Raw genomic sequence first — 57,384 nt, 5'->3', positions numbered from 1 at the left:
GCTTGAAGGCTTTTCAGGAATTGCTGCTCAACCGCAGCGGACTGGACGGAATCGGCCATTATCTGCTTTTATTGTCTGCCTTTGCTTTTGCCACGCTGACTGCTGCCGTATTCGTTTATCGTAGGCAATTGCAGACGCAGGTTAGGTTTTAAACGTTTGTCTGCCAGGTAGAAAGCTTATTTCTCAAAACCATTCCTATAAAACTTCAGGCCGTCTGAAAATATCTTTCAGACGGCCTGATGCTTGATGTGCTATGGATTGTTTCAATAACAAAATATGCTCAACAAAATCCTAAAATCCAAACGTAAAAAAACCTGCTTTTTTCAAAGCAGGTTTTTATATTTGGTGGGTCGTGAGCGATTCGAACGCTCGACCAACGGATTAAAAGTCCGCTGCTCTACCAACTGAGCTAACGACCCGATAAGCTGTGCATTATAGAGACGGGTCACACAGCTGTCAACACCTTTTTTAAACTTTTTTATTCGACGACGATTTTTGGGAAGCGACTGCTGAAGTCTTTGCCTTTATCGGCAATGGCCAGCGCGATTTGGAATGCGGCTTCGGTGTAGATGTCGGCGATGGTTTGGTTATTTTCAAACAAGGCCGAAGATGTGCCGCTGTCCATGGCTTCGCGTACAGGCAGGCTCAACGGAAGCTGGCCGAGCAACGGTACGTTCAAACGCTCTGCCAAGTTTTTACCGCCTTCTGCGCCAAAGATTGCTTCAGCATGGCCGCAGTTGGAGCAAATATGGACAGACATGTTTTCCAAAACGCCCAAAATCGGGATATTAACTTTGTTGAACATATCCACGGCTTTGCGTGCATCAATCAGGGCGATGTCTTGCGGCGTAGTGACGACAACGGAGCCGGTCACGGGGATTTTTTGCGACAGGGTCAATTGGATATCGCCGGTACCCGGCGGCAGGTCGATGAAGAGATAATCGACATTGTCCCACTCGCTTTGGAACATAAGTTGTTGCAAGGCTTGACTGACCATCGGGCCGCGCCAAACAACGGCTTGGTCGGTATCGACCAGGAAACCGATAGACATTACTTGAATGCCGCTTTCTGCCTCAACGGGAATCAGTTTTTTGTTTTGTTGGTCGGGTTTGCGGTCTTGTACGCCGAGCATGGTGGGCTGGCTTGGGCCGTACAGGTCGGCATCGAGTACGCCGACGCGCGCGCCCATTCTGGCCATTGCGGTAGCAAGGTTGGCAGTGGTCGTTGATTTGCCGACACCGCCTTTGCCGGATGCAACGGCAATAATGTTTTTCACGCCTTTGATGGTTGCCACGCCGGGTTGGACTTTGTGCGTACCGATTTCGGTATCGATACTTAAGTGGATATGCGTGTCTCCGGTATGGGCCATGACGGCTTCTTGGAGGGCGTTGGCAATGTCGGCGGCGATATGGGCAACTGGGAACGCGAATTTCAGGCCGATATGCAGGCCGTCTGAACGCTCTTCAAGGAGTGTAACGGCTTTTTCGCTGCCTAAGGTGCGCATTGTATGGGGAATCAATACGGCGTCGAGTGCGGTTCGGATGGCTGGGATATTCATAATCTGCCTCTTGAATGTGGGAAATTGTTTATGTGCGCAATTTGTCGTGCGACAAACCTGCCGAATTATACCCTTGAACACCATGCAAGGGATACGCCCGAAAAACTTCAGGCTGCCTGAAACATCGGGCAGCCTGAAAAAGGGTCAACTAAAACGCGGCCTTATTCGCTCAAGAGCGCAATGTCGGCAACTGCGTTCATTTGTTCTGCCAAGCGGCTCAGCAGGTTCAAACGGTTTTGTTTCACGGCGGCATCTTCGGCCATCACCATCACGCCGTCGAAGAATGCGTCGACTTGCGGTTTGACGGAAGCCAGCTCGGACAAAGCAGTTTGGAAATTGCCTTCGGCAACGGCGGCGGAGATTTTCGGCTGCAAACCTTGCGCGGCGGCATACAGGGCTTTTTCTTCGTCCTGTTGCAGCAGACTTTCGTTAACCGCGCCCAACTCGGCATCGGCTTTTTTCAGCAGGTTTTGCACGCGTTTGTTGGCTGCGGCCAATGCGGCGGCTTCAGGCAGCTGTTTGAACGCGGCAACGGCCTGCAGTTTAGCCACTACGTCGTCCAAACGGCGCGGCTGTTTCGCCAATACGGCGGCAACGATGTCTTGCGGATAATCGTTTTGCAGCAACACGGCCAAACGCGCCTGCATGAAGTCGGCGGTTTCAGACGGCGTTTTCTCGTTGAGCAAACCTTGCGGGAAGCTGTCAAAGGTCGTCTGAATCAGTTCGTTTACGTCCAAACCGTACTGCATCAGCATACGCAAAATACCCAATGCAGAGCGGCGCAGTGCGTATGGATCTTTGTCGCCGGTCGGAATCAGGCCGATGCCCCAAATGCCGACCAAGGTTTCCAGTTTGTCGGCCAAAGCAACGGCAGTTGCCACTTTGCCGTTCGGCAGGTTGTCGCCGGCGAAACGCGGTTGGTAGTGTTGTTCGATGGCTTCGGCGATTTCTTCGGTTTCTCCATCCAAGCGGGCATAGTATTTACCCATGGTGCCTTGCAATTCGGGGAACTCGCCGACCATTTCGGTTACCAAGTCAGCTTTGGCCAAACGTGCGGCGCGCTCGGCTGCGGCGGCATCCGCGCCCAATGCTTTGGCGATATGAGCGGCAATGCTTTGCAGACGCTCGATGCGCTCGGCTTGCGAACCGATTTTATTGTGGTAAACCACGCTGGACAATTTCGGCAGGCGGCTTTCCAAAGTCGCCTTTTGGTCTTGTTTGTAGAAGAACTCGGCATCAGACAGGCGCGCGCGCAAAACACGTTCGTTGCCTTGGATGATGTGTGACGGGTCTTCGGTTTGCAGGTTGGACACCAGCAAGAAGCGGTTCATCAGTTTGCCGTTTTGGTCGAGCAGCGGAAAGTATTTTTGGTTTTGCTGCATGGTCAGAATCAAGCATTCTTGGGGCACGGCAAGGAAGTGTTCTTCAAAACTGGCTTCCAATACCACAGGCCATTCGACCAATGCGGTCACTTCGTCCAACAAGGCTTCATCGGCGGCAACGGTCGCGTTCAGACGGCCTGCCTGCTCGTTCAAGGCCGTCTGAATGGCGGCTTTGCGTTCGGCAAACGATGCTTCCACTTTGCCTTGCTCGCGCATTTGTGCGGCGTAGCTGTCGGCATTTTCGATGGCGATTTCTCCGCTGGAAAGGAAGCGGTGTCCCAAGGTTTTATTGCCGCTTTGCAGACCCAAAACGCTGACGTTTACGATGTCGCCACCGTGCAGCACGATCAGGCTGTGTACAGGGCGCACGAAGGTAAATGTGCTGCTGCCCCAACGCATGACTTTAGGAATCGGCAGTTTTTTCACTGCGGCATTGATGATGTCTTCCAAAAGCTCGCCCAGCGGTTTGCCGGTTTGGACGTATTCGTAGGCGTACACGTCTTGCTTGCCGTCGTTGATGATGGTCAGGTCTTCGATTTTCGCACCCGCACCGCGCGCAAAACCTTCCAAAGCCTTAGTCGGCGCACCGTCTTTTATGGCATTCGCCACGGCCGGGCCTTTTTTCACGATTTTTTGATCGGCTTGAACGGCTTTCACGTTTTTGACTTGAACTGCCAAACGGCGCGGAGAAGCGTAGGTAGTGTATTCGGCTGCACCGTCAATCAGTTGCGCTTTTTCCAAGCCTTCGGCAACGGAAGCGGCAAAATGGTTGCCCAGATTATTGAGGGCTTTTGGCGGGAGTTCTTCAGTGAGAAGTTCGATTAAAAGGGTTTGGGTTGTCATGTGCTTATCGTTAAATAGGAAATTGGTTTGGCGTCTGAATACGGCATCATGCGGTTTTCAGACGCAAGGTTAATTGAATTGACGGCGATTTTATCATTTTCAGACGGCCTGTGGCTGTCTTTCACAAACAATTTGCCTGATTTTCAAGCAACTTCGCCCACAACGGCTTCAATTTGCGGCACGGATATACGGCAAACCGCTGGTTTCGTCGTATTCGGGAATGTCGCTTCCGGCAAACAGCGCACTGGCCAAACGCACGGCCGCGCCGGTAACGGCCGGGGAAATCATAAAGCCGTGGCGGAACAGGCCGTTGACTTCAATCAGGCGGCGTTCGCGGTTGAAGCGGATTTCGGGATTGTGGTGGTTTAAAGTCGGGCGCAAGCCAGTGGCCAGTTCCAAAAGGTTTGCCTCGCCAAATGCCGGATGCACGGCATACAGCGCGGACAAAAGTTCCAAACCGGAACGCACGCTTGCCGGCGCTTGGCTTTCACTTTCAATTTGGGTCGCACCAATCACAAAAATATGGTTTTCCTTCGGCGCAATATACAAAGGATAGCGCGGATGCAGCAGGCGCACGGGGCGGGACAGCTCGATTTCGGGTGCGTAAACGCGTGCCACTTCGCCGCGAATGCCGCGTAAAACGCTTTCAGACGGCCTGTTCCACGCGCTCTTTGCACCATAACCACGGCAGTCGATGACCCAATCATATTGCGCCGCCAAATCTTCGACTTCGCGTTTGCACGACCAATGGCACGCCACATTCATCGACTCCAAAGCATCGGCAAGCGCATTCAATACCTGCCGTCCGTCCAACTGCCCTTCTGTCGGCAGATACAGGCCGTCTGAAAACCGCCCGGCCAGTTGCGGCTCGTTTGCTGCGATTTCATCCGCGTTCCAACGTATGGTTTCATGTTCCGCCACGCCGCCGCGCTTCAAATGACGGGCAAACTCGGCAGAAAGCGGCTTGTCCTGCGTGTGCCAAACAATCAGGCTGCCATTTTCCTGCATCATCACCGGCGTATTCAGACGGCCGACAATCGCGCGCCAAAGCGCAATACTTTGTTTGCCCAAACGAATGACTTCGGGCGTTGCCTCCACCGCTTCGGCAGACGGCGCCAACATGGCCGCAGCAACATAAGCAGCGGCTTGTTCGCCGTTGCGTTCACCTTTCTCAAACAACTCGACCGAAATGCCCTGATCTGCCAGCTGGAACGCCATCAGACGGCCCGACAGACCGCCGCCGAGTACAGCAATCTTAGACATTAGTTTCTCCTTGTTTTTAATATGAAAATGAACTGCATATTTTAGAACTTGTTTTGCTTTATCACAATATCGACACAAAATGAGAACAGTTTTTGCAGATCATGTTCGGGCTGAATCAGTAATACGTAAACAAAAATCTTCCTTCAAGCTGCCAATCAGCTTTTATAAAAATATCTTCCTTACATAAAACCTACTATTTGAAGTGAGTGTGTTACGGCGGCAAATCAAATTATGTTGACGTGTTAAATACGCCCACCTGCTTATCCGAACTTCACTTCTGCTCCGAATACTTCCTGCCACAGTTTTCGCACATTGCCGTAATGGGTCAGCAATTCTTCCGTCACTTCGGTTTTTTTGGCATCGCGCAGTTTGGTGTTGTGTTGCTGCTGGCGGTAGAAGCGGTAGGCAGTGCGGCTTTGTTCGGCGAGGGTTTTGTCGATGAGGCCGCAGTCGGCGGCGATGTTTAAGAGGGCGATGTTGCCGTAGTTGTCGAGGAGTTGCGGATATTTTCGGGCATGGGCAAGGATGAGGTATTGGACGATAAATTCGACGTCAACCACGCCGCCGCGTGCGTATTTTACGTTGCTGTCGGCAGGCGGATGGGTGGGGAACATTTTTTCGCGCATTTCGATGATTTCGCCTGCCAAGGCGGTTTGATCGCGTTCGGCGGTGAGGATTTCGGTGCGGATGCGGTCGAAGGCCGTCTGAATTTCGGGTGTGCCGCAGATGAAGCGGGCGCGGGTGAGGGACTGGTGTTCCCATGTCCAGGCGTTTTCGCGCTGGTATTTTTCGAAGGCGGCGATGCTGTGGGCGAGGAAGCCGGCGTCGCCGTTGGGGCGCAGGCGCAGGTCGGTTTCGTAGAGGCTGCCTGCGCCGGTGGCGGCGGAAAGCCAGTTGGTCAGGCGGCGGGCGAGGCGGCTGTACACGTCGCCTGCGTCGGGATGGGGATCGTCGTAGAGATAGACGAGGTCGAGGTCGGAGGCGTAGCCGAGTTCTTTGCCGCCGAGTTTGCCGTAACCGACGATGGCGAATTGCGGGGTGTCGCGGTGTTTTTTGGGCATGTCCGCCCACGCGCACGGCAGGGCGGCGGCGAGGATGGTGTCGGCGAGGGCGGATAGTTGGTCGGAGAGGGATTCTACCGTCCACAGTCCGGCGAGGTCTTGGACGGCGAGGCGGAAGACTTGGGCGTGTTGGAAGCGGCGCAGGGTGTCCATTTGCGCTTCGGTGTCGCCACCGCAGGCTTTGAGGTCGTCTGAAAGGGCGGCGGCAAGGGCTTGCCAGTCGAACGCGGTATCTAAAAGCTGCGCGCTGATGAGTTCGTCCAGCAGAATCGGATATTTGCTCAGATATGCCGCCACCCATGAGCTTTGGCTCATAATCTGCGCCAGTTGCGACAAGGTTTGCGGATGTTCGTTGAGAAAGGCGAGATAGGCGGAGCGGCGGCTGATGTTTTCGAGGAAGTCAAACAGCCGCATCAGCGTATCGGTCGGGTTGCTTTGCTCTGCCGCCGCCTGTACAAACAGCGGCACAATGGCGTCGAAACGCGGCTGGGCGTGTGCGGAGAGATGGCGGTATTTATGGCCGTGCCGGATTTGGTCGAGCCTTGGGGCGATGGTTTCGGCATCGAACCCGTGTTCTTTCAGACGACCTTGCCGTTCTTCTTCGTCGGGCTTGTCTTGCCATGCCCATTGCCATTCGCTGTTGTCCTGCGTTTGCTCTTCGGGTTCGCTCAAAATTTCGTTGAACAACTGATTGACCTTGGTGCGGTGGGCGTTGAGGTCGTCTGAAAAGGCGGCGTAGCTGTCGAAACCCATGCTTTCGGCGAGCAGTTGTTGCTGTTCGGGCGAGGAGGGTAGGGTTTGGGTTTGCTGGTCGTCCCAGTATTGCAGGCGGTGTTCGACGTCGCGCAGGAAGCGGTAGGCGGCAAGCAGGGTTTCGACGTTTTCAGACGGCATGATGCCCAATTCGGCAAGTTTCATCAGCGTTTCCTGCGTGCCTTTCAGTTGCAGCGTGCGCATTTGGCCGCCGCGTATCATCTGAAAAATCTGGGCGATAAACTCAACTTCGCGGATGCCGCCTGCGCCGAGTTTGATGTTGTCCGCCATGCCTTTTTTGCTGACTTCGCTGCGGATTTGGCGGTGCAGGTTGCGCATTGCTTCATACGCGCTGTAATCCAGATATTTGCGGAACACAAAGGGGCGCACTAGCGCTTTGATGTCGTTCGGATACGGCGTGACCACACGGCCTTTGCACCATGCATAGCGTTCCCATTCGCGACCCTGCGTAATTAAATATTGCTCCAGCGCGGTTTCGCTCAATACCAGCGCACCGGAATCGCCGTCCGGCCGCAGCCGCATATCGACGCGGAACACCTGCCCGTCGGCGGTAATGTCGTTCAGCAGCGCAATCAGTTTCTGCCCGACTTTGGTGAAAAACTCCTGATTGCCCCGTTCGCGCCTGCCGTCGGTGTCGCCCGATTCGGGATAGACGAAAATCAAATCGATGTCGGAAGACACGTTCAACTCATAGCCGCCTGCTTTGCCCATCGCCACCACGCTCAAATGCTGCGGCGATTTCGTATAACGTCCGATCGGCGTGCCGTACATATCCTGATAATAGGCGTAGGAAAAGTCCAACGCGGTATTGACGGCAAAATCGGCAAACAGCGTAATCGTGCGGGTTACTTCGTTCAAATCGCTGATGCGGTTGATATCGCGCACGATAATCTGCGACACGACATAACGACGCAACTCGCGCAACTGCCGCGCTAATTCTTCCTCATTTTCTTCCGCACGGATTTTGTCCCAATCGGCAAAAGCTTGAAAATCAGCTTCGGTCAACACCTTGTCCAACATGGGCAGGAAAATTTCGGGCTTGAGTTTGCCGTTGTCGAGCTGGCGGGCGAGAAAAAGGGAATAACGGCGGGCAGTATCGAGGCAGTTCATAATCTTTGCCTGAATAAACAGAAAAGACCATCATAGCAAGGTTTCAGGCCGTCTGAAACCCACGCTTTCCCCTATCCGTGCAATCGGCTAAAATACCAACCTTTACAACCCCCACATAAGGAAACCGCCATGACCCGTATGGTTCACTGCGTCAAACTCGGCAAAGAAGCCGAAGGCATGAAATTTCCGCCGCTGCCCAACGAATTGGGCAAACGCATTTTTGAAAACGTTTCCCAAGAAGCATGGATGGCTTGGACTCGTCACCAAACCATGCTGATTAACGAAAACCGCTTGAGCCTTGCCGATCCGCGCGCACGCGAATACCTCGCTCAGCAGATGGAACAATACTTCTTCGGCGACGGCGCAGATGCCGTACAAGGCTATGTTCCGCAAGAGCCTAAATAAGCATTGAAAAGCCAAGGCCGTCTGAAACCCGATTTTCAAACGGCCTTTAAAATTCCCGATTGCCCCGCATATTAGGCAAATAGAACAGATAAATCATACAAACCCCTGATTCTCTGTTAAAATCCAAATTTCATTCATTTTCAATCCACACTGGAGCAAACGCCATGCAAAACGACGTTTACGACTATACCTCGCAAGGCTCGGTTGCCAAAAATACCGTCCTGCAAAAAACCTACCGCCTGCTCGGCCTGTCTTTCATTCCTGCCATTGCCGGCGCGTTCTTTTCCGCCAAAACAGGCTTTAACATTTTCACCATGTTCGGTTCATACTATGTTGCCCTGGCCGCCTTCTTCGGCTTCTTCTACGGCATGACCTTCCTGATTGAGAAAAACCGTTACAGCAACGTCGGCGTAGCCCTGTTGATGATCTTCACTTTCGGCATGGGCCTTGCCATCAGCCCTATGTTGCAATACGCCCTGGCGATTAACAACGGCGCGCAAATCGTCGGTACGGCCGCCGCCATGACCGCCGGTGTATTCTTCACCATGTCCGCCATGGCACGCCGCACCACAATGAACATGAACAAACTCGGCAGCTTCCTCGGTGCCGGTGCGATCGTACTCATGATTGCCGTTGTGGCCAACATCTTCCTCAACATCCCAGCCCTGAGCCTGACCATCGCGGCCGGCTTCGTTGTCTTCAGTTCCCTGATGATTATGTGGCAGGTGCGTACCGTTATCGACGGCGGTGAAGACAGCCACATCAGCGCGGCACTGACCATCTTCATCTCCATCTACAATATTTTCAGCAGCCTCTTGAGAATCCTCATCTCTATTAGTGGTGACGACTGATAAAGCCGCAAAGGCCGTCTGAAATTTCAGACGGCCTTTTTGATTTTTGACATCACCGGCAAACTCCCCTATCCTGAACGCCACACAAACCCCATTCCCAACCCAAAATGACCACGACCACTCCGCGCCGTGCCGTGTACGCAGGCAGCTTCGACCCTCCCACTCTCGGCCACCTGTGGATGATACAGGAAGCCCAATCCCTCTTTGACGAACTCATCGTCGCCATCGGTACCAATCCAGAAAAGCGCAACACCTACACCATAGAAGAACGCCGCGCCATGCTCGATGCCATTACCCACCCGTTCCCCAACGTCCGCATCAGCGTGTTTGAAAACCGCTTTTTGGTCGATTACGCCCGCGAAGCCAACGCCAATTTCATCGTCCGCGGCATCCGTTCCGCCGCCGACTACGAATACGAACGCTCGATGCGCTACATCAACAGCGACATCGCCCCCGAAATCTCCACCGTCTTCCTGATGCCGCCGCGCGAAATAGCCGAAGTGTCCTCCACCATGGTCAAAGGCTTGGTCGGTCCACAAGGCTGGCGCGACATGATAGGCCGCTACCTCCCCGACCCCGTCTTTCAAAAAATCCTGCAAGACCACGAAACAAATCCATAAAACAAAGGCCGTCTGAACATTTCAGACGGCCTTCCAATTTCCATTGATTATTTACGGGCAGACATCAACGCCTGCAGGTTTTGATTCAACATTTCCATGTCCAACCAACCGGCGGCAATAAACAGCATCAAAATCACCGTACCCACGCACAGCACACCGATACCATACAACAGATAGCCCACCAAAACACGGCCTACCGTCGCATTCCCCATCCACATCAAACCGCGTACCTGCACCACAAACACCCAAGCCTGCCACAACAGCGCAAACGCAGCCAACGCCGGCACATACAACACCAGCAACAGAGGCAGCAGCAAAGCCTCAGACACCAAAATAAAGCCCCACAAAGGCAGCCGGGGCGCACCGTAATAATGCAGCACCTTGCGCATCGAGCGGCTCAACACCAACCATTTCACAATCACCAAAATCACCGACAGGCACACCGCCGCCGCGCCACTGCCAAACAAAGGCGACATGCTGGCCGCGTTTACCACACCCAACAGCAGCAACACCGCCACCATCACCAAAGGCGAATACAAATACGTCTCCGGCGAACGATAGCGCAAACGCAAAACATCCCACATATCACGAACAAACACATACAGCATGGCATAAATCCAAAGCAAAAAAGCCGATTGTATCTTAGGCCGTCTGAAAATCAAACCGGCAAACCTAAAAACTGCCAATTAAAACGAAAAATAATTCAATACAAAACAAAATCTTAATTTACCGCTTCAAAAATAAAGCCTACAAAGGCTTGCACGAGGCAACGAAATTTGGTTTAATTCACATCTCGCAACGAAACACGCGATGGCCAGATAGCTCAGTTGGTAGAGCAACGGATTGAAAATCCGTGTGTCGGCGGTTCGATTCCGCCTCTGGCCACCACCAGCCGCCTTGAAGCGGTTATTTTTTTATCTATACGATTTGCACGCCATACTTAGCGCAAATCCTGTTCCAGACCATGCGTCCCGATTTCCACACAAGGCCGTCTGAAAAATTTCAGACGGCCGTTGTTCATGTTGGCATGGCATAAAAATCCGCTTCACCGCCCCATTCCGACAGAATACGGTGCTTCCATCCAAATCGGCTGAAACTTTCGCAGACATACTGAATATGAATAAAGTTCAAGGTAGGTCGGTTTACTATATAATACCGTCCAAACCAACCATAACTTACTCATTGCAGGGAAGATAATGAAAAAAGTGCTGATTGTGCATTACTCGCAAACGGGACAGCTCTCGAGCCTGGCGCGAAATTTTGCCGCGCCGTTGCAAACAGCCGGCGTACAGGTCGATTGCGTCAATATCGTACCGGAGCGGGCATTTCCGTTTCCGTGGCCGTTTTGGCGTTTTTTCGATACCTTTCCTGAAACCGTCCATTTAAAACCCGCCCCGATTCTGCCGCCGCAAATCCCATCCGAAGATTACGATGTGGTGGTCATTGCCTACACCGTTTGGTTCCTCTCTCCTTCGCAACCGATGACCGCCTTTTTGCAACGCGAAGAAACGCGCCGGCTGCTGGACGGCAAACCGGTGATCACGCTTATCGGCTGCCGCAATATGTGGCTGGGCGCGCAGGAAAAAATGAAATCTTTGCTGAAACAAAACGGAGCCAAACTCATCGGCAACATCGTAAAAATCGATGCCTGCAACAGCGCGGCAAGTTTCATTACCACGCCCGCATGGATGCTGACCGGCGACAAGCGCTATTTCCGCTCCCTACCCTCTGCCGGCATTGCTGAAGAAGAATTGGCGGATGCGGCGCGGTTTGGTACGAAATTGCGCGATACACTGTTAAACCAACAACCTTTGGACGAAACCCTGTTTCAAAACATGGGCGCGGTGGCAGTTAACGAAAAACTGATTTTCAGCGAACGCGCCGCCGGCCGCAGCTTCTTCGTCTGGGGCAAGCTTTTGATGGCGGCAGGCCGTATTTCTCCGCTCTTGCGCCGTGCGCTGCTGTGCTTCTACATCGTTTTTTTATTGGCGATGATTTTGGTGGTTTTACCCGTCAGCGTGATTTTGAAAAAACTGCTGCATCCGCTGCTCAAAGGCCGTCTGAAAAAGCTGGCGGACTATTATGGACAACCGTCAGGCAGATAATACGTTTCAGACGGCCTCAAACTAGGAATCCATCATGCCCGAAGTTATCCACTACCCAGAACGCCGTCGCTTTCAAATCGATATTGACGGTTTGGAAGCAGGCTACATCAGCTATATCGAACACAACGGCGGCTGGGACGTAAACCATACCGAGGTCTCGCCCAACTTCCGTCATCGCGGCATTGCCAAACTACTGGTGGACGCGTTGATGGAATACGCCGAAACACACCACATCCCGTTGACTGCAAGCTGCGACTACGCGGCGCAGTTTATCGGTTGATTATTTTGACAAACACATCATGACATCGAATAACACACTCAAAGACGTTTATCTCAACCGCGTTTCTGCCTTCTTGCCCAACGCCCCCATCGGCAATGACGAAATGGAAGCCGTCCTCGGCATGGCAGGCGATGTGCCTTCACGCGTGCGCCGTATGATTTTGCGTTCCAACGGCATTTTGTCGCGCCATTACGCCATCGATCCCGAAAGCCGCCGCACGACGCACACCAATGCCGAATTGGCTGCCGAAGCGGTCAACGGTCTGTTTGCCCAAGGCGTTCCAGCAGAAGCCATCGGCAGCCTGGCCTGCGCCACTTCCTATCCCGACCAAACCATGCCCGGACACGGCGTGATGGTGCATGGTTTGCTGGATATGCCGCCTTGCGAAGTGTTCAGCATGGCAGGCGTATGCGCGGCAGGTATGGCGGCGATGAAACACGCTTACAACGCCGTGCGTACCGGCGAACACGCACATGCGGTTTCCGTTGCTTCCGAAAACGCCTCGGCGGTCATGCGCGGCGAAGTGTTTCGAAGTGAAACCGACCATAAAAAACTGGAAAACGCTTCCCCCGAAATCGGGTTTGAAAAAGACTTTTTGCGCTGGATGCTGTCTGACGGCGCAGGCGCGGTGTATCTGTCCGACCGTCCCAATTCAGACGGCCTCAGCCTGAAAATCCATTGGATAGACCTGCTTTCCTACGCCAACGAAATGCCACCCTGCATGTATGCCGGTGCGGAATTCCGCGACGGCGTATTTGAAGGCTGGAAACACGCCGACGCCGATTACGGCCGCCGCCACAGCCTGATGGCGGTCAAGCAGGACGTCAAACTGCTGAACGAAAACATCGTCCGCTATACAGTGGAAAAACCCCTCTCCCAAATCGCCGCCAAACACGGCATCCGCGCCGAAAAAATCGATTGGTTCCTGCCCCACTACTCTTCCGGCTTTTTCCGCGACCGCCTTTCAGACGGCCTGAAAAACATCGGCTTCGACATTCCGCAGGAAAAATGGTTTACCAATCTGCACAGCAAGGGCAACACGGGTTCGGCCTCGATTTACATCATCCTTGAAGAATTTTTGCGCACCTTTCCCATTGAACACGGACAAAAAATCCTGTGTTACGTTCCGGAAAGCGGCCGTTTTTCAACATGTTTCATGCTTTTGGAAGCAGTAAAGGCTGTCTGAATGAAGATTGACGACATCCCTCAAGATAACAGCGCCAGCTACCACGGCCACCGCAAAGTCATCTACGGCACCCGCGACGGCCACTACGAAGCGGCCACCAGCAACGGTTGGCAGGACGAAGCCTACGCCACCGAAATGGCAGTGTGCGAACTCGATGCCCAAACGCAGGCCGCGCGCAAAGCCGTCGAAAAAGGCGAATATTCGCCGCTGTACTACCATATGTTCCGCTGCCGTTATGATGAAACCGGCTTAGCCATGGCGGCAGGCGTATGGAAATGGCAGCTTCGCCGGCATTTCCGCCCCGAAGTGTTCGCCAAACTACCGGCTAAAACCCTGCAAAAATACGCCGATGCCTGCCAAATCAGCATAGACGGCCTCAAACAAACCAATATTTAAAGCCCCTCATGATTACCCTGCATTCGCTCGACCAATCCCGCGCCCTGCGCATTGTTTGGCTGCTTGAAATCCTCGGTACGCCCTACCGCCTGCAAACCTACCGCCGCCATCCCGACACTTTGCTCGCCCCTGACGAACTCAAAGCCATCCATCCCTTGGGTAAATCGCCTTTATTGGATGATGACGGCTTTATCTTGGCGGAAAGCGGCGCGATTACTGACTATCTGATTCAAACCTACGACAACGGCCGTCTGATGCCCGAACGCTGCAGCCGCGAATACTGGCAATATCAACGCTGGCTGCATTACGCCGAAGGTTCTCTGATGCCGTTATTACTGCTCGGGCTAGTGTTCCGCCGGATTGAAAGCGCGTCCATGCCGTTTTTCGTCAAACCGATTGCCCGCAAAATCAGCGGCAGCGTCAAAAGCAGCTTTATCCATCCGCAAGCCGCGCTGCATCTTGCCCACATCAACAGCGAGTTGGAAAACCGCGAATGGTTGGTCGGCAACAGCCTCAGCGGTGCCGACATCATGATGAGCTATCCGCTGCAAGCCGCGGCCGACCGCTTCAATTTTGCCGACCACCCCAATATCCGAGCCTATTTGCAGCGCATCGAAGCGCATGAAGCCTACCGCCGCGCCGTTGAAAAAGCAGGTTCGCCTTTATTGAAACTCGACCAATAAAACAAGGCCGTCTGAAATATTTTCAGACGGCCTGAAACCTTAGTTCACTTATCAAATCGCTTTGCGGTAAACGGTGTTTTTACCAATACGCCGCCCGAATGCTTTGTTCCCCCTCGCCGTTCCACTATAATGGCAACCCATATCCTTCTAAAAAATAACACCATGCCAACCGACAACCGCCCGACTCTTGCCATCGACACCAGCACATCCTTTCTGTCCATCGCATTGGAACATCAAGGCGAAATCCGCCTGTTTCACGAAAACGTCGGCACCAAGCAATCCGAACAAATCCTGCCGCAAATCGAACGCCTCTTCAAAGAAGCAGGCATCACGGCTGCCTATTTGGGCTGCATCATTTATGCACAAGGCCCCGGCGCATTTACCGGCCTGCGTATCGGCGCGGCGGTTGCACAAGGTTTGGCCACACCGTTTGACACGCCCATGATCGGCATTCCCTGCCTCGATGCCACCGCTTCGCTGCTGCCACCATCAAGCTGCGTACTGGCGGCCACCGATGCGCGCATGGGCGAAGTGTTCTACGCATGGTTTGATACACAAAACCACGTCCGCTTGAGCGATTACACGGTTGGCAAAGCCACCGCCATTGCCGCGCCAGAAGGCAAAACGCCTACCGGCGGCATCGGCAATGCCTTTGCTCTCGCCGACAAACCGCCTTTTGACGGTCAGGCCGATATGCCGACCGCCGCCGACTATCTTAAACTTGCCCGCAGCGGCCGCTATCTTGATACTGACGCGGCGCATGCCGAGCTGCTCTACGTCCGCAACAAAATTGCCCTGACCGCACAAGAGCAAGCCCAACAAAAGGCCAAACCGTGAACCTGCGCCCAGCCGTACTTGCTGACTGCCCCACCCTTGCCGCCATCGACGCACAAGGCAATCCTTCGTCGTGGACGGTGCAGCAGTTTGAATCAGCCGTTCAACACCATCCCGACAGCGTTTGGGTCAGCCAGGCAGACCACCAAATTACCGGCTTTATCGTATGGCAAACCGTATTTGACGAATCCGAGCTGCACCTGATTGCCGTCGCGCCCGAATACCGCCGCCAAGGCATTGCGTCCGTCCTGTTGCAACACTGGCAAAACACGGTGCAACAGCAAGGTGCAAGCCGATTGCTGCTCGAAGTCCGCGCAAGCAATGAAACCGCGCAACAGCTCTACCGCAAACACGGCTTCCAAATCTGCGGCCGCCGCAAAAACTACTACATCCTGCCCGACGGTGGCAGCGAAGATGCCGTATTGATGGAGAAATCATGTTAAGCAGCCGCTACCTGCACCTGCACGAAGCCTTGGGCTTGGGCCCGATGTGGCTGAACCAAAACGCCAAAATCATCCATGCCGCGCCTCAAGCCGCACCATCAGCCGCGCCCGTCCGCCCCAAAACCATTGCTGCCGATACCGCGCAAGCCGTGCGCACTTTATCCGCAGGCGCCCATCAGGCACGCACAGCCGCCATTGCCACTGCGCAAACGGCCAAACCGGCAGTCCGCGTTCCCGAAGCGGCACCCAAAGCCATTGCCGAAGCACCGGCAAAAACAGAAAAAGCCACGTATTCAGACAATCTGCCACGCCTTGACGTAACCATCAGGCCGTCTGAAATCATGGTGGTCAGCATTTGCCCGTCCACCGAAGACAGCCTGCACGGTACGCTGTTTAGCGGCGACGTCGGCACGCTTCTCGACAACATCCTCGCCGCCATCGGCCTCAAGCCCGAGCAGGCGCACAAAACCGCATGGGTCAAAACCGCGCCCGTATTCACCGCCCTGCCCGATGCCGAACACATCCGCTCCGAGCTTGCCGAAATGCAAAACGAGCTGACCGCTTCGCAAGCGCGCGCAGTATTGTTCCTCGGCAAAATCTTTGATAGCCCCGACATGATCGGGTTGATGAACGAATTGTGCGCAGAGCGGCCGCATTTTGTCATTCCCCACCCTGCCCGCCTGCTGATGCAGCCGCAACTCAAAGCGCAGGCATGGCAAATCTTAAAGCCGTTGAAACAGCTTTTGGCCAAGGCCGTCTGAACATTCTGTTCAAGCTGAAATCAGGTTTTTTCACCAACAAAAAAGGGCGTGTTCGACACGCCCTGACGTTTTTCAATATTCCGCCGAATGCCAAAAAGGCTGACCCACCGTCGGCGTACTGGCGCGCGCTTTCTCACGCGCCTCCACAGGTTCCGCCTCATAAGCCATACGGCCCGACTCGACCGCAAGCGCAAAAGCGCGTGCCATATTGACCGGATCTCCGCTGCGGGAAACGGCGGTATTCAGCAGCACGCCGTCAAAACCCCATTCCATCACTTGCGCCGCCTGCGAAGGCAAACCCAAGCCTGCGTCGATAATCAGCGGCGTGTCGGGCAGGCGTTCGCGCAGAACTTTCAACGCATAAGCATGAACTGCGCCCAAACCTGTGCCAATCGGCGCCGCCCACGGCATCAACGCCTGACAGCCTGCGTCGAGCAGTCGGCGACAGGCAATCAAATCCTCGGTGCAATAAGGCAGCACTTTGAAGCCGTCTTTAATCAGGATTTCTGCCGCTTCGACGAGCTGGAACACATCCGGCTGCAACGTGTCATCATCGCCGATAAGTTCGAGCTTGATCCAATCGGTATCAAACACTTCACGCGCCATTTGCGCAGTGGTCACGGCTTCCTGAACGCTTTGACAGCCTGCGGTATTGGGCAACACAGGCACGCCCATTTCTTCCAACAACGACCAAAAACCCTGCCCGTGCGCTTCGCCGCCGCTGCCGGCACGACGCAACGAAACGGTAATCATTGCCGGTTGCGCGATTTGGACAGACTGCTTGAGTATTTCCGGCGTCGGATAAGCAGCCGTACCGAGCAGCAGCCGTGAAGGGAAAGTTTCTCCGTATAGGGTAAACATGATGGATTCCTTTGTAATATTATTTTTGGGGCAATAGCCTTCTGAAAAATCGGTTCAGATAGTTTCCAAATAGTTTTCAAGTCCTTCGGCGACCTTGGTCGGAATAAACTCGGTAATTGTGTATTTCGCTACACCTTCTCGGTGAAACGGGTCTTCTGCAATTAACTTTTCCACCTGCTCCCTGCCTGATGCTTTCATCAGGATAACGCCGCCCGTCCGCGGCTGTTTGCGGCCAGACATCACAAATACACCTGCTTGATAATACCGTTCGAGATACGCAATATGCTCGGACAGGTAGGTTTCAACCACAGCCAAGTCTTTAATATATTCCAACGATACGATAAACATTTCTTTTCCTTTTCTCAGCATTAAACCAATAGCGCAGCTATACGCGCAGTAAAACCGCTTATCCGCCGACTACGGGGCGCACAATGTCCACTTTGTCGTTTTCGTTTAAAACCGTTTCCGCATACGCACCTTTGGAGACAAACTGGGTATTGACGGCAACGGCAAACGGTTTTTGCGGCGCGGTTTGGGCGATAAGGTCGGCAACAGTTGTGCCGTTTAATGTGATGGCTTCATTGTTTAATATAATCTTCATGATGTTTGCTCCTCTTATCGGACTTCTTATTTTCAGACGGCCTTATTCATTCCACAAAGCCTGAAACGCTTTAACCACTGCTTCGGGATTTTCCGCTTCGGTAACGGCGCGGACGACGGCGAGGGAGGAAACGCCGGTGGCAAGTACATCTTCAGCGTTGTTCAAATCGATGCCGCCGATGGCGACGACGGGTATGCCGCGAGCCTGTTTCACATATTCGCGCAGTTTCTCCAAGCCTTGCGGGGCGGTGGGCATTTGTTTGGTCGTGGTCGGAAAAATCGCGCCGCTGGCGACGTAGCTAGGTTGTACGGACAAGGCGCGATCGAGTTCGGCAACAGAGTGCGTACTCAAGCCCAAGCGCAAACCGGCAGCTTCAATCGCGGCTAGGTCGGCAGTGTCCATGTCTTCCTGCCCGAGATGCACGCCGTATGCACCTGCGGCAATCGCTTCGCGCCAGTGGTCGTTGATGAAAAGCTGGGTTGCACTGTTTTGACAGGCTACGACGCAACGTTCGATTTCGCGTTTCAACTCGTCGCCATGCAGGATTTTACAGCGCAGTTGCACCGTGTCGGCACCTGCTTTGACCATGCGCTCGACCCAGTCAGCAGTGGGAACGACGGCGTAAAATTTTAGCGGGGATTTGAGTGGCGGGAAGGTCATAACGGCTCCGAAAGGAATAATTCGTTGTTATATTATCAGAAAAGGCCGTCTGAATAATATTTGTTTTCAGACGGCCTGATTGAAAAAATGAATATTGCCCTATTCGGCTTTGGCTTTATAAAAATATGAACATACTGATGGGTTATCAAAATGAGTGCCATATTGGCGCCCCACATTCGGAGACCCAACCCATGAAAAAAATTTCTCTTGTTAGCCGCCCTTCCCTTACTGTTTACCACTTATTCAAATGCCGCCACGCCTAAAGCGGAAGCTTCAAAACCAGCTTCGGCACACAAACAAACCAAGCAGCGTTTTTCCGGCAAAATCACCGGCTATCAAACCGCCGAGCATTTGTTCTCCGTACGCAAGGGCGACCGCCTGCGCATCAGTAAAACCGGCAGCCCTAACGCCTATTTCAACGTATGGGCACCCAAAGACGATGAAGCCGTATTTAACGGTTCGGCACAAGGCGATAAATTTGACGGTATCGCTACCCAATCGGGCAAATATAAAGTGCAGGTCTATATGATGCGCGCCCAAGCCCGCCGTAACACTACTGCCCATTACGCCGTAAACGTCATCAAAAACTAAGGGGCTGACGTAGATTAGCCCTAAATTCCACACCAATCTCGCAGGATTTTAAGCTGTTGAGACGGTGTGCCGAAGTTAAATCGAAATTCGCATTCTTTCAAGAACAGCGGGAAAGATTTGCGATCGATTCCGTTGTATTTTCGCAAGAAACGTTTTGCCTGATTCCAAAAATTCTCAATGCCGTTAATGTGGTTCTGACGGTCGACAAATTCCTTGGAATGGTTGATGCGGTAATGGATAAAACCGCTCACGTCCAACTTATCATAGCTGCTCAGGCTATCCGTGTAAACAATGCTGTCCGGCATGATTTTCTTTTTGATGACAGGGAATAACGTTTCAGACTTGGCATTATCCACCACAACGGTATAGACCCGTCCGTTGCGTTTCAGAATGCCGAAGACAACCACTTTTCCTGCCGCACCTCGACCACGTCTGCCTTTACGCTGTCCGCCGAAATAGCTTTCGTCCAGCTCGACAGAGCCCTCGAAAACCTCATCGGCAGCCAAGGCCAAATGATGGATGATGACATACATATTTTGCGGTAGAATAGAGTTATTTATCCTGCGACTAGGTAGAAGGCGCGGAAAGTCCGGCAGAACTGGTCAGCCTGATTGAAAGCGGCGACTACGAAGCCCTGCTTGCCGAAGATTCGGACGAACATGGCCAAGGCCACGAACATCATTGCGGCTGCGGCTGTTCCCTCGGCTGAGTCAGCCTGCCCATATTATCTACCGCCTCGATTTTCATATTAAAAGGAGACTTACCAGCATGATAAGCAAAGCAAAATTCAATACCGTTGTCGGCAGCATAGGAGCGGCAATAGGTATTTTCGTATTTGTCGCCTATATCCCCCAAATTATCGCCAATATGCAAGGGGCAAAGGCGCAGCCGTGGCAACCCCTGTTTGCAGCAGTATCCTGTCTGATTTGGGTTTTGTACGGTTGGAGCAAAGAACCCCGGAAAGACTGGATTCTGATTATACCCAACGCAGTCGGCGTGATATTGGGATTTCTGACTTTTCTGACTTCGCTTTAAACAAGGGGCTAATCTACGTCAGCCCCAAAACTAAACGCCCTCATGATGTAAAGCTTTAAAAAACAGCAAAGGCCGTCTGAAAATTGAAATTTCAGACGGCCTTTTAAACGGTTTGAAAAGGACGTATCGAACACGTCTTTTTTTTCCTATTACAACAGGAACATGGTTGCTAATCCCAAGAAAATCAGGAAGCCGCCGGAGTCGGTAACTGCGGTAATCAGCACCGAGCTGCCCAATGCGGGGTCGCGTCCGGCTTTTTCCATAATGACGGGAATGAGGACGCCGACGGTTGCGGCCAGCAAAAGATTCAAGGTCATCGCGGCCACCATGACCAAACCGATGCCGATGTTGCCGTAGAGCAGCCATGAAATCACGCCCATCACGGTGCCCCAAATAATGCCGTTGACGAGGGCGACGCCGACTTCTTTTTTCAGCAGGCGGCCTGCCTGCGTACTGGTCATTTGTCCCATTGCCATGGCGCGGACGATCATGGTGATGGTTTGGTTGCCGGAGTTGCCGCCGATGCCGGCGACGATGGGCATCAGCGCGGCCAGTGCGACAATTTTCTCGATACTGTCTTCAAATGCGCCAATCACGCGGCTGGCGATAAAGGCGGTACACAGGTTGATGGCAAGCCACATCCAGCGGTTTTTCACCGAGTCCCAAATCGGAGCGAACAAGTCCTCTTCTTCTTGCAAACCAGCCATGTTAAACATGTCGGCTTCGGATTCTTCACGGATCACGTCCACCATTTCGTCAATGGTTATCCTGCCGATCAGCTTTTTGTTTTCATCGACAACCGGCGCGGTCACCAAGTCATAACGCTCAAACGCCTGCGCCGCTTCTTCCACGTCGTCTTCGGGACGGAAGCGCACGACATCGGTGGCCATCACGTCTGCCACCATGTCTTCGGGGTCGGCGACCAAGAGTTTGCGGATGGGCAGCACGCCTTGCAACACGTCGTTTTCATCAACCACGAAAATCTTGTCGGTATGGTCGGGCAGGCTGTCGAAACGGCGCAAGTAACGCAACACGACCTCACACGTCACATCGGCACGGATGCTGACCAATTCAAAGTCCATAATCGCGCCGACTTGGTTGTCTTCGTAAGACATCGCCGCTTTGACCTGCTCGCGTTCTTCTTCATCACGCGTTTGCAGCGCTTCGTACACCACTTGGTGCGGCAGGTCGTCTGCCAGCTCTGCCAATTCGTCTGCGTCCAAATCATCGACGGCGGCCAACAGCTCGTCTTTGTCCATGGACTCGATCAGCGTTTCGCGTACGGCGTCGGATACTTCCAGCAATACTTCACCGTCGTCTTCCGGGGCGACCAAAAACCAGACGATGTTACGCTCGCGCGGCGGCAGGGATTCCAAGACGGCGGCCACGTCGGCGGGGTGCAGCTCGGCCAAGAGGACGGTCAGCTCGGTGAACTTGTCGCGCAGGCTTTCGTCTTCAATCGGCACGCCTGCTTCGATTTGTTCAAAGGACGGCTCGAGGATTTCGCATAAGGCATGGATGCGGTCGATATCGTCAGAGATGCGATCGTCAGAAATGCGGTCTTCCACCGCTTCATTGTCGGGGGTATGGTCGAGATTCGGAGGGGTTTGTTCGATGCTCATAAATGCTCCGCCCGCCGGATGCGGGGAGGCATTTCGGCGGGATGATTATGGTTGTTGTGTGTCTGATGGGAAGTTCAAAGGCGAACTGGGAAGGTCCATAATTCGAGCCTGCTGAGAGGCGCAGAGTTGCAAACGGTGCATATTCTACTCTTTTTTAGGCCGTTTTACCATTTTTAACGGGAAAGGCCGTCTGAAACCGGGTGATAGCGACACCCTTTTTTTCAGACGGCCTGATGATTTGATTTTATTTGTTTCGCCTGCCGAATGCTTCCCTGACCACGTCCAACCAAGCCCTTAAGGCCGGCGTCGGGCGTTGGTGTTTTTTCCATGCCATGGTGAGCTGCCAGCGGATTTCGGGTTCGACCAAAGGAATGGCGGCAAAGACATCGGGATTGATTTTTCGGGCATAGTATTCGGGCAGCAGGGCAATGCCCATATTGTGCGCCACCATGTCGGCGACCAAATTCCATTGTCCGGTACGGCAGACAACGTTGGGCGTAAAACCTTGATTGCGGCAGGCCGTCTGAATGGTTTCGTTGAGTGAAAAGCCGGCGCCGAACAGAATGAAGGGCTCGTGTTGCAGGCTTTTGAGCGTCAGTGCATCGTGTCTCGCCCGATTTTTCGGCATCAAGACCACCAGCGGATAGTCGCACAAGGTAATGCTGTCGAAGTCTTCGTGAACCGGCGCGAGCAGCTGCCCGGCATCGAGTTCGTTGTTGCGCAAGGATTGCTCGATGGCGAGCGAGCCTTGTTCCAAAAACGACAATTCGATGTCCGGCCATTTTTGGTGGAAATCAAACAGCGCATGACTGAGCAAATCGCTGCCAAACAAAGCCAAACCCAAACGCAGCGTCCCGCTTTTGACATGGCGGTAATCGTCAATGCGGGCCAGCAGCAAATCGCGTTCATGTAGAAGGTTTAACGCGTGGCGATAGACTTCTTCGCCGATTGCGGTCAGCTGCACCTGCCGCTTTTTGCGTCCGTTTTCTTTGCACAAAAGCGGCACGCCCAATTCTTCTTCCAAAGCCTGAATGATTTTGCTGACCGTCGGCTGCGTCAAATTCAACGTGGAAGCCGTGGCCGAAAAACTTTGCAGGCGGATGAGTTCAGCAAAACAATACAGGCTTTTGAAGTCCATTATTCCTCTAAGGCATGATTATTCGTTTAATAATTCATATTATGCAGAAACCAGGTTTCTATAATCAAGCCTTTCATTCAACACACACCCATATCATGGATTCCCTCACCAGATTTTTTCAGACGGCCTTGCAGCTTGCCATCATCGGCGCAGTATGGGGCGTTTCCGACCTTATCGTCCGCTTCACGCATCTGCCTATTTCTTCAGGCGTATTGGGCTTGTTCCTCATGCTCGCCCTTTTGGGGGTCGGCATCATCCGCCCGGGCATGGTTGACCGCGGCGCAAAATGGGCATTGGGCGAACTCGTCTTTTTCTTCATCCCCATCATGGTTTCCGTCTTGCAATATCAAGACCTGCTGATGTCCGAAGGCTGGCAGCTGATTTTGACCATCGCCGTCGGCACCGCGCTCGTGATGATCAGCACCGCCCTGACCCTCGATTTCTGCTACCGCTGGAAACGCCGCCTCTACAAAAAACTCCACTCCTAAAAATAGAGAATAAAAATGGACTACACCGCCCTCGCCTGCTTCATCTGGACTTGCTTTGCCTATGTCGTTGCCAAAAAAATCCACCGCAAAAAACCCTTAATGATTTTCTCCCCCGTCGTTACCGTCTCCGTCAGCACCATCCTCCTGCTGCTGGCATTCGGCGTCAATTACGACACCTACCACAAATATACCCAAGGCATCGTCTTCCTGCTCACTCCGGTTACCGTTGCCTTTGCCGTCCCCATTTATGAAAACCGCGAAGTCATCCGCCGCCAACTGCCCATTCTCTCCATCGCCATTATGGTAGGCATGTTTGTCGGCGTAGTCAGCGCATTCCTCATGAGCCATATGTTCCACTTCAACAACGAAGTGACCAACAGCCTGATGGCGCGTTCCATCTCCACGCCGTTTGCCGTCGTCCTTGCCAGCGAAATCCACGGCTCCGCCTCGCTCGTTTCCCTGTTCACCATCATCACCGGCTTTGTCGGCATGATATTCGGCGACCTGTTTTTGGCCTTTACCCGCATCCGTTTCCACACCGCCAACGGCGTGGCATTCGGCAATGCCGCCCACGGCTTCGGCACATCGCGCGCCGGACAACGCCACGAAACCGAAGGCGTCATGGCCAGCCTGACCATGATTTTGGCCGGACTGTTTATGGTATTGTTTGGCCCGACCATGGTGCATTTGGTGATTTGGATGATGAGTTAACCTTTTCTCCATTCTTGCCGATACATAAAAAGGCCGTCTGAAAAATGACTTTCAGACGGCCTTTTCATTTGCTCAAACCTTATTCTTTAGGCAGGCGCAGGACGGAGACGATGAATCCGCCCCAAATGACGATCAATGCGACAAGCATCATAATAATGGCTGAAGTACTCATTATTCGTCTCCTTCACGTTCGTGTTCATGTTCGTCTTTGACATTGAAGTTCTGACCATGTTTCCACGGCAAAAAAGACAGCAGGACAGACAATACCAAGAGAGCGCCCACCATGCCCCAACCAAAGATATTGAGGAAGCTGTCAGGATAGCCGCTGTAATTCTCTTTTAAGAGGCCGGCGGTATCTTGATAAAGCATATAGCCGAGCATAGCGACGGTAACCACCACGCTGGCAGTCCAAACTTTACCGACACGGATGGAAGACAGCGCGTTCAAGTGATTGCGCAGTTCCGGCAGCTTGCGCAACAGGACAATCGCCAGAACGTAAACAAAACCAGAAGCCACAATGCCGTAGGTATTGATGAATTTATCCAATACGTCCAACACAGGCAGGCCGGTGGTCGTACCGAACAGCAAGGTAGAAATAATCGCCATTGGCACGCCTGCAATCAGAGTCGCGCTGACACGGCCGATGTTCATTTTGTCTTGAATCGCGGCCACAATCACTTCAACGATGGAAATCATGGAAGTTACACCGGCAAACACCAGCGAGCCAAAGAACAACACGCCGATCAACGCGCCCATAGGGGCTTGGTTGATGATGGTCGGGAACGCGATAAACGCCAAGCCGATACCGCTGGATGCCACTTCGCTGACTTCCTTGCCTGCCGCGTGCGCCATAAAGCCCAATGCTGCGAATACGCCGATACCGGCGAGCAACTCAAAGCTGCTGTTGGCAAAGCCGACAACCAAGCCCGTGCCGCCCAAGTCGGTTTTTTTCTTCAGGTAAGAAGAATAAGTAATCATGATGCCGAAGCAGATAGAGAGCGAGAAGAAGATCTGGCCATATGCGGCTACCCAGACTTTCGGATCGGACAATCGGCTCCAGTCAGGCGTAAACAAAGCGTCCAAACCTTTTGCCGCGCCCGGCAGAGTCAGCGCAATGCCCACCATGATGACGAACATCACCACCAACAAAGGCATGAAGAATGTGGACGCACCGGCCACACCTTTTTGCACGCCCAAAGCCATAATCGCCAGCGTAAACACCCAGACGGCAATCAGCGGGCCGGCAACTTTACCGACAAAATCCAAGCCCAAGTCTTTGGCATCAGCCATTTGCAGGAAGTCTTTGAAGAAGAATGCCTGCGGATCCGTACCCCATGCCGAAGTCAAAGAATAATAGGCATAGCTTGCCGCCCAGCCGACAATCACGGCGTAGTAGATACAGATGATGACGTTGGTCAGGAAGTTCCACCAACCCATCGGCTCAAACAAACGGCCGAGGCGGCGGAAGGCCAAAGGTGGCGAACCGCGGTAACGGTGGCCGATGGCGTAGTCGAGCAGCAACAGCGGAATACCTGCCGTCAACAGCGCAACCAAGTAAGGGAGGACGAAAGCACCGCCGCCGTTGTCGAAAGCGATGTAAGGGAATCGCCAAATGTTGCCTAAGCCCACGGCTGAGCCGATGGCAGCAAACATAAAGGCGCGGCGACTGCTAAACGTCGCGCGTTCGCTGGATTGAGAATTTGACACGATGAACCTCTTCAAAGTCGAGTGTCGCCAAGGCCATTCAGCCTTGCGCGTATATATTTAGGAATCAGGCCGGGCAAGCCGGTCGGTTAAAGTAGATATTCGGACAAGGATAATATCCGATATAGAGAATGCACCGCTTATGGCCATGCAAACATAATCTGACCTTATCGTAAAAAAATTTAACACTGTTGGCAAGTCAGTATTGAATTTAAATCACAGCAAAATCTTCATACACTACGACTAAAAACTTCATACACTTATTTATATAACACCCGAACACAGCCCAATCCCCCCCTCGTTTTTCCCTCTCTTGCTCCGACCATTTCCCCTTTGCTAAAAACCGCCTTCCCCTTATCCGGCAAGGAAAAACAGGAATCCAAGGCGTTTAAATTCCATGTCATCAAAAATGTTCAGACGCCTTTTACTTTTACTCGATTAAACCCGGGCCGTCTGAAAATTACACTGTTGTATGTTGTAATCAAAAGCTACACTCACATTCTGTTTAATATAAACAAAAACAATCCGCCTTTTCCCGTTTCCTTCATTACCATGATTTAAAACAAGCATAAAACACTAAAAATATGGTTAATAAAAAATAAAATTTCAAGAAATATTAAATAACATTAAATTTAAACCTGTATTTCTACTCTAATCATCTACAATCAAAAATAATCAAACCTAAAAATTTCAATAAAACATTAATTACACAGCACTACATTTTTGCTATAATTGCCACCATTCACTCCACAACCCAAACCCAAAAGAAGAGGAAAAGCCATGGGTATCAAAGTTGCCATCAACGGCTACGGCCGTATCGGCCGCCAAGTAGTGCGCGCTATTTTTGACTACAAACTGCAAGACCAACTCGACATCGTTGCCATCAATGCCAGCGGCAGCATCGAAACCAATGCTCACCTGACCAAATTCGACACTGTTCACGGCCGCTTCAACTCTGAAGTTTCCCACGATGAGAAACACCTCATCATCGACGGTAAAAAAATCCCTTACTTCTCTACCCGCAACCCAGCCGAATTGCCATGGGGCGAATTGGGCGTTGACCTGGTCATGGAATGTACCGGCGCATTCACCAGCAAAGAGAAAGCCAAAATCCACTTGGAAAGCGGCGCGAAAAAAGTGCTGATTTCCGCTCCCGGCGGCGATGACGTTGACGCAACCATCGTTTACGGCGTAAACGACGACGTGATTACCGACGACATGACCGTTATCTCCAACGCATCTTGTACCACCAACTGCCTGGCACCTGTGGCCAAAGTGTTGAACGAAAACATCGGCATCGTAAACGGCGTGATGACCACCATCCACGCGCTGACCAACGACCAAACCGTAACCGACGTACGCCACAAAGACCTGCGCCGTGCGCGTAGCGGCGTGGAAAACATGATTCCGACCAAAACCGGCGCTGCAAAAGCCGTCGGTTTGGTATTGCCGGACCTGAAAGGCAAACTCGACGGCCTTGCCATCCGCGTACCGACCGTCAACGTTTCCCTGGTTGACCTGAGCTTCCAAGCAGGCCGCGACACTTCTGCCGAAGAAATCAACGCACTGATGAAAGCCGCTTCCGAAGAAGGCCGTCTGAAAGGCGTATTGGCCTACAATACCCTGCCACTGGTTTCTATGGACTTCAACCACACTACCCAAGCCAGCACATTTGACTCTACGCTGACCAAAGTCACCGCAGGCAAAATGGTTAAAGTGTTCGCATGGTACGACAACGAGTGGGGCTTCAGCTGCCAAATGCTGAACACCGCGCGCCGTATGTTCGGTTTGGAAGTACGTCCGTTCTAATCGGCTTCCAACACAAAGGCCGTCTGAAACATCTTTTCAGACGGCCTTTTGTATTTCCTTTAAAATATCGCATTCCCATTTATTTTCAGACGGCCTCTTCATGTTTCCCAACGAATCCGCCCTCGACCTCCTGCAAGGCTTAAACCCCGAACAACTCTCCGCCGTAACCTGGCCGCCGCAATCCGCCCTCGTTTTGGCAGGCGCAGGTAGCGGCAAAACGCGCGTACTGACCACGCGTATCGCATGGCTTTTGCAAAGCGGACAAGCCAGCGTGCACAGCATTATGGCGGTAACGTTTACCAACAAAGCCGCCAAAGAAATGCAGACCCGTTTGGGCGCAATGATTCCCGTCAACGTCCGTGCCATGTGGCTCGGCACCTTCCACGGCCTCTGCCACCGCTTTCTACGGCTGCACCACCGCGACGCAGGCCTGCCCTCTTCCTTCCAAATCCTCGACAGCGGCGACCAGCTTTCCCTGATCAAACGCCTGCTCAAAAGCCTCAACATCGCCGAAGAAATCATCGCGCCGCGTTCACTGCAAGGCTTTATCAACGCGCAAAAAGAATCCGGCTTGCGCGCTTCCGTATTGAGCACGCCCGATCCGCACACACGCCGCATGATTGAGTGCTACGCCGAATACGACAAAATCTGCCAACGCGAAGGCGTGGTCGATTTCGCCGAGCTTATGCTCCGCAGCTACGAAATGCTGCAAAGCAACGAAATCCTGCGCCAGCACTACCAAAACCGCTTCAATCACATTCTGGTTGACGAGTTCCAAGACACCAACAAGCTGCAATACGCCTGGCTAAAATTAATCGCCGGCAACCACGCAGCAGTGTTTGCCGTCGGCGACGACGACCAAAGCATTTACCGATTCCGCGGCGCAAACGTCGGCAACATGACCGCGTTGATGGAAGAATTCCACATCGACGCGCCCGTCAAACTCGAACAAAACTACCGCTCCGTCGGCAACATCCTCGCCGCCGCCAACGCCGTCATCGAAAACAACGACGAACGCCTCGGCAAAAACCTGCGCACCGACGCCGAAGTGGGCGACAAAATCCGCTACTACTCCGCCTTTACCGACCTTGAAGAAGCCCAGTTCATCGTGGACGAAACCAAAGCCCTCGAACGCGAAGGCTGGGATTTGAACGAAATCGCCGTCCTCTACCGCAGCAACGCCCAATCCCGCGTTATCGAACAAAGCCTGTTCCGTAGCGGCATCCCCTACAAAATCTACGGCGGCCTGCGCTTTTACGAACGCCAAGAAATCAAACACGCGCTCGCCTACCTGCGCCTCGCCGTCAATCCAGACGACGACAACGCCCTCTTGCGCGTCATCAACTTCCCGCCGCGCGGCATCGGCGCGCGCACCATCGAAAACCTTCAGACAGCTTCAAACGAACAAGGCATCACCCTCTGGCAGGCAGCCTGCAACGCCGGCGCAAAAGCCACCAAAATCGCCGCCTTCGTCCGCCTGATTGAAGCCCTGCGCAACCAAGTCGGACAAATGCCCCTGCCCGAAATCATCGTCGGCATCCTCAAAGACAGTGGCCTGACCGAACACTACAAAACCCAAAAAGGCGACAACCAAGACCGCCTCGACAACCTCGACGAACTCGTCAACGCCGCCATCGAGTTCAAACCCGAAGACAGCAACTTTGAAACCCTGCCCGACAACATTTCAGACGACCCCGCCTTCCCCATCCTCGCTTTCTTGAGCAACGCTGCTCTCGAATCCGGCGAAAACCAAGCAGGCGCAGGCGAAAAAGCCGTCCAACTGATGACCGTCCACGCCTCCAAAGGCTTGGAATTCAACGCCGTTTTCCTCACCGGCATGGAAGAAGGCCGCTTCCCCAGCGAAATGAGCCTTGCCGAACGCGGCGGCCTCGAAGAAGAACGCCGCCTCATGTACGTCGCCATCACCCGCGCCCGCAAACGCCTCTACATCACCATGGCGCAACAACGCATGCTGCACGGACAAACCCAATTCGGCATCGTCTCCCGCTTCGTCGAAGAAATCCCACCCGAAGTATTGCACTACCTGTCCGTCAAAAAGCCTGCCTACGACAGCTACGGCAGCACGCGCCAAACCGCCACATTCAAAGACAAAATCATCGACGACTTCAAACAGCCGCAAACCTACGCAGGCTTCCGCATCGGCCAAAACGTCCGCCACGCCAAATTCGGCACCGGCGTCATCATCGATGCCGTGGACAAAGGCGAATCCGCCCGACTGACCATCAACTTCGGCAAACAGGGAGTGAAAGAGTTGGACACCAAGTTTGCGAAATTGGAAGAGATGTAGAAATTAGAAAGCTAGAAATGATAAAGGCCGTCTGAACATTTTTCAGACGACCTTTTAACATCTACCTATTAAGCCGAAAAAGCCTTATATGCCATTGAAACGATAATCAGCAAAACCGTTACGACCAAAACCTTACGAATAACTTCCCCGTTTGAATTGATAGCATGGAGGCTACCAAAATGGTTACCCAACAAATTTGCCAAAATCATCGGGATTCCGATTAGGAACGCCATTTTCCCTGCTATCAAGAAAGCAACAAATGCCCCGATATTAGAAGCAAAATTGAAAATCTTAGAAGTAGCCGAAGCCTGCAACAACGACAATTTGTTAATGACAAACAAAGCGATGATGAAAATACTGCCCGTACCCGGGCCAAAAAAACCGTCATAAAAACCAACAATCAGACAAGTTAAAAATACGGCGATAACGGATTTTTTTATCTTGCCACGCTCGTCTTCTTTTTTCAGCAAAACGCCTTTGAACAAAGTTGCCAGCAAGCCTATGGGCAAAAACGCAAGAATAATGTAATTGATGGTTTCCACCGGAAGAATCAAAATGACTTTTGCACCGACAAATGCCCCAATTAAAGCCGCAACAATACCAACCGGCACAATATGCCATACGATCGAACTGCTCTTCATAAAGTTTTTAATCGCAGCCACCGTACCGATGGTACTCACCAATTTTTCCTGTGCCAACGCGACCTGCGGCGGTAAACCTACCATCAAAAATGCGGGAATCAAAATCAGCCCAGCTCCGCCCGCAATAGCATCGACATAGCCCGCAATTAAAGACGCGGCAACCAGCAAGAAAAGGCCGAGATAAAAATAATCGGCAATAATGCTGCCGGGAATAAATAATTGTTCCATGGATTGTTTCCTCTTGATTAAATTTAAATTTTTGTATGCATTTGGTGTTTGCACGAAACATCTGAGAAATAGTTATCCCAAACACCCTAAACTCAATGTGTCAGGTAACGTACTTCAGACTCCACACTCTCCTCGCAATCTTAAATACATATAATAATAACTAAAGAAATTTTTAATATGTGATTAATATTGTCGATTTTGTCAACAATATTAATTTATGTAAAAATATACTATGGGTTAGTTAATTTAATCAAGAAAATTCTTATTTAAGAAAATCGTTTGAAGCATGCTAAGATAAGGCAGATTGCAGATCATATACTCTATACAACTTTTAAAAAAGATAAGGCCGTCTGAAAATTAAATAGGTTTTCAGACGGCCTAAAATTTTTATTGTCTCACGTTCCAAATCATGTATATGTAAAACTTACAGTCCCATGGTTTAGATTCTCAACCGATATTCTGGGGACAATCAGGCAAATAAAAGTCGTTAACTGCTCAATACATCGCCCTTCTTCGTCAAAACATATTGATAAACTTCTTCTACCGTAGCCTCGTCATAGCTTTTACCAAAGCGTTTTTTGTAGCCCAGTTCGTATAGTTTCACATGATGCCCTTCCGGGATTTCAACGCCCACATTTTCCAAACACGATTTAGCGCAATGCAGATGACAGCCGTCAATAACCAACATCGGCCGTCCGGACTGCGCTTTGCGTACCAACGGCGCGACTTTGCCGCCTACGCCGGAAATGCACGACATTTCAAATTCTCCGGCATGGTCTAGCGCCACGGCTGTGTTGTTGGCCAGCTGCGCCACATCGGAACATCCGGAACAAGAATAAATTAAGGGAAGCTCATTGCGGTTAGGCATTTTCTATTTCCTCCGGTAGCGGTTTTTATCTTTATGTGTCCATCCATGGCCAGTCTGTCGGGCGCATCATGCGTGGTATGCGGATATTCGGGGTGCACCCGTTTTCTTTTTTCAGACGGCCACGGCTTATCCATTTACATATTAAAAGGCATCATAACCCAATACAATTAGACATGCCAGAACAAAGCAGATTGTACCTTCTAAAAAATAAAGGCCGTCTGAAAACAGATAACGCTGCTTTTTTCAGACGGCCTTTTTATTTGAGATTAATGATTAGGCTTTAGGTTCGCCATCATTCTCTGCTTTGGGCGGGACGGGGGCAAACCAGCCGACCAGAAGCAGCAGCAGGCCGACGATGATAAAGGAGGCAATGCGCTCGATACCGCCGCTGTTGGAAAGCTCGATCAGGAAGAGTTTGACGACCACGATGCCCATCAGCGTCGCGCCTGTCATCCAGTAGGAACGCTGTTTGCGGCGGTTGCCGAGTACCATCAAGATGATGGCGGTTACTGCCCAAACGACGGAGAGGCTGGCTTGCAGGCCGAAGGATTGCAGCATGATGTCGAGACGCCAAGTGATGCCGTCGTAGAAATGCCATACGCGCATCACGCCTGCGCTGATCAGCATAAATGCCAAGGCGGAAACTGTGGTTGCCGTGGTACGGCGAAGGTCGGGTGGCAAGGCTTCAGGCAGGGATTTCAGGGCAAACCAAAGCATACCGGCGCTGGCGAGTTCCACTGGATTGAGCACAGGAATATACGGCAACGGCGAAGGTTGGAACGGCGTGGAGAAGTTGGTCCACAGCATCCAACAGGCGGCGGCAAGGGCGCACAACGGCAGGGCGAAATGCTGATAAATGGTTTGATGCCGTCTGAAAAATTCGCGTTGGCGCTGCGTATGGAAAACAATCCACATCGCCAAAGGCACGACCAGCCATGAGAGCTGCGACCAAACGCCGGAGAGAAGGCCGCCGACATACAGCGCGGTCCAAAGCGTCCAAAGTACGCTGAGTATCGTGATATTAAGTTTGTGCAACCAAATCAGATCATGGCGCGGATAGTTGTTCAGAATGATGAAGTTCAACACGGTGGCGGCGGCAAGCGGCAAGGCTGCGGCGGCTGTCCATGCGTGTTCGGTATGGTAGAAGACAAAATGCAGGGCAAACACGGGCAGGAATGCCAAGTTTGCCTGCAGAAGCTCTTCCCATTTCAAACGTTTGGCAAACAGCAGCAAGCCGGCAAATATCGGCCACATCCACAACTCGATAAACAGGGTTTCCTCGCCTGTCCATTGCATATAGAGGGCGTAGCTGCCTGTCGCCAACGCTGTAAGCAGGATGATCCAGCCTGAAACCTGCGCAAAGTAAACCTCGTTTCCTTCCGGCTTTTCGCTTGCAACCGGCACGCGCGGATATTGCAGCGCGTAGGCAGCCGCAAACAGCAAAGGCGTAGCGGCAATAAGGTACAGATGGCTCAGGAAGCCTTGGGATTCATAAATGATGCCGGCTTGCAGCAACAGGGCAAACAATACATTGCCCAAGGCAAATGTGATAAATACATTCGGCTCGTGTTTGCGTCGGCAGAATGCGCACGCCGCCGCCAAAGCGGAAAGAGCGACAATGCTGCCTTGGTTGGCCAAGAAAAGCAAAGGCAAAATAGAGATGTACAGCAAGGCGGCAGACAACACGGCCGTCTGAACGGATTTTTCCCATTGCGCCGAACCTTCGCGACGCGAGAAATACCACAGCAAGTAAATCGCCGCTCCGCCAAGCAACACCATAATCGTCGTAAACCACTGACCTTCCAGAACGGTATCGGTGCCGAAGTTCTGATAATTGCCCAGCTGAATCAGTGCCGCCAAGAGATAAACCATCAGCGCACCCAAACGGATATGCGGACGCTGTTGGCGCAAACCGAAGAAATAAACCAGTGCGGATTCGGCACTCCACAAGATAACCGTATTGCTCGGTTCAAAATAAAGCGGAACAGCAATCGTGAGGAACAACACCGCCAACGCAAAAAACGCCTGACGCAAAATATACAGCCCCTGCTGACGTTTCAGCAGCAGCGCGGCCAGTCCGTAAACAGCGGCAAAACCCAATGCGGAAAGCGCATCCGCAGACGGCCAATGCTCCACCATGCGGTATTGCAGTCCGAATGCCGCCGCCATTGTGCCAAACAATAAAGTATGGTCGAGGACATGCACGCGCAGGCCGTGTGTATAAATACTCTTGCCGATTTCTTCCAAAGTCGCATTGTCGGCAATCGGCGTAACGTTGTCTTCGCTGTTTTCCTTCAACTTACGGCGTGCGAACAGATACGCGATAAAGGTATAGAGCAGCCAGTGGTAAATCAGGAAAGGCTCGGTAGTGGCGAAATGTTGCGGCGTATAACTTCGCATGCCCCACAGCGCGGCAATGGCAAAAGTAGCGGCAAAACCCGTCAGGTTCAGCGGACGCCATGCCTTAAACCACGCAATCGCGGCCACACCACCATTGAGCAGGGCAAGATAAGAGAATAGCACCAAATAATTGCCGCTGCCGTCTGAAGTCAGCAAAGGCGCGGCCATACCGCCGATTAAAGCAACCTGCGCCATAATCTGCGCATTCTGCCTTACCGCCAGCCACGCCATCAGCACAACCATCGCCACCATCAGCCCGAACACGACCGACACAGGCAGCAGCGGATGCAGTTTCAACGCCGCCAACGCCGTCAAATACATCACTGCCACGCCGAAACCCTGCAACACCAAGCCATATTCACGCTTACGGCTTTGCAGCTTCCAGCCGCCGACCACCGCCGCCAAACCCGCGCCTGCCACAGTCAGATAACGCAGCTCCACCGGCACATGAACCCGCTCGGAGGCATAGCGCAGTAAAAACGCCAAGCCGAGGAACAGCACCACAATACCGGTTTTCAACAACGGATTGCCGCGCAAGAACCAAGCAACCATCGGATTGTCGGAAAACTTATACTCTCCGCCTTCCACCTTATCTTTATGGATAACGAATTGACGCGATGGCGCTTCTTCTTTTTCAGACGGCATCGAAGCAACAACAACCTCTTCCTTAGGCAGCCCTGCTTGTTCAGCAGCAACCGGAGCAACCGCCTCGACAACTTCTTCCACAACAGGCTCAGACGAAGCAGCAGTCTTGGCAGAAACAGGATTAATAGGTATAGAAAAAGAAGGAGCAAACGCTTCCTCAATTTTCTGCTTAACAGGCACAGCTTCCGCCTCAGGATCAACCCGGACATGAAGTGGCTCAGAGGCCGTCTGAACATCGGCAACAGGCCGAACCTCAAGCCCCTGCCCTACCTTCGCCTCATCACGGACAGCCTCATGCTCCAACACCGACAAACGCCGTTTCAGCAGCTCGATTTCCTGCTCCAGCTTCTGCATCCTGTCGCCTGCCGTAGCAGATTCAGCCAAACGCTCTTCTTGACGCTGTTTGGCAATCGACCAAGCAACCAGCCAAAACAACGACCCAATAATCACGCCCGTGGCCATTTCATCAAGAAAATAGCCGATCATAATAGGAATAAGCAGGCCAAAAAACTGCATAAAACACCTGTTTGATAACAATAAGAATATGCCGATTGTAACACCGGCAACATTATTCATGAAAAAAAGAGACAAAAGGCTGAGAATAAAAGCATACGGCAAATAGAATATAGAGAATCGGCATAAAAAAGGCCGTCTGAAAATATTTAGGGATTTTCAGACGGCCTTAAGCATGTTTTCTTTATGTATCATGAATACATCAACAGATAAGCAATGATTTACCGAATATTATTTGCAACGCATCAGCGTACGCGTCCGCCAAACTTTTTTGCCTGAGCCGTCCGTCGAGTAATCACGGAATCTTTGCGTCAGCACGCCTCGGTTTAAAGAAAACTCAAAATTATCGTTATAAATCTGCGTACCTTGCTCCGGCTCCTCTTCCCGAACGCGTGCCGTACCTGCAATTTTATCGGGTGAATAAATTCGATAATTCAGTTTCGTATATTTCGCACCCCATTCCCAACCCTTTAATTCAATTGATTTTTTACCTATTTCAATATAAAAGCCGCTATCTTCCGACACATCGACATTATCCACAGCAGCGTTACGCTCTTTCTCATTTGCAGAATAACCCATGGCACATAAAGCCCTTACATGTTTGGGCGATACTTTCCCTTCATAATGCCCGGCCCATTTGCCTTGAAACGCTTGCGGAATATCTTGGGCTGCAGCTTGGAATCCAAGAAGGAGCAAACCGGCGGTCAGAACAGATTTTAAAGTGAGCGACATTATTTTTGACCTTTCAAGAAAGAGTGTTTAAATCAATATGAATAATACAGGAAACGGAAAAAATATAAAAAGGTCGTCTGAAAATGTTTAGAAGGTTTTCAGACGGCCTAATATTATTGTCAGGTTAATTGAGCAACTACTTATTGAATCTTAAGACTCTTCACGAGGATACCCGTTGCTATAAGCCTTCTTAAACCATTCTTGAGCCAACGTGTCATCCTGTTGAAAACCTTGGCCAAGTTTATACTTAATGCCCAAACGAAACTGAGCCGATGCAACTCCCTGCTCTGCCGCTTTACGATACCAATAAATCGCCAATACATCATTTTGCGTCACGCCTACTCCATCATTGTACATCTGAGCCAATTCAAACTGAGCATCGGCATGCCCTTGTTCCGCCAATTTACGAAATAAAGACAGTGCCTGCTTATAATCAATACCAAAAGAAGAGTCACATCGATCTACACTTCCACCGTATCGATACTGAAAGCCTAATTTGTATTGAGCCTCTATATCCCCTTCACTCGCCATGCGAGAATACATCATGAACAAGTGCCATCGAGGCTCACTATATGGTCCACCTTTAATAAACCATTCTTCTGCCTGTTTATAGTCTTGAGGAACACCTATTCCATACTCGTACATTGTTCCTATTTGGCAATCAGCAGGGCCATATCCCTGGCTACTGGCAAGACGATACCAATACAATGCCTGTTCATAATCTGACAGCTTCAAATACAGCTTTCCCAAAGAAAATTTAGTTCTCCCATCTCCATTCTCTGCCTTTGCATGAAGCCACTGTTTCAACTGCTCATAATCCCGATTGGTCAAAAACCTTGAATACTCCATTATCAAAAGGCATTGCGCATCAAGATGTCCCTGCTCTGCTGCCTTCATATACCAATGCACTGCCTTTCGATAATCTTTAGGCTCTTTATTACAACATAACCCGGCTAATTCATATTGAGCCTGGACATTTCCTTCTTCTGCCAACTGAGTAATAGCTTGAATAGAATCAGGCGCAGTTTTTTTACCTACACTCCGTCGTATAAGTTTGAAAAAAACAATGACGACAACTATTAAAAAACAAGCGAGTAAAAAATCCATCTTATGTTACCAATTCTATTTATTTTCTTCATTCTCAAATCCTGAAAACTTTCTCTCTAATAGGTGGCCATAAAAATATACTAAAGCTGCAGGGAAAACCCAAATTATCAGAATAATAGAAACTATAGAAAAATCCATAAACCCTTTTTCCCTCTCAAAACGCAAAGAAAAATAAAGGATAAAAGCCAGTAAAATTTCTAATAAAATAATTAAAGCGGTATTCCCATGTTCTCTTAAATGCTTATAAGAATCTGTTATGTCTTTAATATAACCAGCATTTATTACAGTATTTGGTGTTTCAACAACATTTGGTATTACAATAATACTTGGTTTTTCAAAATTTTTTGCCTTTGTTAAACACTTCATATAATCATATCCGCTTTCTTCTTTAGCTACTTTATATAAAAAATAGCATTGGAAAATTGAAAAAATTATCACCAAGCTAAGTGATATTAGAAAAAATATGTTTAAATTTAAGTAATAAGGCCCAAAAAATATTATGAATTCAATTAAAAATATACATAATATACATGATTCACATGATATACATGATTTGATTTTTGAGGTTAATCTACTATCAAAAAAAATAACTCGGGCCGCATGAAAAACTAATATAGGATAAGAGGCAATGTAACAATATAAAGTACCTAACAACAGCCAACCCGTTAAACTAGCTGTATTAAAATCTTTACCATTAGTTAATTTCAACATAGGAAAATACTGTTCTAATATTCCAGTTTTTTCTGTTTCGGATTTTACTATTTTAGGTTTTATTACCTCAACTTCTGCTATTTTAGATTTTATTACCCCAGATTCTACTATTTCAGATTTTACTGAATTGTTATTTAACCATATCAAAATAAACATTCCAGCAATAGAAGGTACTAAATAACGGACTAAATAATTTTCCCACCATCTATTTTCATTCTTTTCACTCATAATTCATTCCTTTTCAAAATAAACTCTCAATGTGCCTCTTCCCAATTCATACCCACGCCCACTTCTGCCACCAGCGGTACGTTCAACATACCTTCATCCACTTTCGCCATAATCTGCGGCAGTTTTTCTTTGACTAAATCCAGTTCGGCTTCGGGTACCTCCAACACCAATTCATCATGCACCTGCATAATCAATTTGGTTTTCAGGCCGTCTAAATCCAACCAGCGGGATACGTCTATCATGGCGCGTTTGATGAGGTCGGACGCGGTGCCTTGCATGGGGGCGTTGATGGCGGCGCGTTCGGCTCCGGCACGGGCGTTGGCGTTTTTGTTGTGGATGTCGGGCAGGTAGAGGCGGCGGCCGAACAGGGTTTCGACGAAGCCTTGGTCGGCGGCTTGTTCTTTGGTACGCTGCATATATTCGGCGACGCTGGGGTAGCGGGCGAAGTAGCGGTCGATAAAGTTTTTGGCGGAGATGTTGTCGATGCCCAATGATTTGGCAAGGCCGTATTGGCCCATGCCGTAAATCAGGCCGAAGTTGATGGTTTTGGCGTAGCGGCGTTGTTCGGACGAGACGTTTTCGGGGGCGGTGCCGAATACTTCGGCGGCGGTGCGGCGGTGTACGTCTTCGCCGTTTTGGAACGCGGCGATGAGGGTTTTATCGCCGGAAAGGTGCGCCATGATGCGCAGCTCAATTTGGGAATAGTCGGCGGAAACGATGACGCTGCCTTGCGGTGCGGTAAAGGCGCGGCGCACGCGGCGGCCTTCGGCGGTGCGGATGGGGATGTTTTGCAGGTTGGGGTTGTTGCTGGCGAGGCGGCCGGTGATGGCGACGGCTTGGGCGTAGGTGGTATGCACGCGGCCGTCTTTGGGGGAAATCATTTCGGGCAGTTTGTCGGTGTAGGTGGATTTGAGCTTCGCCAGGCTGCGGTTTTGCAGGATGATTTTGGGCAGGGGGTAGTCGGGCGCGAGCTGTTCGAGCACGGCTTCGTTGGTGGAAATGCCGCCTTTGGCGGTTTTTTTCAGGCCTTTGGTGGGGATGCCCATTTTATCGAACAGGATTTCTTGAAGCTGTTTGGGCGAGTTGAGGTTGAACGGCTGGCCTGCGGCGGCGTAGGCTTCTTGTTCGAGCTTCATCAGCTCGGCGCCGAGTTCTGCGCTTTGGCGGGCGAGTTCGGCGCGGTCGATTTGCACGCCGTTGCGTTCCATTTCAAACAATACCTGTGCGACGGGCAGTTCCATTTTTTCATACATTTCAAGCTGTTTGGCGTCCATCTGCGCGCGCAGGTGCGCTTCAAGACGCAAGGCAAAATCGGCGTCTTGGGCGGCGTATTCAGTCGCCTGCCCGATAGCGACATCGGCAAAACTGATTTGCTTCGCACCTTTGCCGCACAGCGATTCGTAGGTAATGGTTTCCAAGCCGAGCCAGCGTTCGGACAATTCGTCCAAGCCGTGTCCGAGATGGCTCTCGATGATATAGGAAGCGAGCATGGAATCGCCGGCAATGCCGTTCAGGGCGATGTCGTAGTTAGCGAAAACGTGTTGGTCGTATTTGAGGTTTTGCCCGATTTTTTTCAGGGCAGGATTTTCCAAATGCGGTTTCAGACGGCCTAATACGTCTTGTAAATCAAGTTGTTCGGGTGCGGCAGTCAGGCTGTGTCCTACGGGGATATAAACCGCTTCACCTGCTTGGAACGCAATGCTGATACCGACCAACGCGGCGTTCATCGCGTCTAATGACGTGGTTTCCGTATCGATGCCGATTTTGTCCGCCTGCGCCAGTTTGTCCAACAAGGCGGCAAACTGAGCTTCGGTGGTAATGGCTTGATAATCCAGTTTCTCAGGGGCTGGGGCAAGTTCGGGTTGTTTTTCCGGCTGTGTTTCCATGTCCAACGCCGCCTGTTCGCCTATCGTATCGCTGCCAAACAAATCGCCGTCCGCCGCTTCGTGCATACGGCTTTCCGCCTCTTTCAGCCAAGTGCGGAAGCCCCAGCGTTTGAAATCGACCGCAAGCTGCGACCATTTCGGCGAAGTGCGACGCAGGCTTTCGAGGCCGTCTGAAAGCTCGGTGTGCAAGTCCACATCGGTTTTAATCGTTACCAAGTTATACGACAGCGGCAGTTGTTCCAAAGCGGCTTGCAGGTTTTCGCCGACCTTACCCTTGATTTCCGCAGCGTGCTCCATCACACCGGCCAGCGAGCCGTAGGCTTCCAGCCATTTCACCGCGGTTTTCGGGCCGCACTTCTCCACGCCCGGCACATTGTCCACTTTGTCACCCATCAGCGCGAGATAATCGCGGATTTGGTCGGGGCGAACGCCGAATTTCTCCTTCACGCCTTCAATGTCCAGCGTTTCGCCGCTCATCGTATTCACCAGCGTCACGCGCTCGTTCACCAACTGCGCCATGTCCTTATCGCCGGTAGATACCACCACGTTCCACCCTGCTTCGCTAGCCATCTTAGCCAAAGTGCCGATAACGTCGTCCGCTTCCACCTGCGGAATCACCAATACCGGCCAGCCCATCAGACGCACCAAATCCGGCAAGGCTTCCGCCTGCGGGCACAAATCGTCCGGCATCGGCGGGCGCGTCGCCTTATAGTCGGGAAACATCTCGTGGCGAAAATTTTTGCCCTTAGCATCAAACACCACCGCGCAATAGTCGTGCACATAATCCGCCCGCAGTCGGCGCAGCATGTTCAACACGCCATACATCGCCCCAGTCGGCGCACCGTCGGGCGCAGACAAGTTCTGCCCCATGGCATGATAGGCGCGATAAAGATAAGAAGAGCCGTCAACGAGAAGGAGTGTGGGTTTGTTGGACATGGGGAACCTGTTGTGTGTATGAAAATAATGTACGGATTATAAAGGAAAAGGCCGTCTGAAAACCGAAAATCAAGTTTCAGACGGCCTGATGTTTACATAAATATACGGTTTCAGGTATTGCGCCTCAGAATCCCATCTTGTATATTTGTATTCAAATGAATACAAACCAAAGCGAACGAATATGAATGCAACGAACCGTATCCCAATTAGTGTGCGCATCACTCAGGAAGATGCTGATTTTATTGCCGAACTCAAAATCGAAGGTGCGAATACGCCGTCTGAAAAAATCCGCGAATTGCTCAAGCTGGCGCGCTTGGCGCATACACAGACACGCGATTACGGCTCTGCACTGACGGCGCAGGAGCAATTTTTCCAAGCAGCAAAACACGAAATCTTGCACGCGGAAAAGCAGGCCGGAGTGCATTCACATATCGTAGCAAGATTGTTTGAACAACTGCCCGACTTGGGCGCAACGCTCGCCGCCGACCTGCCCGAAGAAGCCGACCTCGATGATTTGAAAAAATACGAGCGCGAATTGATGTGGCGCATCGTCCGCCTCACGGACAGCATCTTGCAACTCGCCGTAACCGGCAAAGGTGCGGCATACGACGATACCGTACTGCAACAGCTTGAAAACACTTTGAAACTGGCGAAGATTGTGCAACAGGCAAATGAAGTTTAAGGCTGCCGCCATACCAAATGAAACAAACACGTTTTAGTGAAAGGAAAATCCAAATGAGCGAAACCCTATCCCGCAGAGTAGGCCGTCTGGTAAGCGGCGGTTTTCATGCCCTGATTGATGCGGCGGAAAACCTCGCGCCTGAAGCGGTAATGAACGAAAGCATCCGCGAAATTGAGCGCGCAGTAGATGAAGTGCGTGCTGAGTTGGGCAAAGTGTTGGCTCAGAAACACCTTGCCGCCAAGAAAATGGCCGATGAAAGCAACCGCCACGAGGCCATCGATGCCAATCTGCAAGCCGCTGTAGATGCCGGTCGCGATGATCTTGCCGAAGCGGGTATCGCCGAACAGATGGACATCGAAGCGCGTCTGCCCATCTTGGAAAACACCATTGCCGATTGTGCCGCACAAGAAAAAGAGCTGGAAGGCTTTATCGCTGCCCTGCAGGCGAAAAAACGCGAGATGCAGCAGCAGTTGCAAGACTGGCGTGCCGCACAGCAAAGCATGGGGACAGGCAAAACAGCCGGTAGCAACGGCAGCGACCTCAACCGCATTGCCCGTGATGCTGAAAAAAGCGGCAATGCTTTCGACCGTGTGATGGGTCGCCAAAACTCGGTACACAGCAGCACCGATGCGGCGCAGTTAGCCAAGCTGAAAGAACTGGAAGACTTAAGCCGCAACAACCGCATTGCCGAAAGATTGGCGGCATTGAAAGCGAAATCATAAGCCATATTGAGAAAATCGCGGTTTCAGACGGCCTCTATCTTCACGGGGCCGTCTGAAAAAGGAAAACCATACACACCTCAATAACAAAAAGATGCCGGATTGGGAAAAATCCTGTCGGTTACGACAAATTAATAAAAATACCCATATCCAATCGGCTTAACTTTAAAATAAAATATATGCCGTCTGAAAATTAAAAAGAATAAGGAAATGCAATATGTGGAATTTAATCAACGCCCCCGAAACTGAAATCTTCGGTATTGCCATTGCGCTGATGGTTTTGCTCGGTGTGTTGGAAGTCATTTCCATGCTGGCAGGCGGTATCAGCGACTGGTTGGACAACCTGTTGCCCGACAGTCTGACCGAAACCGCGCACGCCGAAGTCGGATTGGATGTGGCGGACGCAGGCATATTCGTGCGTTTCCTGAGCTGGCTGTATGTCGGACGTATTCCAGTGTTGATGTTGATGGTAGTATTTCTTGCCGTATACGGACTGACGGGTTATCTGTTTCAGACGGCCTTTGCCATTGTATTCGGCAGTTATCTGAATGGCACGCTGGCAGCAGTCATCGTTTGGTTTCTTTCCCTGCCCTTAGTGCGCATAACGGCTAGCGGTTTGTACAAAATTATGCCGAAAGATGAAACCACTGCCGTTTCGCAGGAAAGTTTGATCGGTCGCGTCGGCACAGTGGTGTTGGGCGAAGCTCGGGTAGGCAATGCGGCGCAGGTGCGCGTAAAAGATGCTTACGGCCAACAGCATTATGTGATGGTAGAGCCTGACTCTGAAGATGTATTGAAACAAGGCGATGCGGTATTGCTGGTGTCGTTGGACGGAAATACGTTTAAAGCGATTTTGAATCCGAGCGGCAGCTTGGTTGATTAAGACCGTCTGAAACTGCTGATTTATCGATATGGTAAAAATAGATACTTTACCGCCCTATCCTCACCATCTAGAAATTTGAAATAACAATTAGAAAAACAACCACTCTATTATTTCAACCCATATTTTTAACCCTTTCAGACGGCCTCTCTCCCTCAAAGCCTTCTGAACCCACCGCCCCCAAAGGCATATTAACAAGAAGAAAGGAAAAACCATGAATTTGGTCTCCATCGGCACCATCGCCGGCGTCATACTCGTCGCGCTGTTTGTACTCGGCCTTATCCTAACCCGTCTGTATCGCCGTGCCAGCAAAGAAGTCTCATTTGTCCGTACCGGTTTTGGTGGCGAAAAAGTCATCATGAACGGCGGTGCTATGGTGCTGCCTGTGTTGCACGAAATCATCCCCGTCAACATGAATACATTGCGCCTTGAAGTGCGCCGCGCTGCCCAACAAGCGCTGATTACCCGCGACCGTATGCGCGTTGATGTGATGGCTGAATTTTACGTCCGCGTTAAACCCAGCGCCGAGAGCATTGCGACCGCCGCACAAACGCTGGGTATGAAAACCATGTCTCCCGATGAGCTGAAAGACCTCGTCGAAGGTAAATTCGTTGACGCCCTGCGCGCCGTTGCCGCAGAAATGGCAATGGAAGAGCTGCATGAAAAACGTGTTGATTTCGTACAGAAAGTACAACAAGTCGTGAGCGAAGATTTGTTTAAAAACGGTCTCGAACTCGAAACCGTTTCCCTGACCGGCCTCGACCAAACCAGCTTTGAGTTCTTCAACCCGCAAAACGCCTTTGACGCGGAAGGTTTGACCAAACTGACCGAAACCATCGAAGGCCGCCGTAAAAAACGCAACGAAATCGAACAAGACACCGACTTGGCGATTAAAACCAAAAATCTTGAAGCCGAACAACAACGCCTGAAAATCTCACGCGAAGAAGAATACGCCAAACTCGAACAAGAGCGTGAAATCTCGGTACGCCGTGCAGAACAAGAAGCCAGCATCGCCGAACAAGAAGCCCAGAAAAAACGTGAAGCGGAAGAAGCGAAAATTGCCGCCGAACGCGAAGTGGATTTGAAACGCATTGCCGCCGAACGCGACATTAAAAACGAAGACATTAGAAAAGCCCAAGCAGTTGAGCAAGCGGAGGTTGAACGCCGCAAAGCCATCGAATTGGCCGAGCAAGACCGCGCCATCGCCGTTGCCGAAAAATCGCGTGCCGAATCTGAAGCCAAAGCCGAAGCCGACAAAGCCCGCGCCGCCGCTGTTCGCGAAGAAGAGAGCGTGATTACCGTACGCGAAACCGAACGCGCCGAGCGTGCCAAAGCGGTTGAATTGATTGCCGCCGAAGAAGCCGCGCAAAAAGATGCGATTTCGCTCACCGTTGCCGCTGAAGCTGAAAAACAAGCCGCACAAGACCGCGCTGAAGCCGTGCGTATTGCCGCCGAAGCCGAAGCCGAAAAACACCGCCTGCAAGCCAAAGGTGAGGCCGATGCCAAAATTCTGTTGGCACAAGCGCAAGAGCAACAATACAAAGTTGATGCAGAAGGTACCCGTGCTGTGAACGAAGCTGCCAATGTCCTGAGCGTTGAACAGGTTGAAATGCAAGTTCGCCTTGCCCTGTTGAAACATCTGCCTGACATCATCCGCGAGTCCGTCCGCCCAATGGAAAAAATCGAAGACATCAAGATTTTGCAAGTCAATGGTCTGGGTGGCTTTGCCGGTGGTGCAAACGGTGCGGAAGGTATTTCAGACGGCCAAACCACACAAGCCAGTCTTGCAGACCAAATGGTCAACAGCGCCCTGCGCTACCGCAGCCAAGCCCCGTTGGTTGACGGTCTCTTGAAAGAGTTGGGACTGAATGGTAGCGACATCAACGGTCTGACCCAAGGACTGGATAAAACCATCGACCAATCATAAACGAATGCCGCAATAATGGTTTGAAGGCCGTCTCTGAAACTTTTCAGACGGCCTTTTTTGTATGCGAGCTCAGAAAAACTCTAATATTTTCAATACTGATAAATTCAATTCTATTACGATTGCAATAAATTAGGAATCATCCAATCTGTTTTCAAGGATAAAAAGATTGGGTGGGCTATTTTAAATAGCGAATCACAAGACTAACTGCTTCGACAATGATCCACCAACAATTTAGTCATAGAAGCCGGTTCTACCGTTTCGATTTCAAACTTGCCATCTACTCATCTATCGACATTTCAATATCAAGCTGCTTATCTTCAGGCAAATAAAAAAGCACAACATTTCGTTGTGCTTTTTCTTGATGAACCCACATTACTTGTTTTTTTGCGAACGAAGGTAATCCAAAGTTTTCAGCTGGGCAATGGCAGCTGCCAATGCTTTGTGCGCTTCGGCTAAAGATTTTTCGTCTCGGGCTTCAGAAACACCAGTTTCGGCTGCTTTTTTAGCTGCTTCAGCACGCGCCTGATCCATTTCGGTACTGCGGACGGCAACGTCTGCCAATACGGTAATCTTATCAGGCTGTACTTCTAAAACGCCACCGGAAACGGCAACCAGCACTTCTTCCGCTTCACCCGGAACAGTCAAACGCAATGCGCCGGGGCGTATCAAACTCATAATCGGCTCGTGTCGTGGATAAATACCAAGCTCACCTTGAACGGTCGGAACCACCACAAAGCTGGCCTCGCCCGAATAGATGTTTTGCTCGCTACTAACCACTTCAACTTGCATGGTGCTCATGCCGGCCTCCTTAGTTTAAGGTTTTCGCTTTCTCAGCCGCTTCTTCAATGCCGCCTACCATGTAGAACGCTTGTTCAGGCAGATGGTCGTATTCGCCGTTCAAGATGGCTTTAAAGCCGGCGATGGTGTCACGCAATGGAACGTATTTGCCTGGAGAACCAGTAAATACTTCGGCAACGTGGAACGGTTGAGACAGGAAGCGTTGGATTTTACGGGCACGCATCACAGTCAGTTTGTCTTCGTCAGACAATTCGTCCATACCCAGAATGGCGATAATGTCACGCAATTCTTTGTATTTTTGCAGAGTAGACTGTACACCGCGCGCTACGTCGTAGTGCTCTTGACCCAATACCATCGGATCCAATTGGCGTGAAGTAGAATCAAGCGGGTCAACTGCCGGGTAAATACCCAAAGATGCAATATCACGGCTCAATACGACGGTGGCGTCCAAGTGGGCGAAAGTTGTCGCTGGAGACGGGTCAGTCAAGTCATCCGCAGGTACATATACGGCTTGGATGGAAGTAATGGAACCGGTTTGGGTAGAGGTAATACGCTCTTGCAAACGACCCATTTCTTCAGCCAATGTCGGTTGGTAACCTACTGCAGAAGGCATACGGCCCAACAGTGCAGATACTTCAGTACCGGCCAGAGTGTAACGGTAGATGTTGTCAACGAAGAACAATACGTCGCGACCTTTACCGTTTTCGTCTTTTTCGTCACGGAAGTATTCGGCCATAGTCAAACCGGTCAAAGCAACGCGCAGACGGTTGCCTGGAGGTTCGTTCATTTGGCCATACACCATGGCTACTTTATCCAATACGTTGGAATCTTTCATCTCGTGGTAGAAGTCGTTACCTTCACGGGTACGTTCACCCACACCTGCGAACACGGACAGACCGCTGTGCGCTTTGGCGATGTTGTTGATCAATTCCATCATGTTTACGGTTTTGCCCACACCAGCACCACCGAACAGACCTACTTTACCGCCCTTAGCAAACGGACACAGCAAGTCGATCACTTTAATACCGGTTTCCAACAATTCGGTAGTTGAAGACAACTCGTCGAATTTCGGAGCAGTTTGGTGAATGGCACGGCTCTTGTCGGTATCGATCGGACCTGCTTCATCAACAGGCGTACCCAATACGTCGACAATACGACCCAAAGTACCTTTACCTACCGGCACAGTGATTGGCGCACCAGTATTGCTTACAGACATGCCGCGTTTCAGGCCGTCTGAACTACCCATTGCAATAGTACGGACAACGCCATCACCCAGAAGCTGTTGAACTTCCAGAGTCAGACCGTTCTCGTCCAATTTCAGGGCATCGTAAACATGCGGGATAGCGTCGCGTGGGAATTCCACGTCAACCACCGCACCAATAACTTGTACGATTTTGCCTTGGCTCATTATCGTATCCTAATTTCCTGTTCAGGCTTCAGACGGCATTAAACTGCCGCTGCACCTGCTACAATTTCTGACAATTCTGTGGTAATCGCAGCTTGACGCGATTTGTTGTACACCAAGCGCAATTCTTTAATGGCATTGCCTGCGTTGTCGGTTGCGGCTTTCATCGCTACCATACGCGCGGCTTGTTCGGATGCCATGTTGTCGCTCAATGCCTGATAAACCACAGACTCTAAATAGCGGCGAACCAAATATTCCAATACGGCGATAGGACTCGGCTCGTAGCGGTATTCCCAAGTAAATGAAGAATGACCTGCTTCGTCATCAATAACGTTTTCACCGATAGGCAGCAAAACTTCCATACGCGGCTCTTGGCGCATTGTATTGACGAAACGTGAGTAAACCATATGGATACGGTCTAATTCATGCTTCTCATAACGTTGGAAGATTTCGGTCAGAGGTCCGAGCAGCAATTCCATTTTTGGGGTATCGCCCAAATTGGTTGCGCTGGCAATAACATTCAAACCGATGCTTTGGCATGCAGCCAAACCTTTACTACCCAGGCACACGACTTCGACTTCGATGCCTTGTTCCTGATACTCTTGAACTTGCGCCAAAAACTTTTTCAGTACGTTTGCGTTCAAGCCACCGCACAAACCTTTATCCGAGGTAATCAAAATGAAACCGGCACGACGCACTTCGCGGTGCGGCTCCAACAATTTGATACCATGATCGGCATGGGTCTGTGCAAGATGGCTCATCACTGTACGCACTTTTTCGGCGTACGGACGCGCTAAGCGCATCCGGTCTTGAGTCTTCCGCATTTTAGAGGTCGACACCATTTGCATCGCTTTAGTGATCTTTTGGGTATTTTGAACACTACGGATTTTGGTGAGAATCTCTTTTCCGACTGCCATTTCAGACTCCTTTCATCTCAATACTTATGCTTGGTAAGCGTAAGAAGATTTGAAAGATTTCATGGCTTCGGTCAATGCTTTTTCGCTTTCGTCAGACATTGCGCCTGATGCATTAATCGCTTCCAGAACCTCAGGATGTTGCGTACGTACGAAACTCAAGAATTCTGCTTCGAAAGCCAAGGCTTTGGATACCGGAACATCTGCGTAAGAACCGTTGTTGATCGCCCACAAAGTCAATGCCATTTCGGCAGTGTTCAATGTGCTGAATTGTTTTTGTTTCATCAATTCAGTAACCACTTCACCGTGTTGCAGCTGTTTGCGTGTTGCTTCGTCCAAATCGGAAGCAAATTGCGAGAACGCTGCCAATTCACGGTACTGTGCCAACGCCAAACGGATACCGCCACCCAGTTTTTTGATGACTTTAGTTTGTGCTGCACCACCTACGCGCGATACGGAAATACCGGCATTGATTGCAGGACGGATACCGGCGTTGAACAAGTCGGTTTCCAAGAAGATTTGGCCGTCTGTAATCGAAATTACGTTGGTCGGTACGAATGCTGATACGTCACCGGCTTGGGTTTCAATAATTGGCAACGCAGTCAGAGAACCGGTTTTGCCTTTTACTTCGCCATTGGTCAGTTTTTCAACTTCGTTTTCGCTGACGCGGGCCGCACGTTCCAACAGACGGGAGTGCAGGTAGAATACGTCGCCAGGATATGCTTCACGACCAGGAGGACGGCGCAACAGCAGGGAAATTTGACGGTATGCAACGGCTTGTTTAGACAAGTCATCGTATACGATCAATGCATCTTCACCACGGTCACGGAAGAATTCACCCATGGTACAACCGGAGTAAGGAGCAATGTATTGCAGCGCAGCGGCTTCAGAAGCAGTTGCAGCAACCACGATAGTGTGTTCCATCGCGCCATGCTCTTCCAATTTGCGTACTACGTTGGCAATAGAAGATGCTTTTTGACCGATAGCCACATAAATACAGATAACGCCTGTACCTTTTTGGTTAACGATGGCATCCAGTGCTACGGCAGTTTTACCAGTTTGACGGTCACCAATGATCAACTCACGTTGGCCACGACCAACCGGAACCATAGAGTCAATAGCTTTCAGGCCGGTTTGCATTGGTTGGTCAACCGATTTACGCGCAATCACACCTGGTGCAATTTTTTCGATTGGAGCAGTCAATGTTGTGTTGATTGGACCTTTACCATCGATAGGACGACCCAATGCATCAACTACGCGGCCAACCAGTTCACGACCGATCGGCACTTCCAAAATACGGCCGGTACAGGTAACTGTATCGCCTTCTTTAATGTGTTCGTACTCACCCAACACTACGGCACCGACGGAGTCACGCTCCAAGTTCATGGCTAGACCGAAAGTGTTACCGGGGAATTCGAGCATCTCACCTTGCATCGCGTCTGACAAGCCATGAATGCGCACAATGCCGTCTGTAACAGAAACAACGGTACCACGGGTACGCACTTCTGCATTGACGGACAGATTTTCGATTTTGGCTTTAATCAAATCGCTAATTTCAGCAGGATTAAGCTGCATGAAAACTCTCCTAATTCGTCATAGTCGTATACAAAGCATTCAGTTTGCCTTGTACGGACAAATCCAAGACCTGATCACCCACTTCTACTTTGATGCCGCCAATTAATTCAGGGGCAACTTTAGTTACCACATCCAATTTGCTGTTGAAGCGTTTTGTCAGGATATCGGTAACATCGGCCAGCTGCTGAGAACTGAGTTCATACGCGCTGTAAATTACTGCCGATTTCGTATTGTTGTGTATCAAGGTCAAATCTTGATATTGGGCATAAATTTCCGGCAATACCAGCAAACGCTTTTGCTCGGCCAAAACGGTAATGAAATTTGCCAATTCGACATTTTTGATACCGACAAGACCTTTGAGCGTTTCTGCTTTTTCGGAAGCTCCCGTTTCCGGTTGCTCGATGAAAGCAATGACTTTCTCATCTTGAACAACCGCTGCGAGTTCTTTCAGTTCGCCCAACCAAGACTCGATTTGGTTTTTTTCCTGAGCCAGACTGAACAATGCTTTCGCATAAGGTCTGGCAATCGTTGCGAACTCTGCCATAAGATTACAGCTCCTGTTTTAAGGTACTGAGCAAATCTGCATGTTTGGAAGCATCAATTTCCTTACGCAAGATAGATTCCGCACCTTTAACAGCCAGTGTAGCAACCTGTTCGCGCAATGCTTCGCGCGCACGGTTAACTTCTTGCTCCACATCAGCTTTTGCTTGGGCTGCAATGCGTGCTGCTTCATGAGAAGCTTGCTCTTTGGCTTCTTCTACAATTTTTGCAGCACGTTTTTCGGCGTTGGCAACCATTTCGGTTACCTGATTACGCCCTTCGGCCATAAGTTCTGCAACTTTTTTCTCTGCCTGCTCAAAATCGCTCTTACCGCGCTCGGCAGCAGCCAAGCCCTCGGCGATTTTTGCGGCACGCTCATCCAATGCTTTGGCAATCGGAGGCCATACGAATTTCATCGTAAACCAAACCAAGCCAAAGAAAACCAGGATTTGCGCAAATAAGGTTGCATTAATATTCACGTTACTTAACCTTCGTATCTGGGTTAATCAAACAGACCATAAGCCTGTATCTGAACGGATCGCTCCGTCTTGATTACGCAGCACCAAACGGGTTAACGAAGGCGAACAACAGGGCAATAGCCACACCGATCAAGAAGGCCGCATCAATCAGACCAGCTATCAAGAACAGTTTGGTTTGCAGAGGACCGATCAGCTCAGGTTGACGAGCAGAAGATTCCAAGTATTTAGAACCAACCATTGCGATACCGATAGAGGCACCCAATGCACCCAAGGCAACGATCAAACCACATGCGATAGCAATCAAACCCATTTTTAAACTCCTTAAGATAGTAAAGGTTAAACTACAAAAACAAACTACGAAAAAACTACTTGATTAGTGTGCATCATGCGCTTGTCCGATGTATACGAACGCCAACGCCATGAAAATAAATGCCTGCAAGGTGATAACCAAAATGTGGAAAATCGCCCAAGCCAAACCGGCAATCAGGTGGAACACAAATAAAATTGGATCCAAAGTTTCGATACTGCCGGTTGACGCCCATGCACCACCCAACAAAGCGATCAGCAGGAACACCAGCTCACCGGCATACATATTACCAAACAACCGCATACCGTGGGATACGGTTTTGGACAAAAACTCTACCAAGTTCAGCAGGAAGTTGGCCGGAGCGAGTATCGGGCCAAAAGGTGCGCTGAACAATTCGTGAATCCAACCGCCAAAGCCTTTGATTTTGATATTGTAATAAATACATACCAACAATACGCCAATTGCCAAAGCCAAAGTCGTATTCAAGTCAGCAGTCGGCACAACGCGCAACAGTGCATGATGATTACCAGTAATGCCTTGCCATGTCATCGGCAGCAAATCAACCGGCAACATATCCATGGCGTTCATCAGGAAAATCCAGACAAACAGGGTCAAACCCAAAGGCGCAACGGCTTTACGCGATTGTTCGTTATGAATAATACTCTTACACATGTTATCCACGAATTCGAACAAAATTTCAACAGCCGCTTGAAAACGGCCGGGCACGCCAGCAGTTGCTTTTTTGGCACCGCGCCACAAAAGGAAGCTGCCGATTACGCCCAACAGAACAGCAAAAAAGATTGCATCAAGGTTAATGAACGAAAAATCAGCGATGTTTTTCAGTCCTTGACCCTGAGTAACATCCGACAAACTGGTCAAGCTTTGCAAGTGGTGCTTGATGTAGTCGGCAGCGGTCATAGTTTCACCTGCCATAGTGTTTCACTCTCAACAATACTAAAAAAACCAAATGACTGACGCCAAGAAACGCCAACAAAAATGGGAAAAATACCAGCGATTGATGCCATATCGCAAAAACGACCGACATTGATACCAGCGACAGCACTACTTTTAAAACCTCTCCGCCGACAAACATCGAACTTTGCAGGTTGGGATTTTGTCGGGAAAACTTTAAAAGTAAAACTGCAACTAGGGTAGGCAAAATGTACGAAAATCCTCCCGCCAAAGCAGAGAGGAAGCCGGGCAATCCGAAAAATAACGCACAAACAACTGAAATTATTAACAATACAATCACTTGCAATGGGACTATCTGATTCATTGTACTTCACACCCCAAAAACGCAAGGTAAATTAATATAATCAAGAAGTTTGTTAACGTCAAGCAATATGTTAATCTTTGTGAACCTTTCACAGATAAATGATTAACACATACAAAACAAATCTTTGCAGGAACGGAGTTTAACACAAATTACATGTTGCTACACAGATTTTACAGAAGATTTTGATTTGTATTGTAAGCATCTGTACGACCAGTCCTTTTATCAAAAATTCAGGCCGTCTGAAAATTTTTTCAGACGGCCTGTTTATAAAACCGTTAAAACTCTTGATTGATGCCTAACTGTTTCAGCAAATATTCGAATGTTTCCGGCGTATCAAAATGCAGTACGATTTTGCCTTTTTTCTGATTGCTGGTTTTGACTTCGGCATTGACACCCAAACGCTCGGTCAGTGCATCATTAATACGGCGGATATCCGGGCTGATGGTTTTGGCTGCTTCCGGTTTGGCTTTTTGATGTGCCAACTGGCTGCGGCGTTCTACCTCGCGCACCGACCAACCGTTTTTGACAGCTTTTTGCGCCAACTCCAATTGATCAACCACATGCAAGGTCAGCAACGCACGGGCATGCCCCATTTCCAGACGGCGTTGATAAAGCATTTCCTGAACCGGCTCAGGCAGGCTCAACAGGCGCAGGCTGTTGGAGATGGCACTACGGCTTTTACCGACGGCTTTTGCGATGGTTTCATGAGTCAGGCCGAATTCATCAGCAAGACGTTTCAAACCTTGCGCTTCTTCAATCGGATTGAGGTTTTCACGTTGCAGGTTTTCAATCAAACCCATGGCCAACGCGGTTTCGTCGCTGATGGTTTTGATAACGACGGGAATTTCGGTCAAACCGGCCAACTGGGAAGCACGCCAACGGCGTTCGCCGGCAATCAATTCATATTGAGACAGACCACGTTCGCGTACGATAACCGGCTGGATAATGCCTTGTGCCTTGATGGAATCGGCCAATTCCTGCAAAGCTTCATCATCAATTTGCACACGTGCCTGATAACGGCCGGGCTGAATATCGGCGATGGCAACCGTTGTCAGGCGGTCGCTACTACTGCTGTCCACTGCATTAGAAATCAGCGAATCCAAACCGCGTCCCAATCCACCTTTTGCTTTTGCCATATTGTTTCCCTTTCAGACGGCCTCATTGTTGAAATGACGTATTCTATCGGATATTGCCGCTTTACGACAATTTGAATCACGATGATTTGACTATTGCCATTTACTTACGGAGCGAAACCGCAAACACGCCCCTTAAAGCGTTACTCAAGCGGATTTCTTCCGCATTTTCCAACATGGCATGCGTAATGTGGGTTTCCCTTATCGTATCCGTACCTAAATATAACTTCGGTTGCCTCAATACCGCTTGGCGCATTACCCCGTTCAAAATATCCAAATCCAAAGACGGCGTGAGCCATTGTCCTTGATATTTGACGAACACATTGCTTCTTCCGCCCTCTAACAAAAGTCCGTCTGAATTGAAAAACAGACTGTCAAATGCGCCCTGCCCTTCTGCCGTTTTCCATGCTTGGTCAAAAATTTCACGGCGCGTAGTTTTGAAACGGCGCAGATAATCGCGTTGACTTAATGTGTGTTCACTCAAGATAACGTATTGTTGCCCATCCAATTCAGAAACACCCGCATAGCTCAACGCAAGGCCGTCTGAAAACAAAGCGGCTTTGACTCTAAATAATCCACTTGGTAACGCATCTATATAGTGTTGAATTTGCTCTGCCGCATTTTCAGGCCAAGTCAGATTGAGCTCTTGTGCCGAGCTGTTCAGACGGCCTAAATGCAAATCGAGCAAACGGCATTGTTTGTCTTCCGCACGCATGGTTTCAAAAATACCGAAATCAGGCCGCAAGTCATTAAGGAAACGCGCTTTCCAACCACACTCGCGATATTCGGCTTCAGGATCGCTATCAATCACAATCCCCGAACCCACACCATAAATACCTTGATAAAGGCCGTCTGAAACCGGCTTCAGGGATAAGGTACGAATCACGACATTAAATACGCCTTCAAATCCCAAACCCGTATCGCACGGATGCAAAAAGCCGATGCTGCCTGTGTACAAACCGCGCGGTTCGGATTCAAGGGACTCAATAATCTGCATACTCATACGTTTGGGCGCACCGGTAATACTGCCGCACGGGAAGGCTGCACGGAAAATATCAGCAACCGAAACATCAGGCAGCGCCTGCGCCTCGATGGCACTGGTCATCTGCCAAACGCTGCCGAAACGGGAAACTTTAAACGGTTCAGGCACACGTACTTTGCCCGTTTGCGCAATTTTGCCGAGGTCGTTGCGCAATAAATCGACAATCATCACATTTTCGGCGCGATTTTTCGGGTCGTTTTGCAATTCAACGGCGCGGCGTTCATCTTGTCCATCATGAAGAATCGGCGCAGTGCCTTTCATCGGCTCGGTTGTGATCAGGCCGTCTGAATCGATTTTGAGGAAAAGTTCGGGAGAAAAACACAAAGTCCACGCTTCCTGCCCTGCCCCGTCGGGCAGACAAGACAAAACGGCATACGGCACAGGCTGGCGCAAGCGGCGGTAAAGCTGAATCGGATTGCCGTAAGTTTGCAGGTGCAGGCGTGCGGTGTAATTGATTTGATAGGTATCGCCGCGGCGGATGGCTTCGTGGATTTGGTTGATATGCTCGAGATAATCGGCTTCGGATACGAAGAATCGGGGAGTGGAGATGCCTGCCTTAAGGCCGTCTGAATGATTGGCCAGCCAGCTTTCGGCATTGATTTCTGTACAAGTAGCAAACCAGTGCAAACGCAAATTGCCACTGCGCGCGGATGAAATATCCATCAGTGGCAATCCGAATTCGTAGTCTGCAAACAACACTGCATGCAGACCTTTTTTCCAACCTGCCTGCAAAACATCATCCAACGACGCCAGTTCGTTATGATGAAAAAGACAGCTTTCCACATGATTTTGATAGAGTTTTGCACGACCGCTTAACGCATCGTCGAACAGGGCGAAATAAGGCATGATGTATTATACAAATAGGCTGATTATACGCTGTTTTTACAAAAATTATCAAACAAGTCAGAAAAAATCGCTTATGTGTAATTTTATGTAGGCTAACACAGCATAAAGAGGTAAAATCAAGTCATACCACAACACCATATCATTTAAAACTTATCGATAAGGAGACTTTATGGCAGACCACCAATTAGAACCGTTCGAGAATGTTGAACTGGGCGAAAAACAAGACCAGCTGCAAGTATTCGAAAAGGCTGTTTTGGAACACGAAGGACGCGGCACTGACGAAGATTCCGGCAGCGCACCGCTTCCTGCCAACTACCCGTACAAACAACGCATGCGCCGCTCTGTTTACGAAAAAGAAAAACAGAAGCTGCAAATCGAATTGTTGAAAGTACAAAGCTGGGTTAAAGATTCCGGTCAGCGCATCGTCAGCCTGTTTGAAGGCCGCGACGCAGCCGGTAAAGGCGGTACCATCAAACGCTTCATGGAACACCTGAATCCGCGTGGCGCGCGCGTGGTTGCTTTGGAGAAACCAACCACTACCGAACGCGGCCAATGGTATTTCCAACGCTACATCCAAAACCTGCCGACCGCAGGCGAAATGGTATTCTTCGACCGCTCATGGTACAACCGTGCCGGCGTAGAACGCGTGATGGGCTTCTGCGAACCTAACGAATACCTGCTCTTCATGCGTCAAACCCCTGAATTGGAACGTATGCTTGTTGCCAGCGGTATCCACCTGTTCAAATTCTGGTTCTCCGTATCCCGTGAAGAACAACTCCGTCGCTTCATCTCCCGTCGTGACGACCCGCTGAAACACTGGAAACTGTCTCCAGTGGATATCCAGTCGCTCGACCGCTGGGACGACTACACCGAAGCCAAAAACGCCATGTTCTTCCACACCCACACCGGCGACGCGCCTTGGGTCATCATCCGTTCCGACGACAAAAAACGTGCACGTTTGAACTGTATCCGCTACTTCCTGCATCAGCTGGACTATCCGGGCAAAGACGTGAAAGCCATCGGTAAAGTGGACGAGAAAATTGTTTTGGTTCCCGATACACGTCACAAAGAAAAAACTGTCGATCTCGGACACGATTAATTTGTAACCTTACCAAAGGCCGTCTGAAATTTCATCTTTCAGACGGCCTTTTCTTAATCCTTGCGATTCCAGTACGTTTTTTGTGCGAATACCAATTTATTGTCAGTGAATTTCACGCTGTCCAAATTCAATGCCCAAACATCGCTTTTCATCACTCTGGCAGCAGGATGCGCTTTGTAATACAAAGACTGCGCTGCTTTCAAATCCGCTTCATCCTCAATCAAAGCGGCAGTCGCCGCAAACTGAATGCCGCCGATTTTTGCGATGCTGTCAGGTTGTCCGGCAATAGTACCGGCTACTTTGGCTGACCGGCTCATCATTCCGCCATGTTTCGTTTTCAAAGATGTCAGCACAATCAATCGGGCATCTGCCTCATCAAATACATAAAAACAGCAAGCCGCCCAAACTTCGCCCTCTTCCGCAGCAGCAATACTGACGACATGATGATTGCTCAAAAACTTCACTATATTGGCAGGAATCGTTTGCATGGTTTTTATCTTCATTCTCAGTCGTAACTTATACTCAGGCCGTCTGAAACATCAGCCCTGCCAGCGCGGCACATTGTTTTGAATGATACCGAACAAGTCCAAAGCATGGGAGACACTGTGTGTAATCATATCTTCGATGGATTCAGGCTTCTGATATAAAGCCGGAACGGGAGGAAACACAATGCCGCCCATCTCTGTCACGCGGCGCATGTTTTCAATGTGCGCTAAGTTTAACGGCGCTTCACGCACCATCAACACCAGCTTGCGCCGCTCTTTCAACGTTACATCCGCCGCAC

At 50.6% G+C, this 57,384-nt stretch carries 56 protein-coding genes, 2 tRNA genes and 1 pseudogene (2 of these 59 only partly in view); 24 read left to right on the top strand and 35 right to left on the bottom strand.

Features of this window, described 5'->3' with window-relative positions; all coding sequences use genetic code 11:
- Positions 1-152: the final stretch of an ABC transporter permease gene (locus tag ACTHSX_RS03630; RefSeq protein WP_440376833.1), read on the top strand. The gene continues 1,102 nt to the left of window position 1, outside the view; 152 of the gene's 1,254 nt are visible here — the last part of the coding sequence; the start codon falls outside the window, past its left edge; the stop codon is at positions 150-152.
- 191 nt (positions 153-343) lie between these two features.
- On the opposite strand, the gene ACTHSX_RS03625 is transcribed toward ACTHSX_RS03630, so the two are convergent.
- From ACTHSX_RS03625 to glnE, 5 genes are all read right to left on the bottom strand, one after another.
- Positions 344-419 (bottom strand) — tRNA-Lys (locus ACTHSX_RS03625).
- A gap of 59 nt (positions 420-478) precedes the next feature.
- The gene (apbC, locus tag ACTHSX_RS03620; protein WP_070591815.1) at positions 479-1,558 is read right to left on the bottom strand and encodes an iron-sulfur cluster carrier protein ApbC; all 1,080 of its coding nucleotides are present in this window, start codon (positions 1,556-1,558) and stop codon (positions 479-481) included.
- Between the two features lie 161 nt (positions 1,559-1,719).
- Positions 1,720-3,783 carry a glycine--tRNA ligase subunit beta gene (gene glyS, locus ACTHSX_RS03615; protein ID WP_440376832.1) on the bottom strand — a complete coding sequence of 688 codons (2,064 nt, stop codon included), beginning with the start codon at positions 3,781-3,783 and terminating at the stop codon, positions 1,720-1,722.
- Between the two features lie 168 nt (positions 3,784-3,951).
- Positions 3,952-5,046, bottom strand: coding sequence for an FAD-dependent oxidoreductase (locus ACTHSX_RS03610; protein ID WP_440376831.1), 1,095 nt, complete (start codon positions 5,044-5,046; stop codon positions 3,952-3,954).
- Between the two features lie 260 nt (positions 5,047-5,306).
- Positions 5,307-7,991: a bifunctional [glutamate--ammonia ligase]-adenylyl-L-tyrosine phosphorylase/[glutamate--ammonia-ligase] adenylyltransferase gene (glnE, locus tag ACTHSX_RS03605; protein ID WP_440376830.1), complete on the bottom strand. Its 2,685-nt coding sequence runs from the start codon at positions 7,989-7,991 to the stop codon at positions 5,307-5,309.
- Between the two features lie 129 nt (positions 7,992-8,120).
- On the opposite strand from glnE, the gene ACTHSX_RS03600 reads away from it, so the two are divergent.
- From ACTHSX_RS03600 to coaD, 3 genes are all read left to right on the top strand, one after another.
- Complete coding sequence (locus tag ACTHSX_RS03600) at positions 8,121-8,396, top strand: oxidative damage protection protein (protein ID WP_003682648.1); 276 nt, start codon at positions 8,121-8,123, stop codon at positions 8,394-8,396.
- 164 nt (positions 8,397-8,560) lie between these two features.
- A complete protein-coding gene (locus tag ACTHSX_RS03595) occupies positions 8,561-9,247 on the top strand; it encodes a Bax inhibitor-1 family protein (protein WP_440376829.1) in 687 nt (228 codons plus the stop codon).
- A 107-nt stretch (positions 9,248-9,354) separates the two neighbouring features.
- A complete protein-coding gene (gene coaD / locus ACTHSX_RS03590) occupies positions 9,355-9,867 on the top strand; it encodes a pantetheine-phosphate adenylyltransferase (protein WP_283121346.1) in 513 nt (170 codons plus the stop codon).
- Between the two features lie 47 nt (positions 9,868-9,914).
- Here the strand turns inward: coaD and ACTHSX_RS03585 are convergent, their stop codons facing one another.
- Positions 9,915-10,475, bottom strand: a complete 561-nt coding sequence (locus tag ACTHSX_RS03585) for a hypothetical protein (protein WP_440376828.1) — start codon at positions 10,473-10,475, stop codon at positions 9,915-9,917.
- 204 nt (positions 10,476-10,679) lie between these two features.
- Here ACTHSX_RS03585 and ACTHSX_RS03580 point away from each other — a divergent pair.
- The 9 genes from ACTHSX_RS03580 to ACTHSX_RS03540 all read left to right on the top strand — a co-directional run bounded on the left by ACTHSX_RS03580 (position 10,680) and on the right by ACTHSX_RS03540 (position 16,555).
- Positions 10,680-10,755: transfer RNA gene (locus ACTHSX_RS03580), tRNA-Phe, on the top strand.
- A gap of 308 nt (positions 10,756-11,063) precedes the next feature.
- A complete protein-coding gene (locus ACTHSX_RS03575) occupies positions 11,064-11,972 on the top strand; it encodes a dialkylrecorsinol condensing enzyme (protein ID WP_440376827.1) in 909 nt (302 codons plus the stop codon).
- A 34-nt stretch (positions 11,973-12,006) separates the two neighbouring features.
- Positions 12,007-12,252, top strand: coding sequence for a GNAT family N-acetyltransferase (locus ACTHSX_RS03570; RefSeq protein ID WP_063076807.1), 246 nt, complete (start codon positions 12,007-12,009; stop codon positions 12,250-12,252).
- A 19-nt stretch (positions 12,253-12,271) separates the two neighbouring features.
- Positions 12,272-13,438: a beta-ketoacyl-ACP synthase III gene (locus ACTHSX_RS03565; protein WP_063076806.1), complete on the top strand. Its 1,167-nt coding sequence runs from the start codon at positions 12,272-12,274 to the stop codon at positions 13,436-13,438.
- On the top strand, positions 13,439-13,834 hold the full coding sequence (locus ACTHSX_RS03560; protein ID WP_063076805.1) for a hypothetical protein: 396 nt from the start codon (positions 13,439-13,441) through the stop codon (positions 13,832-13,834).
- Between the two features lie 8 nt (positions 13,835-13,842).
- Positions 13,843-14,517 (top strand): glutathione S-transferase family protein, encoded by a 675-nt coding sequence (locus ACTHSX_RS03555; RefSeq protein WP_440376826.1) that lies wholly within the window; start codon positions 13,843-13,845, stop codon positions 14,515-14,517.
- Between the two features lie 162 nt (positions 14,518-14,679).
- Positions 14,680-15,354, top strand: a complete 675-nt coding sequence (tsaB, locus tag ACTHSX_RS03550) for a tRNA (adenosine(37)-N6)-threonylcarbamoyltransferase complex dimerization subunit type 1 TsaB (RefSeq protein WP_063076803.1) — start codon at positions 14,680-14,682, stop codon at positions 15,352-15,354.
- On the top strand, positions 15,351-15,794 hold the full coding sequence (rimI, locus tag ACTHSX_RS03545; protein WP_063076802.1) for a ribosomal protein S18-alanine N-acetyltransferase: 444 nt from the start codon (positions 15,351-15,353) through the stop codon (positions 15,792-15,794). The genes tsaB and rimI overlap by 4 nt, the downstream gene beginning before the upstream one ends.
- A complete protein-coding gene (locus tag ACTHSX_RS03540; protein ID WP_440376825.1) occupies positions 15,788-16,555 on the top strand; it encodes a uracil-DNA glycosylase family protein in 768 nt (255 codons plus the stop codon). The genes rimI and ACTHSX_RS03540 overlap by 7 nt, the downstream gene beginning before the upstream one ends.
- Before the next feature lie 72 nt (positions 16,556-16,627).
- On the opposite strand, the gene ACTHSX_RS03535 is transcribed toward ACTHSX_RS03540, so the two are convergent.
- From ACTHSX_RS03535 to thiE, 4 genes are read right to left on the bottom strand one after another with little or no spacing between them, the layout of a single operon-like run.
- Positions 16,628-17,416, bottom strand: coding sequence for a thiazole synthase (locus ACTHSX_RS03535; RefSeq protein WP_440376824.1), 789 nt, complete (start codon positions 17,414-17,416; stop codon positions 16,628-16,630).
- A 54-nt stretch (positions 17,417-17,470) separates the two neighbouring features.
- Positions 17,471-17,764 (bottom strand): YciI family protein, encoded by a 294-nt coding sequence (locus tag ACTHSX_RS03530; RefSeq protein ID WP_440376823.1) that lies wholly within the window; start codon positions 17,762-17,764, stop codon positions 17,471-17,473.
- Between the two features lie 58 nt (positions 17,765-17,822).
- Positions 17,823-18,017: a sulfur carrier protein ThiS gene (gene thiS / locus ACTHSX_RS03525; RefSeq protein ID WP_114926035.1), complete on the bottom strand. Its 195-nt coding sequence runs from the start codon at positions 18,015-18,017 to the stop codon at positions 17,823-17,825.
- A gap of 42 nt (positions 18,018-18,059) precedes the next feature.
- Positions 18,060-18,677 (bottom strand): thiamine phosphate synthase, encoded by a 618-nt coding sequence (thiE, locus tag ACTHSX_RS03520; RefSeq protein WP_070765585.1) that lies wholly within the window; start codon positions 18,675-18,677, stop codon positions 18,060-18,062.
- A 207-nt stretch (positions 18,678-18,884) separates the two neighbouring features.
- Here thiE and ACTHSX_RS03515 point away from each other — a divergent pair, with 207 nt between their 5' ends.
- The gene (locus ACTHSX_RS03515; protein WP_004518967.1) at positions 18,885-19,268 is read left to right on the top strand and encodes a hypothetical protein; all 384 of its coding nucleotides are present in this window, start codon (positions 18,885-18,887) and stop codon (positions 19,266-19,268) included.
- A gap of 20 nt (positions 19,269-19,288) precedes the next feature.
- On the opposite strand, the pseudogene ACTHSX_RS03510 reads toward ACTHSX_RS03515, so the two are convergent.
- A pseudogene (locus ACTHSX_RS03510) lies at positions 19,289-19,818 on the bottom strand (IS1595 family transposase); the annotation flags it as partial.
- Between the two features lie 218 nt (positions 19,819-20,036).
- Here ACTHSX_RS03510 and ACTHSX_RS03505 point away from each other — a divergent pair.
- Positions 20,037-20,303, top strand: a complete 267-nt coding sequence (locus ACTHSX_RS03505) for a SemiSWEET family transporter (protein ID WP_004518970.1) — start codon at positions 20,037-20,039, stop codon at positions 20,301-20,303.
- 149 nt (positions 20,304-20,452) lie between these two features.
- On the opposite strand, the gene mgtE is transcribed toward ACTHSX_RS03505, so the two are convergent.
- Positions 20,453-21,925, bottom strand: a complete 1,473-nt coding sequence (gene mgtE / locus ACTHSX_RS03500) for a magnesium transporter (RefSeq protein ID WP_440376822.1) — start codon at positions 21,923-21,925, stop codon at positions 20,453-20,455.
- A 244-nt stretch (positions 21,926-22,169) separates the two neighbouring features.
- Positions 22,170-23,063 (bottom strand): LysR family transcriptional regulator, encoded by an 894-nt coding sequence (locus ACTHSX_RS03495; protein ID WP_440376821.1) that lies wholly within the window; start codon positions 23,061-23,063, stop codon positions 22,170-22,172.
- A 14-nt stretch (positions 23,064-23,077) separates the two neighbouring features.
- Between ACTHSX_RS03495 and ACTHSX_RS03490 the strand changes: the two genes are divergently transcribed.
- Both ACTHSX_RS03490 and ACTHSX_RS03485 read left to right on the top strand, forming a co-directional pair.
- Positions 23,078-23,551 (top strand): CidA/LrgA family protein, encoded by a 474-nt coding sequence (locus tag ACTHSX_RS03490; protein WP_440376820.1) that lies wholly within the window; start codon positions 23,078-23,080, stop codon positions 23,549-23,551.
- A 15-nt stretch (positions 23,552-23,566) separates the two neighbouring features.
- Positions 23,567-24,262 (top strand): LrgB family protein, encoded by a 696-nt coding sequence (locus tag ACTHSX_RS03485; RefSeq protein WP_003748143.1) that lies wholly within the window; start codon positions 23,567-23,569, stop codon positions 24,260-24,262.
- Between the two features lie 79 nt (positions 24,263-24,341).
- On the opposite strand, the gene ACTHSX_RS03480 is transcribed toward ACTHSX_RS03485, so the two are convergent.
- A complete protein-coding gene (locus ACTHSX_RS03480) occupies positions 24,342-24,434 on the bottom strand; it encodes a methionine/alanine import family NSS transporter small subunit (RefSeq protein ID WP_036472778.1) in 93 nt (30 codons plus the stop codon).
- On the bottom strand, positions 24,434-25,969 hold the full coding sequence (locus ACTHSX_RS03475) for a sodium-dependent transporter (protein WP_440376819.1): 1,536 nt from the start codon (positions 25,967-25,969) through the stop codon (positions 24,434-24,436). The genes ACTHSX_RS03480 and ACTHSX_RS03475 overlap by 1 nt, the downstream gene beginning before the upstream one ends.
- Positions 25,970-26,746: 777 nt before the next feature.
- Here ACTHSX_RS03475 and gap point away from each other — a divergent pair.
- A complete protein-coding gene (gene gap, locus ACTHSX_RS03470) occupies positions 26,747-27,775 on the top strand; it encodes a type I glyceraldehyde-3-phosphate dehydrogenase (RefSeq protein WP_003682614.1) in 1,029 nt (342 codons plus the stop codon).
- Positions 27,776-27,875: 100 nt separating this feature from the next.
- Positions 27,876-30,083: a DNA helicase II gene (uvrD, locus tag ACTHSX_RS03465; protein ID WP_440376818.1), complete on the top strand. Its 2,208-nt coding sequence runs from the start codon at positions 27,876-27,878 to the stop codon at positions 30,081-30,083.
- Between the two features lie 68 nt (positions 30,084-30,151).
- On the opposite strand, the gene ACTHSX_RS03460 is transcribed toward uvrD, so the two are convergent.
- The 7 genes from ACTHSX_RS03460 to polA form a co-directional block, all read right to left on the bottom strand.
- A complete protein-coding gene (locus ACTHSX_RS03460) occupies positions 30,152-30,952 on the bottom strand; it encodes a sulfite exporter TauE/SafE family protein (RefSeq protein WP_440376817.1) in 801 nt (266 codons plus the stop codon).
- 487 nt (positions 30,953-31,439) lie between these two features.
- Complete coding sequence (locus ACTHSX_RS03455) at positions 31,440-31,820, bottom strand: putative zinc-binding protein (protein ID WP_003748129.1); 381 nt, start codon at positions 31,818-31,820, stop codon at positions 31,440-31,442.
- Between the two features lie 273 nt (positions 31,821-32,093).
- Positions 32,094-35,381 carry a DUF2339 domain-containing protein gene (locus ACTHSX_RS03450; RefSeq protein ID WP_440376816.1) on the bottom strand — a complete coding sequence of 1,096 codons (3,288 nt, stop codon included), beginning with the start codon at positions 35,379-35,381 and terminating at the stop codon, positions 32,094-32,096.
- Between the two features lie 228 nt (positions 35,382-35,609).
- Entirely contained in the window at positions 35,610-36,110 is a 501-nt protein-coding gene (locus tag ACTHSX_RS03445) for a hypothetical protein (protein WP_440376815.1), read from the bottom strand.
- 150 nt (positions 36,111-36,260) lie between these two features.
- Positions 36,261-37,217 carry an SEL1-like repeat protein gene (locus ACTHSX_RS03440; protein WP_440376814.1) on the bottom strand — a complete coding sequence of 319 codons (957 nt, stop codon included), beginning with the start codon at positions 37,215-37,217 and terminating at the stop codon, positions 36,261-36,263.
- 15 nt (positions 37,218-37,232) lie between these two features.
- Positions 37,233-38,156 carry a hypothetical protein gene (locus ACTHSX_RS03435; RefSeq protein WP_440376813.1) on the bottom strand — a complete coding sequence of 308 codons (924 nt, stop codon included), beginning with the start codon at positions 38,154-38,156 and terminating at the stop codon, positions 37,233-37,235.
- Positions 38,157-38,182: 26 nt separating this feature from the next.
- Positions 38,183-40,978 carry a DNA polymerase I gene (polA, locus tag ACTHSX_RS03430; RefSeq protein ID WP_440376812.1) on the bottom strand — a complete coding sequence of 932 codons (2,796 nt, stop codon included), beginning with the start codon at positions 40,976-40,978 and terminating at the stop codon, positions 38,183-38,185.
- A gap of 181 nt (positions 40,979-41,159) precedes the next feature.
- On the opposite strand from polA, the gene ACTHSX_RS03425 reads away from it, so the two are divergent.
- The 4 genes from ACTHSX_RS03425 (at position 41,160) to ACTHSX_RS03410 (ending at position 45,186) form a co-directional block, all read left to right on the top strand.
- Positions 41,160-41,660 (top strand): hypothetical protein, encoded by a 501-nt coding sequence (locus ACTHSX_RS03425; protein ID WP_063076785.1) that lies wholly within the window; start codon positions 41,160-41,162, stop codon positions 41,658-41,660.
- A 53-nt stretch (positions 41,661-41,713) separates the two neighbouring features.
- The gene (locus ACTHSX_RS03420) at positions 41,714-42,382 is read left to right on the top strand and encodes a PspA/IM30 family protein (RefSeq protein ID WP_101756090.1); all 669 of its coding nucleotides are present in this window, start codon (positions 41,714-41,716) and stop codon (positions 42,380-42,382) included.
- A gap of 214 nt (positions 42,383-42,596) precedes the next feature.
- The gene (locus ACTHSX_RS03415; protein ID WP_440376811.1) at positions 42,597-43,262 is read left to right on the top strand and encodes a YqiJ family protein; all 666 of its coding nucleotides are present in this window, start codon (positions 42,597-42,599) and stop codon (positions 43,260-43,262) included.
- A 211-nt stretch (positions 43,263-43,473) separates the two neighbouring features.
- The gene (locus ACTHSX_RS03410) at positions 43,474-45,186 is read left to right on the top strand and encodes a flotillin family protein (RefSeq protein ID WP_440376810.1); all 1,713 of its coding nucleotides are present in this window, start codon (positions 43,474-43,476) and stop codon (positions 45,184-45,186) included.
- Between the two features lie 372 nt (positions 45,187-45,558).
- Here the strand turns inward: ACTHSX_RS03410 and ACTHSX_RS03405 are convergent, their stop codons facing one another.
- The 11 genes from ACTHSX_RS03405 to ACTHSX_RS03355 form a co-directional block, all read right to left on the bottom strand.
- Positions 45,559-45,984 (bottom strand): F0F1 ATP synthase subunit epsilon, encoded by a 426-nt coding sequence (locus tag ACTHSX_RS03405; RefSeq protein WP_440376809.1) that lies wholly within the window; start codon positions 45,982-45,984, stop codon positions 45,559-45,561.
- A gap of 10 nt (positions 45,985-45,994) precedes the next feature.
- Complete coding sequence (atpD, locus tag ACTHSX_RS03400; protein WP_063076780.1) at positions 45,995-47,392, bottom strand: F0F1 ATP synthase subunit beta; 1,398 nt, start codon at positions 47,390-47,392, stop codon at positions 45,995-45,997.
- A 38-nt stretch (positions 47,393-47,430) separates the two neighbouring features.
- Positions 47,431-48,306, bottom strand: a complete 876-nt coding sequence (gene atpG / locus ACTHSX_RS03395; protein ID WP_063076779.1) for a F0F1 ATP synthase subunit gamma — start codon at positions 48,304-48,306, stop codon at positions 47,431-47,433.
- Between the two features lie 24 nt (positions 48,307-48,330).
- A complete protein-coding gene (atpA, locus tag ACTHSX_RS03390; protein ID WP_003676111.1) occupies positions 48,331-49,878 on the bottom strand; it encodes a F0F1 ATP synthase subunit alpha in 1,548 nt (515 codons plus the stop codon).
- A 10-nt stretch (positions 49,879-49,888) separates the two neighbouring features.
- The gene (locus tag ACTHSX_RS03385; RefSeq protein WP_440376808.1) at positions 49,889-50,422 is read right to left on the bottom strand and encodes a F0F1 ATP synthase subunit delta; all 534 of its coding nucleotides are present in this window, start codon (positions 50,420-50,422) and stop codon (positions 49,889-49,891) included.
- Positions 50,423-50,426: 4 nt separating this feature from the next.
- On the bottom strand, positions 50,427-50,897 hold the full coding sequence (locus ACTHSX_RS03380) for a F0F1 ATP synthase subunit B (protein ID WP_254323580.1): 471 nt from the start codon (positions 50,895-50,897) through the stop codon (positions 50,427-50,429).
- A 73-nt stretch (positions 50,898-50,970) separates the two neighbouring features.
- Entirely contained in the window at positions 50,971-51,207 is a 237-nt protein-coding gene (gene atpE / locus ACTHSX_RS03375) for a F0F1 ATP synthase subunit C (protein WP_003676106.1), read from the bottom strand.
- 63 nt (positions 51,208-51,270) lie between these two features.
- Positions 51,271-52,137, bottom strand: a complete 867-nt coding sequence (atpB, locus tag ACTHSX_RS03370; RefSeq protein WP_440376807.1) for a F0F1 ATP synthase subunit A — start codon at positions 52,135-52,137, stop codon at positions 51,271-51,273.
- Positions 52,127-52,480, bottom strand: a complete 354-nt coding sequence (locus ACTHSX_RS03365; RefSeq protein ID WP_440376806.1) for an ATP synthase subunit I — start codon at positions 52,478-52,480, stop codon at positions 52,127-52,129. Before ACTHSX_RS03365 ends, atpB begins: the two co-directional genes overlap by 11 nt.
- Before the next feature lie 275 nt (positions 52,481-52,755).
- Positions 52,756-53,616 (bottom strand): ParB/RepB/Spo0J family partition protein, encoded by an 861-nt coding sequence (locus ACTHSX_RS03360; RefSeq protein ID WP_039863743.1) that lies wholly within the window; start codon positions 53,614-53,616, stop codon positions 52,756-52,758.
- A 100-nt stretch (positions 53,617-53,716) separates the two neighbouring features.
- Positions 53,717-55,501 (bottom strand): chorismate-binding protein, encoded by a 1,785-nt coding sequence (locus ACTHSX_RS03355; protein WP_440376805.1) that lies wholly within the window; start codon positions 55,499-55,501, stop codon positions 53,717-53,719.
- Between the two features lie 169 nt (positions 55,502-55,670).
- Between ACTHSX_RS03355 and ppk2 the strand changes: the two genes are divergently transcribed.
- Positions 55,671-56,600, top strand: a complete 930-nt coding sequence (gene ppk2 / locus ACTHSX_RS03350; RefSeq protein ID WP_049344984.1) for a polyphosphate kinase 2 — start codon at positions 55,671-55,673, stop codon at positions 56,598-56,600.
- 53 nt (positions 56,601-56,653) lie between these two features.
- Here the strand turns inward: ppk2 and ACTHSX_RS03345 are convergent, their stop codons facing one another.
- Both ACTHSX_RS03345 and ACTHSX_RS03340 read right to left on the bottom strand, forming a co-directional pair.
- Complete coding sequence (locus tag ACTHSX_RS03345) at positions 56,654-57,088, bottom strand: hypothetical protein (protein ID WP_440376804.1); 435 nt, start codon at positions 57,086-57,088, stop codon at positions 56,654-56,656.
- Positions 57,089-57,139: 51 nt separating this feature from the next.
- A protein-coding gene (locus tag ACTHSX_RS03340; RefSeq protein WP_440376803.1) for a UbiX family flavin prenyltransferase crosses the window boundary here: on the bottom strand, positions 57,140-57,384 show its end. The gene runs 313 nt beyond the window's last position; 245 of the gene's 558 nt are visible here — the last part of the coding sequence; its start codon lies off the right edge, out of view; the stop codon is at positions 57,140-57,142.

Source organism: Neisseria sp. P0014.S002 (assembly GCF_051958295.1).
Lineage (GTDB): Bacteria > Pseudomonadota > Gammaproteobacteria > Burkholderiales > Neisseriaceae > Neisseria > Neisseria flavescens_B.
The sequence above is the reverse complement of the archived record's forward strand: the minus strand, read 5'-3'. Positions and strand labels throughout refer to the sequence as shown.

Excerpts from the sequence above, each read along its gene's own strand:
- tsaB (WP_063076803.1), top strand. The coding sequence starts at position 14,680 with ATGCCAACCGACAACCGCCCGACTCTTGCCATCGACACCAGCACATCC.
- gap (WP_003682614.1), top strand. The coding sequence starts at position 26,747 with ATGGGTATCAAAGTTGCCATCAACGGCTACGGCCGTATCGGCCGCCAA.
- ACTHSX_RS03595 (WP_440376829.1), top strand. The coding sequence starts at position 8,561 with ATGCAAAACGACGTTTACGACTATACCTCGCAAGGCTCGGTTGCCAAA.
- apbC (WP_070591815.1), bottom strand. The coding sequence starts at position 1,558 with ATGAATATCCCAGCCATCCGAACCGCACTCGACGCCGTATTGATTCCC.
- ACTHSX_RS03610 (WP_440376831.1), bottom strand. The coding sequence starts at position 5,046 with ATGTCTAAGATTGCTGTACTCGGCGGCGGTCTGTCGGGCCGTCTGATG.
- coaD (WP_283121346.1), top strand. The coding sequence starts at position 9,355 with ATGACCACGACCACTCCGCGCCGTGCCGTGTACGCAGGCAGCTTCGAC.
- ACTHSX_RS03445 (WP_440376815.1), bottom strand. The coding sequence starts at position 36,110 with ATGTCGCTCACTTTAAAATCTGTTCTGACCGCCGGTTTGCTCCTTCTT.
- ACTHSX_RS03405 (WP_440376809.1), bottom strand. The coding sequence starts at position 45,984 with ATGAGCACCATGCAAGTTGAAGTGGTTAGTAGCGAGCAAAACATCTAT.
- ACTHSX_RS03460 (WP_440376817.1), bottom strand. The coding sequence starts at position 30,952 with ATGGAACAATTATTTATTCCCGGCAGCATTATTGCCGATTATTTTTAT.
- ACTHSX_RS03570 (WP_063076807.1), top strand. The coding sequence starts at position 12,007 with ATGCCCGAAGTTATCCACTACCCAGAACGCCGTCGCTTTCAAATCGAT.
- ACTHSX_RS03365 (WP_440376806.1), bottom strand. The coding sequence starts at position 52,480 with ATGAATCAGATAGTCCCATTGCAAGTGATTGTATTGTTAATAATTTCA.
- ACTHSX_RS03440 (WP_440376814.1), bottom strand. The coding sequence starts at position 37,217 with ATGGATTTTTTACTCGCTTGTTTTTTAATAGTTGTCGTCATTGTTTTT.
- ACTHSX_RS03415 (WP_440376811.1), top strand. The coding sequence starts at position 42,597 with ATGTGGAATTTAATCAACGCCCCCGAAACTGAAATCTTCGGTATTGCC.
- thiE (WP_070765585.1), bottom strand. The coding sequence starts at position 18,677 with ATGACCTTCCCGCCACTCAAATCCCCGCTAAAATTTTACGCCGTCGTT.
- ACTHSX_RS03455 (WP_003748129.1), bottom strand. The coding sequence starts at position 31,820 with ATGCCTAACCGCAATGAGCTTCCCTTAATTTATTCTTGTTCCGGATGT.
- ACTHSX_RS03345 (WP_440376804.1), bottom strand. The coding sequence starts at position 57,088 with ATGCAAACGATTCCTGCCAATATAGTGAAGTTTTTGAGCAATCATCAT.
- ACTHSX_RS03555 (WP_440376826.1), top strand. The coding sequence starts at position 13,843 with ATGATTACCCTGCATTCGCTCGACCAATCCCGCGCCCTGCGCATTGTT.
- ppk2 (WP_049344984.1), top strand. The coding sequence starts at position 55,671 with ATGGCAGACCACCAATTAGAACCGTTCGAGAATGTTGAACTGGGCGAA.
- ACTHSX_RS03600 (WP_003682648.1), top strand. The coding sequence starts at position 8,121 with ATGACCCGTATGGTTCACTGCGTCAAACTCGGCAAAGAAGCCGAAGGC.
- atpG (WP_063076779.1), bottom strand. The coding sequence starts at position 48,306 with ATGGCAGTCGGAAAAGAGATTCTCACCAAAATCCGTAGTGTTCAAAAT.
- ACTHSX_RS03505 (WP_004518970.1), top strand. The coding sequence starts at position 20,037 with ATGATAAGCAAAGCAAAATTCAATACCGTTGTCGGCAGCATAGGAGCG.
- ACTHSX_RS03560 (WP_063076805.1), top strand. The coding sequence starts at position 13,439 with ATGAAGATTGACGACATCCCTCAAGATAACAGCGCCAGCTACCACGGC.
- ACTHSX_RS03355 (WP_440376805.1), bottom strand. The coding sequence starts at position 55,501 with ATGCCTTATTTCGCCCTGTTCGACGATGCGTTAAGCGGTCGTGCAAAA.
- atpB (WP_440376807.1), bottom strand. The coding sequence starts at position 52,137 with ATGGCAGGTGAAACTATGACCGCTGCCGACTACATCAAGCACCACTTG.
- uvrD (WP_440376818.1), top strand. The coding sequence starts at position 27,876 with ATGTTTCCCAACGAATCCGCCCTCGACCTCCTGCAAGGCTTAAACCCC.
- ACTHSX_RS03360 (WP_039863743.1), bottom strand. The coding sequence starts at position 53,616 with ATGGCAAAAGCAAAAGGTGGATTGGGACGCGGTTTGGATTCGCTGATT.
- ACTHSX_RS03385 (WP_440376808.1), bottom strand. The coding sequence starts at position 50,422 with ATGGCAGAGTTCGCAACGATTGCCAGACCTTATGCGAAAGCATTGTTC.
- mgtE (WP_440376822.1), bottom strand. The coding sequence starts at position 21,925 with ATGAGCATCGAACAAACCCCTCCGAATCTCGACCATACCCCCGACAAT.
- ACTHSX_RS03495 (WP_440376821.1), bottom strand. The coding sequence starts at position 23,063 with ATGGACTTCAAAAGCCTGTATTGTTTTGCTGAACTCATCCGCCTGCAA.
- ACTHSX_RS03565 (WP_063076806.1), top strand. The coding sequence starts at position 12,272 with ATGACATCGAATAACACACTCAAAGACGTTTATCTCAACCGCGTTTCT.
- glnE (WP_440376830.1), bottom strand. The coding sequence starts at position 7,991 with ATGAACTGCCTCGATACTGCCCGCCGTTATTCCCTTTTTCTCGCCCGC.
- atpD (WP_063076780.1), bottom strand. The coding sequence starts at position 47,392 with ATGAGCCAAGGCAAAATCGTACAAGTTATTGGTGCGGTGGTTGACGTG.
- ACTHSX_RS03535 (WP_440376824.1), bottom strand. The coding sequence starts at position 17,416 with ATGTTTACCCTATACGGAGAAACTTTCCCTTCACGGCTGCTGCTCGGT.
- ACTHSX_RS03425 (WP_063076785.1), top strand. The coding sequence starts at position 41,160 with ATGAATGCAACGAACCGTATCCCAATTAGTGTGCGCATCACTCAGGAA.
- polA (WP_440376812.1), bottom strand. The coding sequence starts at position 40,978 with ATGTCCAACAAACCCACACTCCTTCTCGTTGACGGCTCTTCTTATCTT.
- ACTHSX_RS03485 (WP_003748143.1), top strand. The coding sequence starts at position 23,567 with ATGGACTACACCGCCCTCGCCTGCTTCATCTGGACTTGCTTTGCCTAT.
- ACTHSX_RS03490 (WP_440376820.1), top strand. The coding sequence starts at position 23,078 with ATGATTATTCGTTTAATAATTCATATTATGCAGAAACCAGGTTTCTAT.
- ACTHSX_RS03585 (WP_440376828.1), bottom strand. The coding sequence starts at position 10,475 with ATGCTGTATGTGTTTGTTCGTGATATGTGGGATGTTTTGCGTTTGCGC.
- ACTHSX_RS03540 (WP_440376825.1), top strand. The coding sequence starts at position 15,788 with ATGTTAAGCAGCCGCTACCTGCACCTGCACGAAGCCTTGGGCTTGGGC.
- ACTHSX_RS03450 (WP_440376816.1), bottom strand. The coding sequence starts at position 35,381 with ATGCAGTTTTTTGGCCTGCTTATTCCTATTATGATCGGCTATTTTCTT.
- ACTHSX_RS03480 (WP_036472778.1), bottom strand. The coding sequence starts at position 24,434 with ATGAGTACTTCAGCCATTATTATGATGCTTGTCGCATTGATCGTCATT.
- glyS (WP_440376832.1), bottom strand. The coding sequence starts at position 3,783 with ATGACAACCCAAACCCTTTTAATCGAACTTCTCACTGAAGAACTCCCG.
- ACTHSX_RS03575 (WP_440376827.1), top strand. The coding sequence starts at position 11,064 with ATGAAAAAAGTGCTGATTGTGCATTACTCGCAAACGGGACAGCTCTCG.
- ACTHSX_RS03420 (WP_101756090.1), top strand. The coding sequence starts at position 41,714 with ATGAGCGAAACCCTATCCCGCAGAGTAGGCCGTCTGGTAAGCGGCGGT.
- atpE (WP_003676106.1), bottom strand. The coding sequence starts at position 51,207 with ATGGGTTTGATTGCTATCGCATGTGGTTTGATCGTTGCCTTGGGTGCA.
- ACTHSX_RS03435 (WP_440376813.1), bottom strand. The coding sequence starts at position 38,156 with ATGAGTGAAAAGAATGAAAATAGATGGTGGGAAAATTATTTAGTCCGT.
- atpA (WP_003676111.1), bottom strand. The coding sequence starts at position 49,878 with ATGCAGCTTAATCCTGCTGAAATTAGCGATTTGATTAAAGCCAAAATC.
- ACTHSX_RS03530 (WP_440376823.1), bottom strand. The coding sequence starts at position 17,764 with ATGTTTATCGTATCGTTGGAATATATTAAAGACTTGGCTGTGGTTGAA.
- thiS (WP_114926035.1), bottom strand. The coding sequence starts at position 18,017 with ATGAAGATTATATTAAACAATGAAGCCATCACATTAAACGGCACAACT.
- ACTHSX_RS03410 (WP_440376810.1), top strand. The coding sequence starts at position 43,474 with ATGAATTTGGTCTCCATCGGCACCATCGCCGGCGTCATACTCGTCGCG.